Origin of the sequence: Halomonas colorata, assembly GCF_014897985.1 — a bacterium.
GTDB classification, from domain to species: Bacteria; Pseudomonadota; Gammaproteobacteria; order Pseudomonadales; family Halomonadaceae; genus Vreelandella; species Vreelandella colorata.
This window is the reverse complement of sequence record NZ_JABUZA010000005.1, coordinates 57,672-115,342: the sequence shown is the minus strand read 5'-3', so window position 1 is coordinate 115,342 and position 57,671 is coordinate 57,672. Positions and strand designations below refer to the sequence as shown.

Here is a 57,671-nt window from a genome sequence, read left to right as displayed (position 1 = left end):
ATAGCGTTCGGCGGCATGCAGCTCTGAAAGCTTGAAAGCGGCGTGAAGGACCGGCTTGAGCTCACCATGGCGAATCCAATCAATAAGCTGTTCGGCTTCTTCCCGGGTACCGTGAGAAACGCCAAATATCTGGACCTGATAAAGGTAAATACGCGTCCACATGATTTCGCTAAGGTTACCGCCACTCGCGCCTGCAATTGAAAGACGTGGGTAGGTTTGGCGGCTCTGCATATCGACAATCATGGTGTCGATAAACAAATCGGTCATATCACCACCGACTAAATCCATCACCGCGTCAATCGGCTTACCGCTGGTAGTGGCCAGCACCCGATCCACAAACGTAGGCAGGTCGCCGCGGTCAATCACCGCTTCGGCGCCTAGCGCCAGCAGCGCATCGGCTTTATCGGGCTGGCTAACCGCATAGGGAATGGCCCCGACAATACGGCAAAGCTGAATCAATGCGGTGCCCACACCGCCACTTGCACCGCTTACCAGCACGCGCTCGCCCGCTTCGACCTGGGCCGATGTCATCATGTGATAGGCCGTCTGGTAGGAGCACATGCCCATGGACGCAAGCTCGGCGTCATGCAGTTTAGGATTAACGACATGGTGAAACTGGTCTGACGGTACGGCAACATATTCAGCGTAGCCGCCGTCAGCACCATGGCCATAGTAATCCGGGGTCAGGTTGATGTCCCGACGCTCATCGGCATAGATATTGAAATCAAGCAGACCCCGCTGACCGATTCGCCCGGCATCCACGCCTTCGCCCACTGCCACAATCCGCCCCGCCACGTCAGCCCCCTGAATGCGCGGGAAGGTTAACGTGGGTGTACCGCCCATAGCGAAAGAAGTAACGTCGCCCTTCTCCTTGGTGGGATAAAGGCCTTCGCGGGCTTTGCGGTCGGTATTGTTTTTCGCAGTCGCCGTTATCTGAACCAGAACATCACCCGGCCCAGGCTTGGGAGTCTCGACGTCTTCTCGGTAATGCAGCTCTTCAATGCCACCATGCCCAGTCAAGAGCATGGCAGCCATCGTGGTAGGAACAGCAGCAGATTCAGTCATTGGGCAGGCTCCCTAATGCAAAGGAATAAGGTAACTGCTCGACCATAACAAACTCTGGCCGCTGCTTAAAAGCCTACTGAACTAGAACCAGCCTCTTCGCTTGAATAGCCAAATCAGCACCACAGCCATCCCGACCATGGCGCCCCATACAAAGAAGTAGCCGTAGCGATAGCCCAGTTCCGGCATGTACTCAAAGTTCATCCCGTAGATACCGGCAATAAACGTTAAGGGGACAAAAATCGCGGTAATCACCGTTAGAACACGCATGGTGATATTAAGCTGGTGCGATGAAATGGAAATATAGCCGTCGACCAAATCGCCGCAAATGTCGTAATACATCTGAGTCAGCGTATAAAGCCGTTCAAAACGTTCGGCCACATCGTTAATGGCATGCAGCGTTTCGCTTTCTTCGCGGGGAAGATGCTGATAGTCGTAGGCCGTTAACTCTTGGGTAATCCCTTTATGATAGTTAAACACGCGGCGCATTTTGACCAATCGAGAACGATAAGTAGTAATCTTACGCATTAATACGTCGTTACCGTTTGCGAGCAGCTCATCCTCTAAATCGCTCAGTTCCGACTCAAACTCAAGCAGACTATCGATATAGTAGCCGGCTGAGGTATACATGATTTTTAACGCTACCTGCTCAGGCGACTTGGCTAAGAGTGCCTTACCATGCTCTTTTAACAATCGCTCAACGCTCATGGCAAGGCCTGAATGTAGCGTGACTAAAAAGCGCTCGCCGATAAAAAAGCACACCTGCTGAGGGACAAAATTAAGCTGGGCATCAAATGAAGAGATACCCCGGTAGACAATCAGCGTGTGATTATCGAATTCTTCGATTTTAGGCGGCAGGCGCTCTTTATGAGCATCCTGTATCGCCAGTGGGTGACACTCAAATTTTTCCAGCAGGCGCTCGACCGTCTCTTCGTCTTCGCCCTGCATATCTATCCAAATGTGGCTATCGGGTATTGTTTGCCACGTCGCAAAGAGCTGCTCGTCGCCTTCGTAAGTGGTGCCATCGGGTGTTGTCACAATGCTGCGAATCATACTCTTCCTTGAATTCTTTAAAATAATACGCAGCTTACGCGATGCGTACCTTTGATATGCGTACCTTTGATATGCGTACCTTTGATATGCGTACCTTTGATATACGTAGCTATGATATGCATACCTGAGCTTTACCCGCGCGTTTTGCTTCATACATCGCAACATCGGCACGTTTAAGGAGTTCTTGCGCCGTTTCATCTGCGCCCGGCGTATAAACCGCAACGCCAATGCTAGTACTTACGGTTAACACGGCCTTACCAATGAGCAGCGGCTGTTCAATAGTATGAATGAGCTTTTGCGCTATAGGTTTGATCGCATCCAGCGCAACGCCCTCAAGCAGCAGAACAAACTCATCCCCGGCCCAACGTACAACAAAGTCGGTTTCCCGGGCAGAGGCCGTTAATCGCTTGGCTATTTCGCGTAGCAGCTCATCGCCAACCGCGTGGCCATAATTATCATTAACCTGCTTAAAACTATCCAGATCCATAAACAGTACGGCTAACGGCTTTTGTGAGCGTCGCACACGAGCCATAGCGTCAGGCAAGCGTTCGTCCAGCGCCCGGCGATTGGCCAACTTGGTTAGTACATCTTCGCGCGCCTGCTGGTCACGCAAGCGTTCAAGCTGCTGGCGTTCGCTGATATCGTGGATAAACAGACTACGCCACTGCCTACTGTGAAAAGAGAGCGATTTAAAGCGAATCTCAACCGGTAAGCGACTGCCATCTGATCGGTGTGCTAAATGAGTCACCGGTCCTTTTTCAGCCTCACAGGGTAAGCCATCAGGCAGTATAAGCTGGCTAATCGGCTTGCCCAATGCCTGCTCGCGCGACCAACCAAACATGGTGGTGGCAGCTAAATTCCAGTCCAATACGCAGTCGTTTGCATCAACGCTCACATAGGCGTCGTAAGCGGTTTCAATGACCAATTTAAGCTCATGTGTACGCTGTTCGATTTGCTGTTCAAGACTATGATGAAGTTTAATCAGGGCTTCCTGAGAGGCCTCTTTTTGTTTCTTCTCACGATTGAGTCGCTCACGCAGCTGGATTTCCTCAGTCACGATATCGGCAAGATCCTGCAACGTGGAAAAATCGCTTTTACTGAGTTTTCGTGGTTTGGTATCTATCGTACAGAGAGTGCCTAGCACCAGTCCCTTGGTGGTTTTTAGCGGTATTCCTGCGTAGAAACGTACCCCATTAGGCTTAGCCACCAGTGGGTTCTGCGCAAATCGGCTATCAAGACAGGCATCCTCAACGACCAAAGGGGCAGATTCGGCAACTGGGTAGGCGCAAAAAGCGATATCACGTGGCGTCTCAAGCACATCCAGACCAACACGTGATTTAAACCACTGGCGTTTGGCATCAATCAGGGTAATCGTGACACCAGGCACATTAAGCAGCCTCGCGGCAAGCCGGGTAATACGGTCAAACACTGGCTCGCTGGGCGTATCGAGCAGTTTAAGCTCGTAAAGCGCCTCTAGGCGTGCTTTCTCATCTGACGGTATAGGATAACTCATTTAATACTTCACCCAGGTCGGTAGGTGTTTTGTCCATCATAGCGTGAAATAATTTTCACTGCCCAACCGCCTTATTGCTCGTCACATACGCGAGCACCACGCTTACCGTAGTGGAAGCTAACAACGCTCCTAAAAACGGGCCGAGCGTGGGAACGCTATTGGGGAAGCTTGCAGCCATTATACCGGCACTTAGGCTTTCTTGACCTATCCATCCCGGCAAGATAGCGCCCATTAGTCCAGCCAAACCGCCACCAATAGCCGCAAGCGGCGTCATGCGTTGCCATAAACCGAGTAGAACAGGCACGACAATGGCGGCGCACAGTAAATCGGCAATTAAAAAAAGGCGTAGGATCGACAACCCCTGAAGCGCGACAATCACCACCGGCACCATAAGTAAGACGGTCATCCAACGCGTGAGAGTGATGGAAACACCAGGCTTTTCGCTGCGCGACACAATCAGCGAGGCAATACCACTTTGCAGCGTATCCACACTCGATGCCACCAGCGTGACCGCCAGCACCAGGGCTACCATGGCTACCCAAGAGGGCACGTTATTCAATAGCGCAAAAAAAGGCATCGGGGGCTCACCAAGCGCTATTCCACTCATGGCCGCCACCATGCCCAAACCGCCAATCACCATTACGATGATCACCGTGGCAATTCCGCCCATCCAGGCGCCCCGCCCCAGGCTTTGATTATCACGCGCAGCCCATACTCGCTGCCAATAGCCCTGGTGAAACAGGTTGGCCGCAGTGACCGCAATCACCAGCGTTAACGACACACTAAGTGCACTGGATGTGGGAATGGAGGGCAGCACCGCACCACTGGGCATTGCGGGCAGGTGCCACAGGGTGACGCTTGAAACGATCATCAACAGGGCAACCAGTAGCCACGCCTGCCAGCGGTCGGTCGCAAGGCTTGCGCGCAGCCCGCCGCTTACCGTGTAAAGTAGTGTAGCGAGGGTAACGCCAATGATCACCCAGTTCGGCGGCACGTCAGATAGCAGTGACGTAATCGCCCCAATGGCGGTTAATTCAGCGGCCAAAAAACACGCCATGTATACCACCGAAACCAGCGTTACCCAGTGGCGAACGCCCCGGCCATAGCAAGCGTCGGCAAACTCCGCGATGCTGCGTCCCTCGGGCAAAGCGCGGCGAATAGCCGGCCCATAGAGGCCAAGGACGATAAACGGAAGCGAAGAGCCAAGAGCGTAACCTGCCAGTGCCAACGGGCCGGCAAAGGCGCCAATTTCTGGCGGCGCAAATAATATCCATGCCCCCATCCCAGAGGCAACAAAAGAGAGCCCTAGCGTAGTGCTGGTTTGTGAGTTTCGCGCGGTGACATAGTCATCTAGTGAGCCTTTTCGCCCACGGGCTTTAAAGCCTAAAAATGCAAAGCAGCAGAGCGCCGCGCCTAGCATGGCTGACGTTAGGTATGGCATGTCGCACTTCCTCCGCCGGTTCTAACCGGATCAGGTTCCAGGGTCTGCAACAGCATTCTCAGCCACACAATGTGGCTCCCCTGGCGACAGTGAATTGAGAGCGTATCCTGATTGAAATTCAACGAACCGTCAAAACTGAGTGACAATGTTCCCCACTCGCGCCTGCGGCTATGTATGCTATGCGCTAAATAGCTAGAATGAAAAGGGCTTACTTCTCCTATTCATTCGCTACAACGTTGCTTAAACTAATAAAAATTTGGAGTATTACCTGCATAGCGGCGTTGCCGCATAAAACTGGCTTACTGCCGTTCGCGCCATAACAACCATCAATGCCAAAAGCGCCGTGTGAATATACCTATGGCGCGCGCATAGGAAATTGCCATGTCGTATACCGAAGCCAAAGAGCATACCCAAGGTCGGCTCCATACTCTATTTGCTGATCCTTATCGTGCATTTGAAAACAACACCGATGAGCGCCAGCTTCACGTTCGTGTAATGCTTTATATGCTGTTGGCGCGACCGATGGCACGCGGTGACATGACGCTTCGCGTCATTCATGGCTGGGAAAACGGTGGTTTTGAACCAGACGACCTACAGCATGCCGACTACGCTTTGCATGATCTGGCTGATTTTAAGCGGGTTGTAAAATACTTTGAGAAGGCCGCGCAACAAAATGTCCCTCTCCCGTCAGAAAACCCGACCGTTCTAGCAGACCCTCTCGCCCATGCTATCGCCGACGCCAAAGCTGAAGGGCAAATGCTTGCCGATGATATACGCACAATGCCAGCAAGCTGGCCCGCCTTTGAAGGCGGGCTCGCCCTTTATACGCTGTTTAAAATGTATCACCGCTTGGTATATGGGGAAGACGATGTCTACCGCTGCTCACAGTGCAAAACTCCGCACGGCCCCCGTGAAATCCATGAGTTTCATCTGGAAGAGGGTGAGTTTGCACTGTTGGTGCCGCTTAGCGGGCAGGTAAAAGCGTCGCCCTCGCTACTGGTTCTGCATGAGAGCCAGCTTAACCCCATTGAAAAGCTGCTTGAGGAAAGCTTCAACCTGCTGCAGGACTTTTAAGACACTCTATACCAGCACGGGCTCCTAAAAAGGAGCCCGTGATATCTAGTTAAACGCTGTCAGGCTTGGCTAAGCGTCAGCGCAATCATAAGCCCAAGCACAATGGCTTCTGACTTGATGAAACATAGCTTCTAGCTTAATGAGATAGTGCTATTGATGCCGCTGGAAACATTTTCAGGCTCAAACCAGCGCGCGGTTACTGTTTTGGTTTGTGTCCAAAACGCAATAGCCTGCTTACCGTTAGGCCCTAGATCGCCCAGTTTTGAGGCCCTTGAGCCGGTAAAGCTAAAATAAGCAACCGGCACCGGAATCGGCACGTTAATTCCCACCTGCCCCACATCAATATCCGTTTCAAAACGCCGCGCCACCCAGCCGGAGTTAGTGAAGATAGAAGTGCCGTTGCCGTTAGGGTTGGCATTGATAAACGCAATCGCCTCATCAAGCGTTTCCACATTGACTACGCAAAGTACGGGGCCAAAAATCTCTTCACGGTAAATGGTCATCTCCGCCGTCACGTCGGTAAAGAGCGTCGGTCCGACAAAGTTGCCCTTTGGGTAGCCCTCTACTTGGCAGTTGCGCCCATCAACCAGCAAATTGGCGCCTTCCTTTTCGCCCGCCTCAATTAAACGCAGCACACGATCCCTAGCAGCGGTTGATACGAGTGGCCCTAAATCGGCATCCTGCTGAGTGCCTGGGCCGACTTTCATCTGGCGCGCGGCTTCCACGATATCGTCAATCCACTGGCGCGCCTCACCGACCAGCACTAAGACGGAATTGGCCATACAGCGCTGTCCGGCGGCGCCAAACGCCGACCCCAGCAGGTTATTAATCGCCTGGCTGCGATTCGCATCAGGCATCACTACACAGTGATTTTTCGCGCCCATCATGGCTTGCATGCGCTTGCCTGCATCGCCCGCCCGCTTGTAAAGCAGCGACCCCACATGGGTTGAACCAATAAATGAAAGGGCTTTGATCGTTGGGTGATCAGCGATCTGATTGGCAACCTCGGGACCGCCATGCACGACGTTTAACACGCCCGGCGGCACCCCCGCTTCATGGGCCAACTCCACCAGACGCATGGTAGAGCTGGGATCCTGCTCGGAGGGTTTCAAGACAAACGTATTGCCCGTGGCAATGGCCAGCGGAAACATGAAGCAAGGCAGCATAATGGGGAAATTAAACGCGGTAATACCCGCACCGACACCTAGCGGCTGGTGAAGCGTATAGACATCTACTTCACTAGCGGCGTTTGCAGCCACTTCGCCTAGCTGAAGCGAGGTAATCGAGCAGGCATGCTCAACCACTTCTAACCCGCGCCCCACTTCGCCTTTAGCATCCGGTAGCGTCTTGCCATGCTCTTCGGTGATTAAAGCGGCCAGCTCATCGGTATTATCCCGAATCAACGCCTGTAGGGTCAGCATGATACGCATACGTTTGCCAAGCGGGACGTTGCGCCACTCTTTAAAGGCCTCCTGCGCACTGGCAATCGCGCGCTCTACCTCTTCTGCGGTACAAAAAGGTACCCGGGCCACCACTTCCTGAGTCGCTGGATTAACCACATCACGCCATTCCTGACTCTGTGACGGGACGGCCTGACCATCAATGATCATGGAAATTTCGCGAACGGCCATTGCGTTGCTCCTGTCTTATGATTGTTCGTTGTGGAGACAGTCATTATCACTGCCTTTGCGGTGTGAACAGGGTATAGCAGCAAGTTGACGTAAACGTCAATTAGCTATTAATGCAATTGCTGATTGGCAATGACACAGCACAAAAAGAAATCGTGAGCGTGCGCTTAACCGCTTGACCTGCCTTGCCAATAAAGGATGATAAAGCGTACGACGATGGAGATGGCGCTTTGCCTTATCAGAAACAAGCCTTCACTGCGGTGATTACCCACAAGCTGAGCCATGCCGGCCTGTGCATTCTGACCCTGCTGCTCTGGTGCGCCACTCCATCTTCTCCGGCCGCTATTGCTACCGGCGTCAACAGCTCATCCACGCATGCCGATCAGCGCGAAGCGCTGCTGCCGCTGGCCACACAGAGCCATTCATTACGAATTCGCGGCAGCAAGCCCCTGACCGCCGACACCAATGACGCGGAGACGGGCGATGCGGCCTTGCCTGCTTATGCAGCCCAGGTTGTCTTCGCCCGCTCAGGCAGTTGCACTCTGTCGCGTTCAATTACGCCACGGGCAGATAGCCTATCCATATGCCTTCCACCTAGCCGCGCGCCTCCGGCTGCCTAACCGATTAGGGTACTCTCAGAATTTCATTACTGCATGGCACCACGGTTTAACGCGGCGCCCATTTATATCGTTTGCTAGGAAGCGCGTATGTTTCAGGTGGATCAACTTATTTTAATGGCAGCGATCCTGCTGCTGATCGGCATAATCTCAAGCAAACTTTCGGCCCGCTTGGGTATGCCGGTGCTGGTTCTGTTCCTGGGAACCGGCATGCTGGCTGGGGAAGCGGGTATTGGCGGGATCAGCTTTGATAATCCTATTTTGGCACATGCCCTGGGTACCTTGGCGCTGGCCATGATTCTATTCGACGGCGGTCTACAAACGCCGATGGCTTCAATTCGCATGGTTTGGAAACCCGCATCCTTACTGGCAACGGTTGGGGTTCTCATTACATCAATGATTACAGGTGCAGCAGCGGCCTATATTCTTAATCTGCCGCTGCTCGATGGGTTATTGTTGGGCGCCATCGTAGGGTCGACCGATGCGGCGGCCGTTTTTTCGCTGCTACGTAATGCCGATATCCATATCAACAAACGGCTTAAGTCGACGCTTGAGATCGAAAGCGCCTCGAACGACCCTATGGCGATTTTCTTGACCATTGGACTGCTTGAAGTTCTGGTTAACGATATGCCGCTTGGCGTGGGCTTATTGAAGCTATTCGTGATGCAGATCGGGGTTGGCGGCGTCGTAGGTTTATTAGTGGGCTGGGCATCGGTTCAAATAATCAATCGCATCCAACTGGTAACCTCAGGGCTTTATCCCGTGCTGGTGGCAGCCTGTGGCCTATTTGCCTTTGGTGTCGCAGCTAATCTTGGGGGAAGCGGCTTTCTGGCGATCTTTGTGGCGGGGGTGATGATCGGTAACCGTCGCATCGCTTTTCAGCGCAGTACCTTCTTGTTTCATGATGGCTTGGCGTGGATGAGCCAGATCGTCATGTTCGTTGTGCTGGGCCTGCTTATCAATCCCATGTCACTGCTGGACGTATGGCTTGAAGGCCTGATGATCGCGGCCATTTTAATACTGGTGGCCCGTCCGCTTGCCGTGACGCCTATTCTTAAAATGTTCGGCTTTACCAACCGTGAAACCGGGTTGGTTGCCTGGGTAGGCCTACGTGGCTCAGTGCCCATTATTCTGGCTATATTTCCGCTGATCTTTGGCCTGGAAGGCGCGGAGCTTATCTTCAACGTGGTTTTCTTCGTGGTGTTAATCTCCGCGACCCTTCAAGGCACAACCCTTCCCTATGTGGCGCGTAAATTAGGCCTTACCGTCGCACCGCCCATTGTGCCTGCCGCAAGCCTTGAAATTACGGCACTGGAAGATGTTGACGCCGATATTGTGGAGTACCGCTTAGGCGATACCGCAAGGGCCGTCAATCGACGGTTATCGCAAATTGCGCTACCGGATGGCACGGTGGTGGCGATGATTACGCGCGGCAAGGATGTCATCCCACCGCGTGGCTCAACGCTACTTCAGGCAGGCGACCACCTGTTTGTCGTTTTACGTCCTGATATTAGGCCTTTTGTTAACTACGTGTTTGCCGAGGGCGCAAGTATTACCAGCGGCGAATTTCCTGATCAAACCTTACGCCTTAAGGGAAGCACCAGTGTCGGCGAAGTACTTCACTCGTATGGCCTTACGTTAGATGATGATATGACATGCACACTGGATAAGCTGTTGCATGAACGCCTGCCCGATAGCCCAAGCGAAGGCGATGAACTAGTACTAGGCGATGTGACGTTATCCGTACTGGGGGTACTCGAAGGGCGTATTACCACCATAGGCGTAACGAATATTCAACCAGCGCTTGTACCGACAAACATGCCAGGCTAACCGCTATGCGTAATAGCCACCTGCTCGGTGCAGGTGGCTATTGGCTTGAATAGAAACGCATCGCAAGAATTGTTTAAGCCGCTTCGTAAGCCGCTTTAAGCCGGTAGAACTCATCGACGATTGCCGCCATTTCGCTGGCGTCGTAATGACACAGGCCACTAACCACCAACTTCTTGGAGCCAACCCCTACCGCATCTCCCGCCGACTCAATGGAAAATTCAAGCAGCGCATCCGCCCGCTTACCCTGCACATCCAGCGAGGAGCGCGTTAACGCAAGATTGGGGTTAAACCCATCCAAACGCTCCAGCGAGAATCCCATGCTATCGTAAATAACCAGCGGGCGTTTGGGGTTAAACATGACCCCGTGCTGCTCCATTAACGGCTTTAAATAGTGCGGAAAGTTTTTTCCCGAAAAAGCCACATAGCAGCGCGCAAATGCTTCAATAGCGGTTTCATCCAAGGTTGTTTCACCACTGCGAACCACCTGCAGATAGCATTTGCCACTCTCGTCAGATACGTGTAGCTCACCGTTATCTGCTTCACTAAACAGCAGCGGCGTATCAGCACTCACCATATTGGTGAAGCGAAATTCCATTTGCCGCGACAACCCAAATTTGACGAGTATCAGTGCGAATAGCAAGTCACCAGGCACGCAGAAACGACGCGCATCCGGATTATGAATGGGGTTGTAATCGCCAGCCACGCCTTTAGCGAAACGGCTGGCCTGCTCAGCAGAGATCACGATGTACTCTCCGCGTTGCGCGTAAAAATCCTTGAACATGGCGTTTGCTGCCTGCCTAGCGTTGAAATCGAAAACCCATAACTGCCCAACGTCGCGCATAATGCCATAAAACACGCGCTAACAGGAGTCATCGGCCAGGAAGCGAGTATGCCAAACACGAATATTGCCAAAAAACGCTTACCACGCTTTGCATTAGCAACGCTAATTGGCGCCTTATTTATCGTCGCCATTTGGCTGATAGGCAGCTATTGGCTGCTTAATAGCCAGTGGCTACCCAACAAAATCTCCCAGTTCGAAGGCGTTGAGATTCGTTGGAGTCAAGGTGCCAGCCGCCACCCTGGGCGCTGGGAGGTAGAAAACCTGTACCTTTCACGTGAAGATGACGCGTTACCGATTAGCATTGAGGCCGAACGCGCCACGCTTACGCTGTCTTTATTATCGCTACTGCGCGGTGAACTACATATTCAGGCAATGGACGCAGAAGGCATTCGCCGCTTAACCATAGGCGATATTGCCCTTGAAGCTCAAGGCACATTGCGTGTATCGAACACAACGCTTAGCCGTGAGCGCCTGGCCGTCCCCGAAGCAACCCTTGCCATCACTGAAGGCCGCTTGGTACGGCTTAGCGACCAAATGACGCTGGTTAATGCGATTAACCTTGAGGCAACGGCATCGCTTGATGAGGTCACACCGACCGACCCGGCCACGGGCGAGCTTAACCCTGAGCTACTAGCCGCCCTTTCGGCAACGCTTGAGCTACGTGCCCAAGCAGATGCCTGGGACGTGTTCATGCCCTACCTGGATGCCCTTCCCTGGCTGTTTCTAAATGGCCGGGGCGAATTGACCGGCCATATTGCGCTAGCGTCAGGTACGCTTGAAGAAGGCAGCCAGCTGACCCTTGAAGCGCCTGAGTTACGCTTAACGCTAGACGAGCGCAAGCTTATTGAGCCAACGGCCCCGACCACCTGGGTGATCGCGGACGCCCCACCGCCCCGGCATTCCGCGACAGGCCAGGGAAACGTTCAACTTAGCGTGAGCGATAATCAGCTTCACTTTGCAACCCAGCTACAAGGCGTCACTCTGGCAGATACTCAAGCCTACGCCACTGATACCGCACTACGCCTGACCAGCAAGATCGCCAATCAGCGACTCGATCACTTAAGCTCGCCCACGGACGCCGAACTCACCCTGAAAGGCACCATCACGCGACTGGATATGCTGGACCGCTACCTGGCCGATACATTACAGGGCCAGGGGATTCGCTTATCAGGCAATGGCCGTCTAGAAGCCGATGTTAGTGTGCGTGATACCCAGCTCTATAATGCTCGCCTGTTTATTGACGCCGAAATGCTGGCGGCTGAAGCGTTGGATTTCAAGGCGCAAGGTAGCGGTACTCTTAATGCTGAGCTAACGGATGCCGCGAGCGTTGACGCCACGCTTCAATTTACCCAGGCAATGCTTAACCACCATGAGCGAACGCTACTTAACGACGCTACGATCGACCTGACCGCTCAAAGCCCCATCGACACGGCGCTAGCCCATGAACAGGCGACGGCCACTCTGACCTGGCAAGATGCGCGCATGCCCAGCATCAATGTACTGCAACCCTATTTGGCTAGCTACCTGCCGGATCCCGCACCGTTTCAGCTAATCAGCGGTCAAGCGCAAAGCAGTGGAGCGCTTGCCCTTACCGCTGATCAGCTGAGTGGAGAGCTTTTTTTATCGGGTAACGCACTTACCACCCGCTGGCAGCGTGATGAGCAGCGCACAACATTAACCAGCGACATGCAGCTTTCACTTTCACTTAAGCAGGCAATGACCGACGGCACGTCAATTGATATAAGCGACAGCCGTTTACGCTGGCAGGTCGCCGATGATACCCAGCCCAATGAACGCTTGGAAAGTATTCTGGTGCTGCGCGATGGTCGCTTTCAGCGGCGTGACGATACGCCCAGCGGGCAGTTTCAGCTGGAAGGCAGCGTGCAGCGCCTAGGCTTTTTAAACACCTTTTTGCCCGATGCCCATGGCGTATCGATTTCAGGCAACGGCCAGCTATTTGCCCAAGGGTCGTTTCGGGATAATCGTCTGCTGGCACCCACCCGGCTACGTATAAACGCCAATCAACTCGAAGTCGCGTTTTTGGATTACCTGGCGACGGGGCGTGGCGAGCTAACCGCACAAGTCGATAGCGCTGAACAGGCCCGGCTTTCCCTGGGAATTCCGCGTTTTTCGCTGCAGCGAAAAGATGATGACAGCCCCCACGTCGAGGGACGTCATTTCGCTTTAACCACCCAGACTAATCAGCTCAGCGAGGTGCTAATCTCACCGGAAGCAGAGCACTTCGTCACCCGGATTGCCCTACCGATTACCGACGTACCGGACTTTACCCGTTATAACCGCTACCTGCCCGAAAGCGCGGGAATTACGCTATTAGGTGGGCAGGCAAGCCTTACCAGCGAGTGGTTGCTAGATGGTTTAACCGCCCAAGGAGAGCTATCGCTGCGCGCGTTTGTCGCCGATATGGCGCTGCTTGATCAGCGCCTGCGAGGGGATTTGCATCTTTCCCTGACCCTTACGCAGGGTGATCTGGAAACACACCGCTTTACCGCCGACAACTCCTTTCTTCGCCTGGAAAATATTATCCGCCCAGGCGACAACGTCTCGGCGGATGCCGGCTGGTGGGTACAGATTTCCATGAATGAGGCCCAGCTAGACTGGGCAGACCCTGTGCGTTTAGTGAGCCAAGTAAGTCTTGAAATGCGCGATACGGGGCTACTTGCCAGGCTTTTTCTGGAACGGGCGCGTGAAAAGGAGTGGCTAGGCCGGCTACTCAGCGTACGCAATATCAGCGGCTCTGCCGAGCTTGCGATTAACGGTGATCGCGCAAGCCTCAACAACCTTACTCTTACCGGCGGCGCGTTACGACTGCTGGCGGATATCACTATGGCTGAGCGCAGTGCGAATGGCGCGCTCTATGCTCGGCTCGGCGCGCTGGGCGTCGCGGTGGAGCTGGTTGATAACCAGCCTGATTTACATATTTTACAGCCGCGCCGCTGGTTTGAACGCTGGCAGCAAGCCCAGTCACCTATCTCAGCCACCCCCACTCAATGACCCATATAACCGTTATATAATTAGCGTTTTGTTTTACGCTCACGACGTATCATTCTCACCCGCTCTTTGGCTTTAGCTGGCGTCGAGAGCGGCACTGCCGATTGGGCCTCTTTGGGAGGTACCGTCACCCAGGCAAAGACCGGTAACGCCAGCTGCCAGTGAATCGCTGCCAACCGAAGACCCAGCGTAATTCCTAGCGCCATAGTAATACTTACGCTTAGCGGCGCATTTAGGGCTTGCAGGGTGGCATAGGCAATCCCGCCGGCCATAGCGGCAGTGGCATATATCTCTTCACGCAACACCATGGGTACGCGCTGGGCCAGCATGTCGCGAATCATGCCACCCGCCACACCTGTCATCATGCCCATCAAAACCGCCACCACGCCTGAGGTCCCAAGCAACAGCGCTTTATGCGTGCCGATGACCGTAAACAGGGCAAGGCCAAACGCATCGGCAATTGGCAGAAACCCCCGCGACAGACGATGAATATAATGAAAGCCGACCAGCGACACACTAACGGTTGCCAGAATGACCCATAAGTAAGTAGCGTCAGCGACCCAAAAGACGGGGCGTACCCCCAGCACTAAATCACGCAACGTACCGCCGCCAATGCCGGTGACGGCGGCAAGCACCAGCATGCCAAACGGGTCCATTTTGGACCGACACGCCAGAATCACGCCCGACAGCGCAAAGACAATCACCCCTGCCATATCTAGCCAGTACACCACACCTGTCACGCGATTCCCCTTTGTGCGCTATGGTTCTTAAAATCAGGTTCTTAAAATCAGGTTCTTAAAATCGAGTTCTTATAGCTAGGTTCTTAAAAGCAAGCTCATAAAGCAGGCAGAATAGCACTAAAGCGGTTTGCGTTTATCGCTTACTTAGATGCGAATTAAGCAGACTTAACGCAGTAGCTTAAGGTAGGCTGATGATAACTTTAAAAGGAGGCACTATGGATTGGAATCCTGCCTATACGTGGTTAGTGCTGGCGCTACTTCTCAGCTTGGGGGAGTTAACATCAGGCGCCATGGTACTGCTGGCGCTTGGCATCGCCGCCGCCTTGACTGCGGCCGTTACTGCGTTGGGATTATCGCTACCCTGGCAGCTTTTAAGCATGGGTATCTTTACCGGTGTTCTGGTGCCAATAGGTATTAGGGTGATCCGCCCACGTTTTTCCCCTCGCGGCGTTGCCTACGGCACCACCGGCACGGGGGTAGAAAAGGGCAATTACTACCATACGTTGCGCCGCGATTATGACGATGCAACCGGTATCAAAATTAACGGTGACTTTTACCGCTTGCGCGTCACCGATACGGGCACAACAGACCTGCCACCCGACACCTCCGTTATTTTTCAACGCTTTGAAGGTACCACAGCACTGGTTGCTCTCCCTTCGTCAGTACCCAATCCTTTGCAAGACGACACCACACTTCGTAAGGAACCTTGATAATGGATCTACCTATTAGCCCCGGTTTGTTAATAAGCCTGATTATTGTCGTTATCGGCATCGTGATCATTTCCAAAGGGCTGGTCATTGTTCGCCAATCTGAGGTCATGGTGGTTGAGCGCCTCGGCTCGTTTAATCGCGTACTCGAAAGCGGTATCAATATCATCGTGCCCTTTATCGAGCAACCCCGCGCCATCACTATGTTGCGCTATCGCAAAATGGGCGAAGAGTACCAGGCCATTACCACTGATGAGATTCGCATTGACCGCCGCGAGACGGTAATGGACTTCCCCGGCCAGCCGGTTGTCACTACCGACAATGTGACCGTACGTATCAATGGCGCGCTCTACTATCAGATCATCGATCCTAAGCGCGCTGTTTACGAAGTCGTCAATATGAGTCAGGCCGTCGAGGTTCTGGCCAAAACCACGCTGCGCTCGGTGGTTGGCAAAATGGAGCTGGATAAGCTGTTTGAGTCGCGCGCGGAAGTGAACAATGAAATTCAGGCCGCGATGGAAGAGCCTGCTTCTAAATGGGGCGTCAAGATATCTCGTGTAGAGGTACAGGATATCGCCATGCCCGAAGAGGTGGAAACGGCCATGCGCCTGCAAATGGCCGCCGAACGTAAACGCCGCGCGACGGTGACCGAGGCTGAGGGTGAAAAATCCGCGGCCATTGCCATGGCGCAGGGCCAGCGTGAATCGTCCATTCTTAACGCCCAGGGTGATAAGGAGTCGGCTATTCTGCGTGCTCAGGGCGAGCAGGAATCCATCAAGCTGGTACTTAACGCAATTGGTGACAGTGAAGAGAACAAGCGGACGGTCGTGGGCTATTTGCTGGGCCAGAGCTATATCAAAGGCCTGCCCAATATGGCAAAAGATGGCGAGCGGGTATTTGTACCTTATGAGTCCTCTGCACTGCTGGGTTCAATGGGTATGTTCCGCGAGCTGGCTGGCTCACCTGAAGATGCCGTGGGGGAACATCTTAAACATCGTGCAGGTAATGCCAGCGCATCCAACAGCTTTCGCAGTGGCGTGGTAGGCGGAGCCACCAATAGCTAAATAAAAAATCACTAATACAAAAATCGCTAATGCAAAATCATGCAACGCTAATTTAAACTAAATCAAACCGCGCCGGGTAATGATAAGCCCGGCTTTTTTTTGTAGTCAACGTGACATATAACTGCTTTACTTTACCCAATAAGAAAATATTGATACATACCTATCTAAACAGCCCGCAGGGAAACAAACTTCTTTTGCCGCGTGTAGGCGAAGTTTATCAGCTGGTTTTTAATCCGTCAGGGATCTCTTACCCTTGCTAAGCCAAGCATCATTAGCCGCTTTTATTCAGCGGATCATGGCTGGCCTGCCGGGTTTTAGCATCGTTACGAATTATCCAGTGATGATGCGTTTAACAGCCGCATAACAGCGACCAGGAACAGAACTTTGTTGTTGCGTGGGTATGGCATCTATAAAGCTATCCTGTGGGGCATTACACTTTGTATTGGAGTGCTGCTTTCGTGTGCCTTAAAGGCCGACACAGCGCCCCAACCTCTACATAGCTGGGAATATCATTGGGGCGACCTCCCTCTTGATACGCAAGGCACTCTTCAGCAAAACAATACAACGCCCGTCTGGCACGCCATTAGCTTTCCTGCCAACCCACCGGAACGAAATGGCCAGCAGCAAGTATGGTTTCGCGGTGTGTTACCGGAAGGTAACTGGAGTGATCCGGTACTTTATATCACCAGTATCGATCTGATTGGCCAGGTCTATCTGGATGATACGCTGATATATCAGTACGGCGAATTCGATGAACAGGGCCGTTGAGATTTTGCAGGCTGGCCCTGGCACATGGTCGACCTGCCTGAGGGATTTTCCGGCAAATCGCTTAATATACGAGTGTTCTCCTATTATACCAATATCGGCCTGTGGGGCGAAGTAAAGGTAATGGAGCGCCTTGATGTATTGAAAAGCATCATCCAAATGTCCGTTCAAGACCTTGCTGTTAGCGCTCTAGTGTTCGTTTTAGCATTTATAGCCAGCATATTCGCTCTAATGGGCCCCGAACGGCGCGGTTTTGCAGCTATCGCTCTGTTTTCCTACGCCTCAGGGCTGATGCTGATGGCTGAGGCGCCGGCTCGCCAGCTAATCATTGACAACGCCCTGGCGTGGGATACGTTACGTGCAGGCAGTTATTATACGTTACCGGTTGCCCTGGGGTTGCTGCTAAGCCACTGGTTTAACGGCACCACTAAACGCTGGCTGACACGGCTCTGGACGCTGCATTTAGCTTATCTCGCTATTTCAATCGGCTTGGTTCAGACAGGGGTGATCAGCCTGTCTCTCACGTTCCCTGCATTTGATGCGCTGCTAGTCGTCACACTGCCTGCCATGCTAATGCTTGCCCTGTTTCGGTTTCGCGAATTAAGTATCGAGCAACGCTTATTGGCGCTTAGCTTCACCTTTTTCATACCGCTGTTATTGGCTGATATGCTGGTAGCCCACGGCTTCGTTGCCTGGCGCCCTATCTCATTAAGTTACGGTACGTTGATTTTTTCGCTGGCTAACGCCGCCATCTTTCTGTGGCACTATCGTCATACACAGCAGCAAATGTCGCTTACTAACGAAACCCTTGAACATCAGGTGGCATCGCGAACAAAGGAGCTGGATCGCCTCGTTCAGGAATTAGAAAATCTGTCTTTTAAAGACTCCCTCACCAATCTATACAATCGACGTCATTTCGATACGGTGTTCGCACATGAGTGCCGACGCGCGCAGCAAAATACCAGCCAACTAACTCTATTGATGCTGGATATCGACCACTTCAAGCAGATCAACGATCACTTTGGTCATGATGCCGGTGATAGCGTGCTGGTGGCAATTGGTGCACTGCTGAGGCAACACTTTCGCGGTCTCGATATCGTTTGCCGATTTGGCGGTGAAGAATTTATTGCTCTGCTGCCAAGTACCTCAGTTAACGCTGCCGAAGCGTGCGCTAACGCGCTCTTGGAACAGGTATCCCAACTTTCTCTAACGCACCAGGGTACGTTATTAAGAAACGTGACGTTTTCCTGTGGAGTGGCAACCTATCCAGACCATACTCAGGATCCATTTAGGCTACTTAAACTGGCTGATGAGGCGCTATATCAGGCTAAAAACGGCGGCCGCAATCGCTGCATCGTGTGGGTCGAAGCGTCTCAACCACAGGAGTTTATGCTGGGCAGCCATAGCCCAGCAGGGGCTATCACCAGGCTATCGCCTAAGATGCATGAAACATCAGAACGTAAGCTATAAACACCGCCTACCCATACTTAACTCAACCGGCTGCCGCTACTGGTTTTTTCTTTGCCAAGACGGGTCAGCCCACGCGGCGCCGCAATGCGAAAGAAGCGCTCGATCACGTCGATATTAGTCGCCGGTGTCATTAACGAAACGCCAATGAACACGGGCAAGTTGATCATTAGCCCCCAGAAACCAGCATGCACACCCAACGGATGCGACCATAACGTGGTAAACGCCACGGTTACCAGAAAGCCTGACACAATGCCTGCCATAACGCCTAGGCGTGACGCGCGAGGCCAGAAGAACATGCCGATAAAGGCAGGCAGCACTTGCGATGCAAACCCCAATCCCACTAGTAAAATCATCACCAAACTACCCGGCTCGGCAATCGCCAAAGGCGCAATCACCAGCGCCATAATGGGCACGATCATGAGTCTGGCAAGCCTACCGGTTGTGGCGTCCGAAAGCTTTAACAGCGGCTGAATGACATCCTTGCTCAATGAAAGCGATACCGAATGTATGAACGGCTCGCTGGACGACATAGAAGCCGCCAAAGTGCCCGCCCCCAGCAATCCCACCAGTACCACCGGTAGATGCTGCATGGCATATTCAAGGGCTACGGTATCGGCTCGAACCAACTCGGGTAGCGAGAAAATACCGATAAAGCCCACCACCACCATAGGCAAGATCACCACGTAATACGTCGGCAGCCAAGTAGCGCTTCGCCGGATAGTACGCGCTGAAGATGCACTCATCCATTGAGTCCATACCGGGGGCATAAAGGAAAACATCGAGACAATAATCGAGGTCGTCCAAAAGCTGTAGGTCATGTCTTCACGGGCGCCTGGCAGCGTTAAAAACTCAGGATGCTCGGCTTGGATGCGCTCAAATACCCCCGCAAAACTTAGCCCGCCCGTCGCGCTATATACTGCCCACATGCCCACCGCCCAAGCGACAATCAGCATCAGCACGCCCTGGAACGCATTAGTACGCCCAATGGCTCGCTGCCCGCTGGCGTATAAATAGACGGCAATACTGGTCAATACCAGCACAACACCCAACCAGATCGGTATCAGCCCCCCGCTCATCACAAACAGGATGTAAGCCGAACCAATGGTTTGCAGTACCGCGTAGGCAACCGAGCCCACCGCCATGACCAGTGCCGCAAGCGCACCCAGCGCAGGGCTCTGATAGCGATCAGCAATAGCGCTTGCCTGGGTCACGTGGCCAAACTCGGCGCCAAACTGCCATACCTTCGGGCCAAAGTACCAGGCGATAAGTGCCAGATAGGCCAGGTAAGTGGCCACATAAAAGACCGCCACGCCTTTAGAATACGCCCAGCCCGGTGCACCCATAAAGGTGTAAGCGCTCACGCTACCCGCAGCAATCAGCAGATAGAGCATGACAGGGCCCATGCTGCGTCCGGCAACGCCCCACTCCTCCAGACTGTCCATATTGGCGCCTTTAATGCGGGCGCGTAAGCCAATCATCATGACGATGGCAACGTAAGCTAGCGTAATAAAAAGCGGCCAAACGCTATTCATGGTTGTCCCCCTCGACAATACGATTGCCTACTAACATAACCGCCACGCAGGCAAAAATAACCAGATAGCTCCAGACCACCATCAGGGGTAGGCCTAACACCAGGATTGACCGATTGACCCAGCCAATCACCGGCCAAGTGCCCATTACGATCAGTGCTACAAACGCGATGAATAAGCCCCAGCCCGCACGCGTGGTGGGCAATACCAATAAACGTCGCATAGTGGTTTCCTATTATTTAGCGAGCGGCAGATAGTCAGTATTGATAGCGTTACGCACATCCGTTAATTATCTGCCGTCTACATCTCAAACTGGCGTGACATCAACGTCACAGCTTCTCCCCGGTACTCAAGGCACTCGACCGGCTGCCAGCCCAGTCGCTGGTATAGCGCCTGCTGGTCCGGCGTGTAGAGGTAAAACCTGCGAATGTCATTTGCCTGTGCCTCGACTTCCACACGCTTTATCAGTGCGGAAGCAATCCCGCGCCCGCGTGACCCAGGCAGTACGAACACCGAAGCAAGCCAGGGAGTTAACTCAGAGCGAATGCTCATATCATCGGCAACCAGGCTGGCGGTACCTACCGGCATATCGCCTTGCATAGCAACAAAAATAGACGGCACGCCTACGGCACCGCACTCGGAAATGGTTTCTTCAATGGCGTCCTGAAGTGTCTTCTCTGGATTCAGGTGTCCCCAGGCCGTAAACATCCATTGCGTAACATCAAGGACATGCGGACTATCAGCGTTCAGGCGCTCAATGGTGATCGCATCGTGCATACGGTTTCCAGAATATTTAGCAAAAGCAGACATGGTAATGACATATATCGTCAATCACTAGAGAGGTGAACGTGCTCTTAACGCGACGTCAAACGCTTTTCCCGCCAGACTGCTCATTTAACGCCGCTTCAAGCAACTCATTAATAAGCGTCCCTCCCCAAGTATCGCCATGTACCAGCTCACTGAGTGGCAATCGCGAGCGCCAACCCTTGGTTTCAAGCTCAGGCTGATCCAGAAACTCGTTGACATAGCCAAGGCAAAGATACGCCACGGGATAAACATGCTCGGGCAGGTTGAGAGCTGCGCTCAACTGAGTTTGGTCAAGAACACTTACCCAACCTACCCCAACGCCTTCTGCCCGCGCCGCCAGCCACAGGTTCTGCACCGCCAGGCAAGTGCTGAACAGATCGGTCTCCATGATGCTGTCGCGCCCCAACACGTGAGGGCCACCACGGCTGCGATCGCAGGTAATACAGAGATTGAGCGGACTTTCCAGAATGCCCTGAAGCTTGAGGCCTTTATAAAGATTCTTGCGCTCACCGGTAAAGCGTTCGACAGCTTTTTCATTGGCCTGCTCAAATAGTGCCAAAATCGATGTCCTGACCTCACGACTTTCAATGACAATGAAATCCCATGGCTGCATGAATCCAACCGAAGGTGCGTGGTGCGCGGCCTGCAGTAGACGCGCCAGCACGTCAGCTGGAATCGGGTCGGGAAGAAACTGTGAGCGCACGTCACGACGCTCATAAATGGCGCGATAAAGCCCGTGGCGTTCACTCTCTGTAAAGGAGTCATCTGAGGCGGTCACGGGGGTCAACTCCAGTTGCGTTGTGGTTTAAGCGTGAGGGGCGGGTTTGACCATATCAATATGCGGTATGCCGTCTTCATCGTAGGGCTCACTCATGCGCTCGAACCCAAACGACTCGTAGAAAGCGTTCAAATAGACTTGTGCGCCAATCTTGATACCCAGGTCCGGATAGGTTTGCTCGGTAAAACGAATCGCCTCCGCCATCAGCTCGCGGCCATATTGACAGCCCCGGAAAGCGTTAAGGGTCATCACCCGGCCAATGGAAGGCTCGGCGAATTTATCCCCCGGCCCCACCACACGGATATACGCCGCCAGCTCCCCTTCAACCGTAGCGGTAAGATGCCAGGCTAGAGGATCCAATTCGTCTACTTCCTGGTAGGCACACTGTTGCTCTACCACAAACACCATTACACGCGCTTTGACGATCTCGTAAAACGCGCGGGTGCTCAGCTCATCAAAACGCGCCCAGTGAAAACATAGCGGCATACCGGCCTTCTCTCTTGAACAGGATGTCGTTTATTAAAAGCCGATTATACAGACAAGTAAGTGACGGGCTATCACAGCGAGGCAGATGAGCATCCCTTTCCGCAGCTACCTCCGGCAGTACTGGTCACGGCATTAGTAAATACTAATTCGATATTGAAAACGATTATCATTTAAATTAGCATTACATTTTGCGTTTAGCCGTCAACGTATTCGCTTTGCTTGCTTCAGCCAATATCCACGCTTTAGGGAGTTACCCTCAATGCCTCGCACTTTGTCGGCGCCATATGCGCTTTCTTCGCTTTCCCTTGCTGTTGCCCTGGCCCTTTCAAACCCGCTTTTCGCCCAGGAACACACTAGTGACGAAAAGGCATTCGACACGCTCTATGTGACCGCTGAAGCCATTGCAAGCCAGGCATTGGGAGCATCGACGATTACCGCCGACGATATCGAGCAACGCCCACCCGCCAACGACCTTTCCGAATTGATAAGAACCATGCCAGGGGTAAACCTAACCGGCAATACCGCCTCAGGCCAGTACGGCAACAACCGTCAAATCGATTTGCGCGGCATGGGGCCTGAAAACACTCTGGTACTGATCGACGGCAGGCCGGTCGGCTCGCGTAACTCAGTGCGCATGGGCCGCAGCGGTGAACGCAACACCCGTGGCGACACCAACTGGGTGCCCGCCGAGGCCGTCGAGCGCATCGAAGTGCTGCGCGGGCCAGCCGCTGCCCGCTATGGCTCTGGCGCCTCTGGCGGTGTTGTTAATATTATTACCAAGCAGCCCTCTGATACGTTCAGCGGTTCTGTAAATCTGTATGGGCGCCTACCGGAAGATAGTGCCGAAGGCGACACGCAGCGTGCGGGATTCGTTCTCACCGGGCCGCTGCTGGAGAACCTCTCGTTTCGACTTTATGGCAACGTCGCACGCACCGATGCCGACTCGCTGGATGTTAACGCTGACTTCGCCTCAACTCCGGATGCCACACCGCCAGCCGGACGCGAAGGCGTTCGAAATCGCGATATCAACGGCCTGCTACGCTGGGATGTGAACGACGCTAATGTGATCGAGCTTGAGGCTGGCACTAGCCGCCAGGGTAATATTTACGCAGGAGACCGCGCCGTTCGAGTCGATGGCACCGACCTGCTCACCGAGCTTGCCAATGGCGGCGCGGAAACCAACCGGATGTATCGCAATACCGTCTCACTCACCCACCGAGGTAACTGGGGCGAGAATACATCGCGCTTAACGCTCGGCTTTGAAGGCACCAATAATGCACGTTTGGACGAAGGCCTGGCCGGGGGCCCGGAAGGGAGTATCAGTAACGATCAGGATTGGTCGACCTCCAGGCTGCGCAATTACCGGCTCGATGGCGAGGTGAATCTTCCAACCCAGTTAGCCGGCAATGAACACGTCTGGACCGTGGGTTTCGAACATCAAGATAGTCGCCTTGAGGACGCGTACGCTGTTCAAGGCGCCGTCAACTGGGGCGATTCGGTGCCAGGAATCGACTCAAGCAATCAGGATGGCAAAGCAGACGCACAGACAACCGCCGTCTTTGTAGAAGACAATATCTACCTGGGCGAGCGCTGGATCGTAACGCCCGGTGTACGTCTGGATCACCATAGCCAGTTCGGCAATCACGTGAGCCCCAGCCTGAATACTCAGTTTCACGCCACGGATACCGTCACTTTGAAAGGCGGTATTGCGCGAGCCTTTAAAGCGCCCAATCTTTATCAGGCCAACGATAACTATCTCTATTATACCCGTGGTTATGGCTGCCCCTTTGGCTACACGGGCAACAGCGGCGGCGGGTGTTACGTTCAGGGCAACAGCGACCTTGACCCGGAAATCAGCTTGAACAAGGAGATCGGCATTGAGTGGGCCGATAACGGCTACCACACGTCACTGACCTACTTCCATAACGATTACGACAATCGTATTCAGGCAGGCCTGGATGAAGTGGGCCGAACGGTGTCCGACAATGGCGGTGTTTTCCAGTGGCAGAACGCTTCCAAGGCGGTGGTAAGCGGCCTGGAAGGCAACCTGCGGATCCCCTTGATAGGCGACAATGGCAACACGCTCAGTTGGAACAACAACTTTACCTATATGGTAGAGAATAAAAACAAGCAAACCGGCCAGCCGCTTTCCATTGTTCCCGAGTACACGCTCAATACCTCGTTTGACTGGTGGGCAACCGCCGACCTTTCCGTGCTTTTCAAGGGCACCTGGTATGGCAAACAGACGCCTCCGACGCGCAGCATCAGCGGGGCTCCGCAATCAGGTGAAGAGCTTAGCGTAAGGGGCCCCTACAGCGTTTGGGGGTTGAGCGCCCAATACTATCTGACCAATGACCTACGCCTGGGCGCAGGGGTTGAGAATCTATTCAACGAGCGCCTCTATCGTGAAAACACGGGCCTTGGCTCTGGTGCTGCCACCTATAACGAGCCGGGACGAGCCTACTTCATGTCGCTGAATATGGACTTCTAAACGGGCTGCGTATGCTGTTAACCCCTTACAAAACCTATCGCTTGCCGCACCTGTTAGGGGCGGCTCTTACCCTGGCGCTTACCTGTTTTGGGAGTACCGCTGCAGTGGCACAGCAACGTGAGCCTACCATGTCGCTAGCGCATACCGTGCTGGATGAATCGCTTGATGATTATCGTTTTGAGCGCTTTAGCGTTGCAAGCGCAGATGATGAACGCCACTGGCGCGTGACGCTCGCCATCCCGACGGGGGCTGCCCCCGAGGCCGGTTTTCCGGCGTTCTGGATGCTGGATGGCAACGCTGCCCTGATGGAGTTCGATACGGACCTGCTCAAAGAGCTTGCCTTGCAAACGACCCCGCCTGTCTTAGTATTTTTAGGCTACGCCAATGACCTGCGCATCGATCCGGCGCGCATGCGGGATTACACCTTTAGCGCTTTACCTGATGATAACGCCGAGACACCACCAGAGCGCCGAGGCGGCGGTGCGAATGCCTTTTTAGAGACGATTGAGCGCCAGATACGCCCGGAAATCGCCACGCGTGTCAAAACGGATACAACGCAGCAAACGCTGTGGGGCCATTCACTGGGTGGGCTTTTTGCACTGCATACACTGTATACCCGTACCGGCGCCTTCAGTACTTATGCCGCGGGCAGCCCTTCGCTCTGGTGGGCCGATGGCGCCCTGTTGGGCGAACCCGAGCGCCGGTTTACTGCTAACAACTCCGGTCGTCCAGCGCGTGTTCTGTTAAGCATGGGCGGCGGCGAACGCGCACGCGATACCCGCCACCGCGATATGAGTAACCCACGGGTGCAGGCACATCTGCGGCGCGTCGCGAGTGTTCCCACCGACTCAACCGAAAAGCTTGCCGAACGGCTTCAACAGGTTCACGGCATACAGGCCAGCTACCGCGAATTTCCAGAGTTAAGCCATGGCCTGACGTTTCGTGCATCGCTGATGGATGCACTTCATCAAGGGGTAGGCATACCGGATCACAGCAACACTCGCGGCACCATCCGATGACGATACGTCACCCTTTTTCACCCACGTTTAAAGGAGCAAACGCTATGCAACGCCTTTCCAATGGTTATCGCCTCAAGCCTTTAGCGGCCGTTATCATCGCTTTATGTACCCTGCCTTCAGTGGCATCGGCTCAAGTCTTTGACCAGCCTGACACCGATTTTAAGGGCAGCGTTTACGCCACAACGCCACTTATTCTTCCCGGCAGCGATGTTGAGTTTGTGGGTCGTGATTTCACCCCCGGCCAGACCGTGGAGCTTTCACGTGGCAATACGCCACTTAACGATACTGCTTACACCGCCGATGACGATGGCAGCTTCACCGCGACCATTACCCTGCCCGAAGACGCCGCTCCCGGCCGTCACCCGTTGGTGTTGATCGCCGAAAATCCCTATGCTGCCAGCATTGTCGATCTCAAAATCTCGCCGCCCATTGCGTTAAACGGCGATGACGCCTTTGATGTGATTGATACCGCCCTGCCTGCCGGTCTCTATCAAAGTGCCTATAGCGCTAAAAACAGTGCGCTGTTCGTCACCCGCGCAGTAGGACGCCCGCCGGTCACTCAGTCAGAACTACTTAAAGTCGATCCTGATACCCTTGAAGTAATTACTCGAGTGACGCCACACCAGGTGCCCGATTACGATGATGAACGCGTCTTTGCAGCGTATGGCGTGGGGGTGGATGATGCCAACGGCAACGTCTGGGTGACCAATACCCGCGAAAATACCGTTGCGGTCTATCGTCAGGACGACTTATCCCTGGTTAAACAGTTCGACGCCGGAACAGTGCCCCACTCTCGCGATGTAATTATCGATAGCCAGCGCGGCAAGGCGTATGTCTCGGCGACCGGTGAAAACTATCTATCGGTGTTCGACGCATCAACCCTTGAACCTCTCGGGCAGATCGAGATTTCATCGTCCGTACGCGGTGAGCAATTCACACCCATGAGCCTGGCGCTGGATGAAGCCTCTGGTCGTTTGTTTACCGTGAGCATCAGCACTCCCGAGGCGGTAGTCATCGATACCCAAAACGATAGTGTTGAAAAGGTGATTACGCTGACCAACGCCAACCGCGCCTCCGGCGTTGCTTTTGATGCGCAAAGTGAACAGTTGCTGGTGGCCTCGCAAGGCTCTGACAATCTGCTTTACGTGGATATCGCATCTGGCGATATCGTCCACGACGTACCGGTCGGCGCTGGCCCGCTCAATGTGGCGTTTGAAGCCGATAGTGGCTTGGCGTATGTGAGCAACCGCGCCTCCGGTACGCTCGCCATCCTCAACCGCGAGGGTGAACTTGTCGCCAATATCGACGGCGGCACTTACCCCAATCACGTTCACGCCGATGGCCAAGGCCACATATTCGCGGTCAATAAGGCCCGCGGCGAAAATGACTCTCGGGGCGACCACGTGCGGCGCATTCAAGCGATCAATGAGTAAACGATCGGAAAGTCTTTAACCAACGTCACCGGCCTGAGCCGGTGGCGTTATTCTAGTAGCTGCTCAGCGTCTCACTGCGTCTCAACGCTATGTAAAAACTGCTTAAGCAACGCATCAAGTTGCGTCCGCTGTTCATCGCTTAGGCCACTGACCAGCTCTGCCTGTGTCGCCACATGAGCAGCAACGACTTCGTCAATTAACGCAAATCCTTTACCCGATAGCGAAATCAGAAAGCCTCGCCCGTCGGCAGGGTTTTTGACACGCTCAATCAATTCTGCTTTTTCCAACTGCTGAAGCCGATGCGTCATGGTGCCGGATGTCACCATGGTGGAGGCCATTAAATCGCTGGGTGAAAGCGCATAAGGCGGGCCTTCGCGGCGCAGCGTGGCCAGTACATCAAAGCTTGAGTCGTTAAGGCCATACGCCGCCCAGGTCTGCTCCATGCGACGCATCAGGCTCTGGTGCAGCCGCTTAATCCGGCCCAGCGTGCCCATAGGGGCGACATCCAGGTCGGGGCGCTCTTTTTGCCACTGGGCGAGTATTTTATCGACGTGATCCATGGCGCTTATGCTTGCCGACTTTTAGCTTGACGTCAAGGTAAAAAGCCATATACCTTGATATCAAGGTATTTTAAAAATCGTCTTTAAGAGCAACTAAAAGAGCCACGCTATGCATTCATCCAAGACAAGAACAGGGGCACTTCCCAAACATACGCGGCTTGCCGCATTTATCTATCTTGTCACCGGTGGTGCGCTGCTTGGTCTCTCAACCAATCTGGCTAAACTGGCCGGTGAAGCGCAGCTGTCGCCACTCGCCTTCCTGTTTTGGTCGATTGCCGGCGCGGCTTTAATTCTGCTGGTGGTGGCAGCGCTACGCAGCAATTTGCCGCCTGTCACTGGCCGCACGCTTGAGTACTACCTTGTTTCGGCCTTTGTGGGTGTGGCGGGTTCTAACCTGATTTTCTTCTCGGCTATTCCGCATATCGGTGCAGGTTTTGTCGCCCTTGTGATTACATTGCCGCCGCTGCTTACCTACGTTGGCGCGCTGATATTAAAGCTGGAGCGTTTTCAGATGATGCGTGCAGTGGGTGTTATGTCCGCACTCGCGGGTGCCATCACCTTGGCGGCTCACAAGCTTTCCGCGCCTGATGCCGACTATGTGTGGATTTTGCTGGCGTTGGCGGGTCCGGTACTGTTGGCCATCGGCAATCTTTACCGCACACTGCGCTGGCCAGCGGGTGTGTCAGGCGAGGCGCTGGCGCCCGGTATGCTAGTCGCCGCGGCCACCCTGCTGTTCAGCGTCAGCCTGCTGCCGGGCTTTTCGCTTGAGGTTCCAACCGAGCAACGTCTTCCACTTCTGTTGATCGCCATTCAATCAGTGGTGTTTGCAGGCCAGTTTTTACTACTTTTTCTACTTCAAAAAACCGGTGGGCCAGTGCTGCTGAGCCTGCTGGGTTCCGTCGGGGCGGTGGTCGGCGTACCGGTTGCGATATGGCTACAAGGCGAAGCGGCGCCGGAGGGTTTGCTCCCCGGCGCGCTGCTGATAGGTGCGGGCATCGCCCTGCTTAATATAGGCAAAGCCAGAAAGCTTTCTTAGATAAACCAGGAAACAGTATTTTACAGCCGGGCATCGATAGAGGGGGACAGCATTCAGAAGATACGCCGCTGCATGTAATGAGTATTATCTTCCGTTTTACGAATATGAAAGCCCATGCGTTCGTAGAGCGCGACGGCAGGGTTGATGCAAAACACGCGAAGGCGCAGCGTGTCGATACCCAACTGTCGCGCCCTGTCTACCGTATAATGGATAGCTGCCGTACCAAGGCCTTGGCGCCGCCACTGCGGCGCAATTTGCAGCTCGCGAATATAGCAAGCCTCGGTATCCTGGTTGATACACAGCAAGCCCACCGGGTGCGCATTGATGACCAGCTGATAGCTTTCCAATGTGCGCCATTCGCTATCGAACAGGGCACTGTCCCAGTGCATATCCAACTGATCATAGTAGTCCGACATGTTCTGGCGGATCAGTTGCTCTGCGAAATCCTTATCGCTGGTTGGTAGAATGAGCGGCGTCATATTTACTCCCGGCGCTCCCTTCGGCACCTATTACGAAAGCACTTATTGGCTTTGGCTATTATTTCATACGGGCTGCACACGTAAATCCCAGACTCAAACAGCGCTTCGCGCTGCATCGCTAGCTGAAGCTGCTCCCACAGTAGGCAAACGCACCGGGATTGTGGGAGCTGAGTTCACTCGGCGATGGCGGTGCTAACCGCCCTTGAGTATTTGCTGCCACTAAATCCGGCAGCGCTTCGCGCTGCATCGCTAGCTGAAGCTGCTCCCACGATAAGCAAACGCATTGAAGTTGTGGGAGCTGCGTTCACTCGGCGATGGCGGTGCTAACCGCCCTTGAGTATTTGCTGCCACTAAATCCGGCAGCGCTTCGCGCTGCATCGCTAGCTGAAGCTGCTCCCACAGTAGCCAAACGCACCGGGGTTGTGGGAGCTGAGTTCACTCGGCGATGGCGGCGCTAGCCGCCCTTGGGCATGTGCCGCCACTAAATCCGGCAGCGCTTCGCTAGCTGACGCTGCTCCTACGATATTCCTAACCCAACTGAAACGGATAAACCGAGCCGACTTGCAGCAATTTTGTTAGCTCGTCCAACGCGGTGAGGGATTCTTCTGCAAGCTTCGGGTCGGCGAGGTCTTGTGTGGCGAGACGGTCGCGGTAGTGGCGGTTGACCCAGGCAGTGAGATCTTCATAAAGATCGTTGGTGAGCAGCACACGACCGGTGAGGGCTGCGCGCTCGGCTTCTGATAGAACGACCCGCAGGCGCAGGCAGGCGGGGCCGCCGCCGTTGCGCATGCTTTGCTTGACGTCTTTCACCACTACGTCACTGATCGGGTTATTGCCTGCCAGCAGGTAGTCTTGAACGGTGCGCCAGACCGCCTCACGCTCCTGGCATTCGCTGGGTACGACCAGTGTCATGGTGCCATCCGGGTTGGAAAGCAGCTGCGAGTTAAACAGGTACGACGCCACCGCGTCTTCCAGGCTTACCGCTTCAATCGGTACGCGAACGGGAATCAAGGGCGTCGTCATCTTGCGGCGCAGCTCGTCGAGCGTGCCCTCTTCGTCCAGGAAAGCCATTTCGTGATACAGCAGCACGGGGCCATTGCCCACGGCGATGACATCGTTATGGAACACGCCCGCATCAATAGCATCTGGATGCTGCTGGGCAAACACCGTTTGCGCTTCACTTAAACCATGCTGGCGGGCAATGGCTTGGCTAGCTTCTAACGTTTGGCGGGCGGGATAGCGCTTGGGTTCGCGCTCACCGCTACGCACGTCACCAAATGCCTGACGGCCATACACAAACAGATGCACGCCCGGCTCACCATACTCTCCACACAGGCGAGTATGATTGGCTGCCCCCTCATCGGAAAATGCAGGCGTGGCAGGCAGCACAGGATGATGGGCGAAGTGCTGCTCACTGTGAAAAATGGCTTGCAGCACGCGCCCCGTGGTTTGCGGCTCGAGAAAGCGGTGAAAGCTTGACTGCAGGTTGGCCGGGGTAAAGTGCACCCGGCGATCCGGCGCATCGATGCTGGGAGTAACGGTGCCCGCATTGGCCGTCCACATGCTGGAAGCCGAACACACGGCACGCAGCAGCTGCGGGGCATCGGCGGCGGCACGAGTAAGCACGGCATGATTGCTGCCGCTAAAACCCAAGTCGCGCAGCGCGCCGATATCCGGGCGCTGCTGGGGCGGCAAAACACCCTGGGCGTAGCCCGCCTCCATCAGCGACTTCATTTTTAAAAGCCCCTGCAGCGCGCCCTCTTTGGGATTGGAGACCAGGCCACCATGGCTCATGGAAGCCACATTCCCCACAGCCAGCCCCGAGTAGTTATGTGTCGGGCCTACCAAACCGTCGAAATTGACCTCGCGCACGCCATACGCGCTTCTGTTCGCCGCCCCGCTCATAGGCTGACTCCCGGCGGTAAGGTTTCGGGAATTTCCAGGCTATCGGCTTCCATGGAAGCCACCGGGTAGGCGCAGTAGTCCGCTGCATAGTAAGCGCTGGGACGATGGTTGCCACTGTCGCCGACACCGCCGAAAGGCGCATCCCCGGAGGCACCGGTGGTTTGGCGGTTCCAGTTCACGATCCCCGCGCGAATGCGCAGCAGGAAATCAGCCCAATCATCTTGATCACCGCCAATTAGCCCGGCCGAAAGCCCGTAGCGCGTATCGTTGGCAAGCTTGAGCGCTTCATCCCAATCGCTATAGCGATGAATTTTAAGCAGCGGGCCGAAGTACTCTTCATCAGGCACATCCAGACCGGTCATATCAATTAACGCCGGGCTGAGCAGGCTGGTGTCCTTTTTGAGGCGCTGCATGCGGTTGATCACCGTGCCGCCTAAAGCTTCCAACGATTCCTGAGCGTCCAACAAGCCATCCGCAGCGGCAACGCTGACCAAGCCGCCATAAAACGGCTCGGGATTATTTTCAAACGGTCCGGCCACATGCAGTTTGGCAATCGCTTCAGAGAGCGCTTCAATAAGCCGGTCGCCCTGCTCGCCTTGCGGGACAATAAGCCGACGCGCGCAGGTGCAGCGCTGGCCGCCGGAAAGATAAGCCGACTGCAAAATGGTGAGCACGGCCGCGCGTTCGTCGTCGATGTCCTTGACCACCAGTGGGTTATTACCGCCCAGCTCTAACGCCAGAATTTTATCCAGCTGGCCTGCAAACTGTTGCTGTAACATGCCGCCAACCTTGGCGCTGCCGGTAAACAGCAAGCCATCAATACCGGGATGCGCGGAAAGCGCCTGCCCCACCGGCACACCGCCCTGTACCAGGTTGATAATGCCCTCGGGCAGCCCGGCCTCAAGCCAGCACTGCAGGGTTAAATCGGCGGTCAGCGGTGTTTGATCACTGGGTTTGAAGACCACGGTATTGCCCGCCAGCAGAGCGGGCACCATATGACCATTGGGCAAGTGACCTGGGAAATTATACGGGCCAAATACGGCCATGACGCCATGAGGTCGATGACGCAGGACCGCTTTGGCGCTGCCTACCGATTTTTCACGCTCGCCGGTGCGTTCGGTGTAGGCTTTAATCGAAAGCGCTATCTTGCCAACCATTGCGCCTACTTCGGTGCGTGCTTCCCAAAGCGGTTTGCCGGTTTCACTGGCAATTGCTGTCGCTAACACTTCAGAGCGGCTTTTGACGACGTCGGCAAAGCGTTCAGCGAGGGCTTGGCGTTCGCTAAAGGGTAATTTTGCCCAGTCAGGAAAAGCGTTGCGTGCGGCTTTCACCGCACTCTCGACCTGAGTACGGCTGGCCGCCCCCCCTTGCCAGAGTAGCTCGCCTGACACAGGATCGTACTTATTTAGCGATTCTGCAGCGCCGTCCATCCAGACGCCGTTGATAAGCTGCTGCTGTTGGGCCTGCATCGTATTCTCCTCGTCTGTTAGGTTTCCAGAAGCCGAACGGTATCGCCTGAGGTAACCCCAAGACGCTGCGCTTCTGTGCTGCTTAAAACAATCGTGTCACGCGTGGGCGCACGGCCTATCCATGCGGCAGTAAAGGACTGCATGCTTGTGGTCGCGGCCAGCCAGCGGCTAACGCTCTCCTCAGAGGCATCAGCGGCTATTTCAACTTGATAAAGCTGTGAATTGCGCACAGCCCGCACGTCATCGATATAGGCTTCAACCGTCGGGCCGCCATCGAAAATATCGATGTAGCCTTCCCAGCGCAGCCCCTCTTTTTTGAGCATTTCAAGTGCGGGCCTTGTATGACGATGCACTTGGCCAATACACGCGCGCGCCTCCTCGGCCATAAAGGTGGTGTAAATGGGAAAGCGCGGCATCAATTCGCCGATAAAGCTTTTCTGCCCCAGCCCCGTGAGCCGGTCGGCTTCATTAAAGTCCATGGGGAAGAAATGCTTGCCCAGGCTTTCCCAGAAGGGACTACGGTTCTGCTCATCGAACACGCCACGCATTTCCGCGAGCACTTTTTCGGGGAAGCGGTCACGAAACTGAGCAATAAACAGCCAGCGGGCTTTGGAGAGCAGCGCACCGTTGCGCAGATGCTTGTTTGCCTCACCGCGGTATTCCGGGCGCAAAAACAGCGAGCAGACTTCGGCATCCCCGGTATGGTCAGAACTTAGAAACAGCGTATCGATGGTGCGGTGCAAATCCAGCTGTACCGATGAATGAGCCAGGGTGCCCAGCCGATAGTTATAGAAAGGCACTTCACGGCCTACCTGACCTTCAATCGCACAGCAGCCGGCCAGCTCGCCATTGTCTTCATCTTCCAATACGAAGAAGTAAAGCCGGTCGTTAACGGGCGTGCGCTCTTCGAATGCGCGAACGGAGGACTCAATTTTGCCGGCGAGAAACTCGCGATTGCTAGGCAACGAGGTAAACCCCACCCCCGCCTGCTGCGCAAGCGCCAGCAGCCCATCGGCGTCAGCCCGGGCAATCGGTCGAATGCGCATCATAGTTCTCCTTCATCAAAGGCATCCACCGCCGCGGGAAGCGTGAGCGGCGCGGCAAATACAGCCCGGCCTTCTTCCACGCCGAGACGTTTGGCATCCGCTTCTGAAAGCATCAGCTGGCCAGTGGGCGAAAGCGCGTAGCGCGTCACAATACAGCGGAAGTTATCCAGCGCCTGATTGGCAATCAAGGCAGGCTCTGCATCGGGCAAGGCGCTTTCCGGGCGAATTCGCACCGGATGCCAGGCGGCCCGGTAAAAGGTGGCGAGACGCTCACGCTCGGCTTTGACAATCGGGCCTGCATCGAAAATATCCACATGGCGCGAGCGCACAAACCCTTCCGCCAGCATTTCTTGCAAGGCGTCCTCGTGGGCGGGATGCTCCCGGCCAATCGCGGCCCGGGCTGGTGGAGTAAGCAGTGGCAGATACAGCGGAAACTGCGGCATTACCTCGGCAATAAAGCTTTTGGAGCGCACTCCCGCAATATGATTGATATCGTGAAAACTGCGGGCAAAAAAGTGATGGCCCACGCTTTCCCAAAAAGGTGATTCGTTCTGGGCATCCAGGTACCCGGGAAACGCCACGGCCAATATGCGCGAAAAACGCTCGGGGTACTGGGCAATAAACATCAGCCGGGCACGGCGAAGCAGGCTTTCCGCGCTGGTACCTTTATAGCGCGGATTTAACGAGTAGGCGCAAAGCAGCGTGGCGTCAGACACTTCATGGGAAAGCGCCAGGGTTTGTACTTCGCGGCGTACGTTTAGCTGCTGCGAGGCGTGGATCAGCGTTTCCTGACGATAGGTATAATAGGCTTCACTGGCGCCCGCCTGGGCACGAATGGTAGCGGTTCCGAGCACTTCCCCATTACCCGCTTTATCCACCTGCGCGCTGTTTTCCAGAACGAAGGTGTAGTGCTCGTTACCCGGAAATTCGATCTCGTCGTTAAACGACTCCAGGGAGCGCGTAATGCGCTCCTCCAGACGTTCACGATTAGCAGGTAAGTTGGTGAGCTTGGGAGTCGCGTGCTCTGCCAACATGACCAGCGCTTCTAAATCCGCCATTTTTACCGGACGAATGACCAGCATCTTTGACGCTCCCTCTCTCGATGTCGCCGTGGGCGAATTCATGCGTTGGCAACAAGACGCTCAATCGCACGCTCCAGGCGGGCCATGCCTTCAGCGATGTCTGCTTCTGGCACTACCAGTGAGGGCGCCAAGCGAAGCACGTTAGGGCCTGCGATCAGCGCCATTACGCCTTCTTCGATTGCCAGCGGCAGAATGTCCTTGGCACGGCCCTCATAGGCATCCGACATCTGGGCGCCCATCAGCAGCCCCATACCGCGAATCTCTTTAAATACGCCGTGCTTGCGATTAATGGTTTCCAGATGCTCACGGAAAAGATCATGGCGCTTTTGCACGCCTTCCAGCACGTCAGGCGTATCAATAAACTCCAGAGCAGCCAGCGCAATCGCTGAACCCAGGGCGTTACCGCCATAGGTAGAACCATGGGTTCCAAAGGCGAGGGATTTGGCGACGTTATCGGTTGCCAGCATTGCGCCGACGGGGAAGCCGCCACCCAGCGATTTGGCGCTGGTAAGAATATCCGGCGTCACGCCATAACGCTCGTAGGCATAAAGCGTACCGCAGCGGCCAACGCCGGTTTGAACCTCATCAAACACCAGCAGAGCATTGTGCTGATCGCACAGCTCGCGCAGGCCTTTCAAAAATTCTGGAGTGGCGGGCAAAATGCCGCCCTCGCCCTGCATGGGTTCGACCATCACCGCGCAGGTGTCATCGCCCATTAACGCACGCACACTTTCCAGATCATTAAACTCAGCGTGCAAAATGCCGCCAGGCACCGGGCCAAAACCCTGGGAATACTTGGGCTGGCCACCCACGCTCACGGTAAACAGCGTGCGGCCATGGAAAGACTGGTTGAATGAAATGATCTTGTCTTTCTGTTCACCATAATTATCTACAGCGTAACGGCGTGCCAGCTTAAGCGCCGCTTCGTTGGCTTCGCCGCCAGAAGAGCACAGGTACACCTTGTCGGCAAAAGTGCATTCGGCCAGCTTTTTGGCCAGCTTAAGCGCAGGCTCATTGGTATAGATATTGGAAAGGTGCCAGAGCTTTTCGCCCTGTTCTTTCAGCGCGTTAACCAATACAGGGTGGCAATGACCCAGCGAGTTCACCGCAATACCGCCCGCAAAGTCGATATATTCACGCCCCTGCTGATCCCATAATCGGCTACCTTCTCCGCGCACCGGGATAATCTGCTGCGGTGCATAGTTGGGGGTCATGTAGTGATCAAAATCCTGCCGAGTCGGGATCGTGCTCATGGGGCAAACTCTCCAATAGAAATAATCAGTCGAATCAGTATACGGGGCTAACGAGGTCGCCCGCTTTCAGTAATGGGACGGTAAATTATGAAAACCTGCACATACTTCAGGTTGTTTGTGATTAGGATGTCTGGCGTTATTTCAGTGCTGCAGATTGTGCGCTGTGAGCAAGCATTAGCCCAAACGCTCTTCCCGCGGGGTTAACCCAAAATGATTACGGTAAGCCGTTGAAAAATGTGCAGCCGAGGAAAACCCTGTCGCAAAGGCGATATCGCCTGCAGGGCGATCACTCTCGCGCAGCTGCTTACGCGCTTCCTGCAAGCGCAAGTTAAGGTAATAACGGCTGGGCACTGCCTGAAGGTGCTTTTTGAATAGCCGCTCAAGCTGGCGGCGAGAAATCCCTAAATGTTCCGAAAGCTCCAGAGTGGAAAGCGGCTCTTCAATATTGGCTTCCATCAGGGTAACCGCATCGACCAGGCTTTGTGGAGCATGGCCCAGGCGATGACGCAGCGGCACATGCTGGCGCTCATCGGCCATGCGAATACGCTCGCACATAAAGTGCTCAGATACCTGTTCAACCAAGTGGTCACTTTGCTGCTGGCGTACAACGGTCAACATCATATCCAGCGCGGCCGTGCCACTGGCACAGGTAAGCCGGTTGCGGTCGATTTCAAACAGCTGCTGTGAGAGCGTTACTTGAGGATAGGCTTGGGAAAATGCCGCAAAACGCTGCCAGGGCAAGGTCGCTCGGTAGCCTTCTAGCAACCCCGCACGCGCCAGTACCTCCGCCCCACCGGCCAAGCCTCCCAATAGTGTGCGCCCATGCTGCTGACGCAGCCATTCCACTAGGTTCGCCGGGAGTGCATAAGGTAGCGGAGAGGGAGCACAGATTAGAATCATATCCAAATTAGGCGGCGACTGCTTGAGAGTGTAGTCAGCATTGCAGGTGAGTTGGGCGCTGCTTCGTACAGGCTGCTCATCATTACTTAGCGTAAATACCTGATAAAGCACCTGCCCGCTCAATTGATTGGCCATAAGTAGTGGCTCAACGGCGCTGGCGTGCGAAAGCATTGAAAACCCAGGCAGCAGCAATACCCCTATGCGCTGGCGCGCAAATGTTAATGAGGAAGTTATGGGGTTGGGCTGCATGCCAAATCGCCGTCAGAAAATGAAGCACCATCTTACCCAATTGCACAGTTTTGGGCAGTGCCTATAGACCCTATATAGAAAAAGACGTCGCGATGCCGATGGTATAGTCACCCAGCAAGAATGAATATAAAAAAGGGCAAGGCGTAAACGCCTTGCCCTCCCAGCAGCATTCAGAAATGCTCGGCTGTTTTCAATCCTATTACTGCTGCTGTTGCGCTTCCGATAGAGTCATCTCGCTATCGACCTGCGTATAGCTGTCCTCATTGTAATCTTCAGAGGATTCTTCGATCTGATCGCTGCCATAATCGGTATTCATCACCAGTTGATCGTTCTCGAACTGCATTTCGTCAACAGGCAGAGCAATGTCTGTTGCACCAAAGCCCCAGATACCACCTACCGAGATAATGGCGTACAGGTCGCCTGAATCATTATGCTGAGCGATATGCTGAATATCACCAATCTCTTCGCCTTCCTGGTTAACGACGGCCATGCCCTCTAAGTCACTAACCTGTAAATTCATTAACGAATCGTTCTGGCCCTGGTTATCCTGATCGGCGCGCTGGCGTTCCTGCTCGTCGTCGTTATTAACGTCGACCTGAGCATCGTCAGCTTGCTCGACATTAACGTCAGGCTCGCCGCCTTGCTCAACGGTAACATTGGGCTCAGCCTCTTCAACCGTTACGTTCGGCTCGGGCTGTTCAATAGTCACTTCAGGTTCGGGCTGCTCAATCGTCACTTCGGGCTGAGACTGCTCTACTTTAATGTCAGGGGACTCTTGCTGCACCTTCACTTCTGCGGGTTCCTGGTCGACCTGAACATCCATGGTTTCATCGCTAGATTGGGCGTCAGCGTTTCGCTCACTTGCCGAACCTTGCTGTTGAGTTTGCGCCGTAGCATCTTGCTGTTGGGTCATGCGCTCAGAAGCATCCGTGTCATTCTGGTTATTATCCTGCGCGAGAACGCCACCTGATAGTCCTGTACAAATGGCGCCAATTACAATTGCTAGTGTTGTCCGTTTCATAATGTCTCTCCTTGGGTTGGCTTACACTTAAAAAGGCTAGTAGAGATAAGCGTTTTAGATCAAAGCTGAAGTGAAATTATGACAAAAGTTAATAATTATTAATTAACCATCTCTATATTTAAACGCATCCCTTAAAGAGTAAACGCTCTACCCCGCCTACTTAGGCGAAGTAGAGCGTTAAAATTACACTTTATATTATTGCGAGGCACTGTTGCCTGAACCGGTACCACCGCCTGTACCACCGGTACTACCTGTGCCTGATCCGCCTGTGTTACCGCCACCGGTACCACCCGTGCCTGTGCCGCCAGTGTCACCACCACCGGTACTCCCAGTACCTGTGCCACCGGTATCACCACTGCCCGGACTGCCTGCGTCTGCACCGCCAGCGCTATCTCCTCCAGTGCTGTCTCCTCCAGTGCTATCTGCACCCAGCTGATCTTGGGAACTTCTGGGCTCGCCTTGCTCTTCCTGACTATCAGGATTTTCTCTATCCTGCATATCCAGATCACCGTCGCCTAAATCGCGTTGTGGCCCCTGAGTACCGGTACGAGGCTCTGGATTACTTTGCCCTTGGCTATTGAGCGTATCAGTACTCTGTTGCTGACCTGCATCCTGGTTCTGGGTCATTTGACCACCGCTACTGGAACCAGACGTATCATTATTGGCTAAAACGCCTGCTGAGACGCCTGTACAGATCGCACCAATGGCAATGGCTAGAATTGTCCGCTTCATGTGATATCCTCCTTGGATTGCCTTACTCTTTAGAAGTTAGTTAATGAATGAGAGATAACACAGTCTGAAAACGGTCATTCTTAAAACTTGAATGAAAGTTAACAGCTAACTAGTTGATAGTTAAATCAGCTCATAAAAAACGCCTTATTTCATTCTATAAAGAATAAAATAAGGCGCCTTTATTAACCTGGGTTATTTATAAGCGACTAGCGTGGTTTTTTTTGCTAGCCACATCATTTAGCCCGCCTTAATTAGGATGCTTTTGGGCTTGGTCTAGCGTCATATTGTTGTCTATTTGACTATAGTTTTCTTTATCATATTTTTCTGCTGACGCTTTTATCTCATCGCTACCGTAAGTGGTATTGGTAACCAATTGGTCATCTTGCATCTCAATATTTTCTAGCGGCATGGCAACTTCATCGTCACCGATACCCCACACTCCACCAATAGAGATAACGGCATATAAATCGCCAGACGCCTTATGCTCAACGATACGCAGAATTCCGCCGATCTCTTCATCTTGCTGATTAACGACTGACTTGCCTTCAAGATCACGAATCTGATGTGACATTAAATCGTTGGGATCATTCTCTTCGTCGTCCGTGTCCGCAGAAGACCTGGGGTAACCACTACCCTGCATCGCTGCGGGCTGCTCGTCATCAGCATTTGTCTGTTCATCTACAGCTTCTTCCTGCTGCTCAATGGCGCTTTGCTCATCATCTGGTTCTGCTTGGGCATCCTGAGCATGAAGACTGCCTGACATTCCTGTAAAAAGTGCAGCAATGGCGATAGCTAGCGTAGTCCGTTTCATAGTGTTTCTCCTTGATTAAACGTACTCTTACAAGTTAGACGACTGGGCTGCAAATAACCAATATTAGGAAAAGCCTACATCCTCACTTAACCTGATAGCCTTAACTTGAGTGACGGTGTTCAAGCGGATGCAGGGAAGGTCCTTCTATCACCTCGCCCTGGATATCAAAGCGACTGCCATGACAGGGACAGTCCCAAGTTCTTTCAGCATCGTTCCAATGCACCACGCACTTCAAATGCGGACAAATGGCCGAAAGAACCGATAAATTACCGGCCTCATTGCGATAGACAGCCAATTTTTCACCATGCAAGGTAACGACCTTTGCCTGGCCAGGCGCCACCTCGTCAAGCTCCTTGAGCTTTTTTGTGCCGAAATGATCTTTAATAAAGTGCTTCACCACGGAAATGTTTTCTTTGAGCCAGTGCTCGGCGGAGTTAACCGGCGTAAAGCGCTGCGAGTCAAAGCAGCGGTACCAGGCGTTATCCCGCCCTTGGATGATATCGGCGATTATCTTTCCACTGACCGTGCCCCAAGTCAGGCCGTCGGCGGCAAAGCCGGTGGCTACATACACATGGTCACTGGCCAAGGTTCGTCCGATATACGGCAAGCCATCACCAGAGCTGTACTGCTGAGCAGACCATTCGTATTCGATCTCGCCCACATCAAAATGTGCGTTTAAGTAGCTATGCAGCGCCTCAAAGTGTTTGCGCTCCGACTGTTCCTCTCCTGTTTGATGCTTTTCCCCAATCGCCATAACGTAGTGTTTCCCGTTCAAGTGATAGCTGCGTATGGAATGGAAGGGGTCGAGCATAAAGAAAATGCCATCAGGAAAAGATCCGGCGTTCAGCTTGGCACTAACGCCATACTCACGGGAGGCAATCATTCCGGTTTGCAACATGTTCACTCCTTTCGGGGTGTGCGTTGCTAAAACGATATCGGTGGCTTGAATCTCAGCGTTATCGGTTTTAACGATGCAATGCTGGTAATCTATATCGCGTACAGGGCTTTGCTCATAAATACTCACGCCACGCTGGCTAAGCGCTTTGGCAAGCCCTTGAGCGTAGTGAAAAGCGTTAAACTGCGCCTGGTGGCCAACGCTAATACCCTGAGTGGCTGGAAATGGCGCCGGCATATCCAGACAAAATCTAGCCTTCAGGCCAGCCTGCACCATAGTTTCGCACTCGGCTTCCAATGCATCGTTGCTTGCCTGGTCATTTTCTGTGAGCAGCCGATAAAGCGGAACCCGCTTGAACTGGCAGTCGATATTAAAGCGCTGAGTCGTCTCCTCAATTAAATCAATGGCGCTTGCGCGCGCTTCAACGATGGTCTGGATGGTATCGTCATCCCACTTGACCCCGCGTTGCGCCAACCCCGCTGATACTGAGCTATATAAATTACCGGTCGCTCCTCCTGTGCAGCCGCTGCCTACGCGGTGAGCCTCTAAAATCACTACGCGTTTCCCACTTTCCATTAACTGCTGTGCCGTCGTTAGGCCTGTGATCCCTGCGCCTACGATGACTACGTCCGTTTCAATACTGTCAGTTAACGCGGGGAAATGGCAGGGATCATCCACACCTGCTTGCCAAATCGATTTCATGACGCCTCCTGACCAGAAATTGAAATGATCTTGTTATGAGAAGTGCTTACCGGCATTTGGGTCAGTCGCATCATAATCCTGGGTATCGTCAGGCGCTGAACCAGGTTCATATGAGGTTTCGGCTTCAAAGCGGCGTGCCGCTTCGATCGCTTGCGGCTCGGTTGCGTGCTGGGATATTTCTTGGGGGGCATCGGGTTCGGTAACATCAACAACGCGCCATCCAGAGACGATGATCGCGTCTTCCTGTTCTCTACTAATCGGCTCGACTCGTGCTGTACGGGTCATATTTCCTCCTTGGCAAAAGCGTGTAACACTCTGCTCTTAACCATGGCAGAACCTTTAATAACTTGCCTACCCAGCACTAAAAGTTTAACAGCGGTTGATTTTGTACCTGCCGCTAACGGCCTTGACGGCGCCTAACGCAAATTGCCGGGCGCAAAGGCCCGGCAATTGAGAATACCAACAGTACAAATGTTTTAAAGCTTCTTACTTACAAGCTGACCACGTCGAACTCAACGTTGGGATTCACGTCAGCTTCGTAATCAACGTCGTCACGTTCAAAGCCAAACAGCTTCAAGAACTCGTGCTTGTAACCTGCGTAGTCGGTGATATCGAACAGATTTTCGGTAGTCACTTCCGGCCAGAGGTCTTGGCAGGCCTGCTGAATATCCTCGCGCAGTTCCCAGTCGTCCAGGCGCAGCCGACCCTTCTCGTCGGTGCTCATGTCTGAACCGTAAAGGCGCTCGCCGAAGAGGCGATTCAACTGATCGATAGTGCCTTCATGCACGCCCTGCTCTTTCATGATGCGATACACCATGGCGATATACAGCGGCATCACCGGAATAGCCGCACTGGCCTGGGTAACGACAGATTTGAGAACCGCGACGTTAGCACCACCGCCACTGATTTTAAGCTTGTCATCGATAGCCGTGGCCGCACGGTCCAGGTCTTCCTTGGCTTTACCCAGTGCGCCGTGCCAGTAAATCGGCCAGGTAATTTCTGTGCCGATATAGCTAAACGCCACGCTGCGTGCACCTTTGGCCAGCACGCCTGCCTGGTCCAGCGCATCCATCCACAGTTCCCAATCTTCGCCGCCCATCACGGTGATGGTATCGTCGATTTCCTGCTGGGTTGCAGGCTCGACTTCCGCTTCGATGATCCGGTCTTTATTGGTATCTATGGCCGTAGCGCGGTAGGTCTCACCGATCGGCTTCAGGCTTGAGCGCTTGAGTTCACCGCTATCCGGCAGTTTGCGCACGGGCGATGCCAGTGAGTAGACCACCAGGTCGATTTCGCCCATATCCTGCTTGATCAGCTCAATGGCTTTTTCACGCGCCTCAGAAGAGAACGCATCGCCGTTGATTGATTTGCTGTAAAGACCTTCCTGCTTGGCAAACTTGTCGAACGCCGCGCTGTTGTACCAACCAGCGGTGCCGGTTTTGGTTTCACTGCTGGGCTTTTCAAAAAACACGCCCAGCGTATCGGCACCGTAACCAAAGGCTGCGGTAATCCGAGCGGCTAAGCCGTAACCACTGGAAGCCCCGATCACCAGAACTTTCTTCGGGCCGGCGCTTTTATCCAAACCACGGGCTCTTGTCGCTTCAATCTGCTCAAGAACGTTTTGCTCGCAGCCTTTAGGATGAGTCGTCGTGCAGATAAAGCCGCGCACCTTGGGTTTAATAATCACATCGAACCTCGTTATCAGCTTGATTTCATTATCGGCATTGCTATGCCTTACGCTATGAGCGCTATTCTAGCGGGCTAAGAGGGCGCTGTCCGCTCTTGAGCTTGCCTGGCTTTCACGGCAGGATAGTGTCCCTCTCTTTTTCAATGCCCACGAGGCCCCCATGAACGCACAGCAGCTTGTCGATGAGCGCGGCGACCTTTGGCTTGCTCTAGCCCCTTTATGGTTAGACCGCGAACCGCGCGAACGCGACTACGCCCACATGGTGGAGGTCATTCAAGAGCATAATATGACGCTTTCAGAGCTTGAGTGGATGTTCCGCCTAGAGCTTGCCCCGGTGATGTCGCGCCATCAGCTGTCGATTGCCAGCGAGTGGCGTCAATTCGATGACCGTAAACTGATGCAGCAGCTGGTCAGCCATAACCTGCGCTTAAAAGGCTGGCGGCGCAAAAGCTGGGCGCTATTCTCGGGCCTGACCACCATGATGGTACGCCACCGTTGGGTTGAGCTTATGAACCGGGTCCAGGTTGCCAAAGGCCAAGAGCTTTGAACGCCGCCAACCACGTCTTATTCGCGATCAAGCGCGGCTTCCAGCGCTAGGCGCAACGGGGGGCCGTGGTCTCGCGGGCCAAAACGCGCAATTACCTGGCCGTCACGCCCTACCAAAAACTTGGTGAAGTTCCATTTGATAGCCTTGGTGCCCAATACGCCAGGGGCCTGTTTTTTCAGCAACACAAACAGCGGGTGGGCGTTGCCCCCATTGACGTTGACCTTCTCCATCAACGGGAAGCTTACTCCAAAGGTTTGCTCGCCAAACGTGCAAAACGCTTCGGCGCTTTCCGGCGACTGTCGGCCGAACTGGTTGCAGGGAAACCCCAGCACGGTGAATCCACGGTCGCGGTAGCGCTGGTACAGCGCTTCAAGCTCTTTTAACTGTGGCGTAAAACCACACTGACTGGCCACATTGACCACCAGCAACACCTGGCCACGCAGCGCGCGCAGATTAAACGGCTGACCTTGATGGTTATAACAATCTTGATCGTAAATCGTCATTATGGAGCCTTAAACCTTCGAGGCAATATAAACGCTACTTTGCCATGACCATCATGCTGACACCAGCGCCCCGCAACAGTGCTGATGAGCCTGCTTAACACCGTTCGGTTAACCAAAGGTGATTGGCCCGGCAACGACTCGTAGCGCCAGGGCTATCAGCAAGACACCGGTCAATCGATTGACCCAGTGCGCATGGCGCTGCAACCACGGCAGGACCCGCGAATGCGACAAACCGACCGCCACCAGCACGTACCAACCACCATCAATAAGCATAGCGGTTAAGACGACGATCATCTTTGCCATAATACTCATACCTGGGGTAACAAACTGGCTCAGCAGCGCCACAAAAAAGATAATCAGCTTAGGATTACCCAGCGCTACCAGCACGCCCTCCCTGGCCGCCTGTCGGCTAGTGGTTGCCACACCCTGCTGATTCATTACCCCGGCCTTGCCGGCCCGCAATGCCTTGATACCCAGCCAGGCCAAATAGGCCGCCCCCGCCCAGGTAATCAGTTGAAAAACATCCGGTGAACGAGTAATTAACGCGCCTAGCCCCCAAACGGTCAAAAGCGCATAAAACCCGACCCCAGCTGCATGAAATACAGCCGCGGTAATGCCTGGCAGCCGACCACCGCCCAGGGTATGTTTTAGCACCAGGGCAAGGCTAGGCCCGGGCGACATTGCCCCCATGGCGCAGATAGCGGCTAATGACAACCAGAGTGAAAACGGCATTTTTTTCCTTTCCTTTAATTGTTAATTGCTCATTGTCTCAATACAGCAATGCCGTTACCGGCCGGGTCGCCTATTGTATAACGTCACCTCTCTTAAATAACGCTGTTAGCATGGTACGCTGTTGGGTAAAATTTGCCCCTTTTTCGATGAAAATGACGCCTGCTGTCAAGACAGGCGTGGCACGGCTAATAAAGGACTCCAATATGGGTAGGGCGTTTCAAAACCGTAAAGAATCGATGGCCAAGACGGCCGACGCAAAAACTAAGGTTTACAGCAAATACGGGCGTGAAATTTACGTCGTTGCAAAAGCCGGCGGATCAGACCCGAACGGCAACCTTGCGCTGCGCGGCTTAATGGAGCGGGCTAAAAAAGATCAGGTTCCCTCGCACGTTATTGATAAAGCGCTAGACAAGGCCAGCGGCGCAGGTGGAGAAGACTTTGCGACGGCTCGCTACGAAGGCTTTGGCCCCGGCAACGCCATGGTGATCGTCGACTGCTTAACCGATAACCCTAACCGCACCTTCGGTGATGTACGCGGCTGCTTTACCAAAACGAAAAGCAAGATTGGCACGCCCGGTAGCGTTAGCCACATGTTCGATCACTGTGCGATTTTTGCCTTTGTCGGCCAGGAAGAAGACACTGTGCTTGAAGCGCTAATGGAAGCCGATGTCGATGTGGCTGACATTGAGCAGGAAGAAGAACGTATAACGGTTTATGCGCCTCACACCGAATATGCCAAAGCCAAACAAGCACTACTGAATGCGTTCGGCGAGCTCGATTTTGAAATTGATGAGATTCAGTTTCTGCCGCAAAACACCACGCCTCTCGAAGGCGATGACGTGGCACAGTTCGAAAAATTCTTAGGCATGCTCACCGATCTGGACGACGTCCAAAACGTCTTCCATAGTGCCGAGCTGCCTGAAGCGAGCGAATAAGTAGCGCAAGCAATCTTCTATCTCAGCGCTAGCCTTCACCCCCCAACACCATCTAGCTGCAAACCACGCTTGCAGCTAGATCGTTATTGGGTCCGCTGCTGGCGCCGATGCACATCAGGCACGCCTTTAGGCGTATCCAGAGCAGCATCGGGCGGCAACAGTGCAGGTTTGATGCCCGCCCGGCTAAGCACCTGCTTACCCCGCACGGTCAAATCAGTAATAAACAGAAACTGCTGACGCGGATCCACGGGATAAGCGCGGATACGGTAATGCGTCCCCCAGGGTTTCTCTTCAGCCACTATGATAATCGGCTGATCAAACTTAAGGTAAGCGCTGGTCAGAGCCACATCCCGCAACGCTTTACGTACCCCATCGGCTTCATGCTCTGGGTGAAGATAAAAATTTGCTACGCACTGTAAGCTAGTCCCCCCGTTATTGGCATTGTAAACGGCGGAGTCCCATAGCTTTAAATGCGGCATCGCGACTAAATCATCGTCTGGGGTTTGGATTTCGACGGTGCGCATTCCCACATGTTTTACTTCCCCGTATGTCCCCTCAATATCCACCCAGTCACCTGGCCGATAGGGTAATTCTATGGCTGACACCACCCCGGCAATCAGACTGCTCACGTAATCTTTCAAGGCAAAGCCGATCGCCAGACCGATAGCGCCTAGAAGCGTCACCATATTGCGCAGCGAAGGCTCGATCACGATAGGTACTGCAATAGCCAGCGCGGTCAGCAGGATCAGTAAGCGCGTTAGCGGCACCAGCGCGAATATCCGAAAGCGAACCTGCCCATGCAGTCGATTGGCCAGCCAGCTCAAGCCCCGCTGGCTGGCAATGGTCAGCAGAATAACGCTTGCCAGAATGATGCCCAGGGTAATAACCGTTTGGCTGTCCATATCGTTAAACAGCTTAGCGTACTGCTTTTGATCGTCCATCAAGGCTCCTATAACGGGTCGACAAGATAATTGCGAGAAGCCAATAGCTGCCGGACACTGGCATAGCTTAACGGTGCTACCTGCCAGCGCCCGTCCTCACGCGAAAGTATTCCCTGGCGAGTCAACGCTAAACGAGCGTTCAATGCTTCATGGTGAGAAAACGGAAGTACATCGCCAAGCGCCTGGTCCTCCAGACCGCCATGCAGCAGTAAAGCGTGCAATACCAGCAGTGCCACATCACCGGTGTCTGCGGGCAGCTCGGCATCTGCAAGCGCATCAAGCAGCCATAGCTCTGATGCATCAGGGGCATCTTCTTGAGCAGGTTCGCGCAAGCGTTTACGCCAATAGTGCCATGCCACGCCCAAATGGCCCCGACAATGCGCCGCTAAACGCTGTAGTTCCTTATGGGTAGAGGCTTTACGTTCAGCCTCTTGCGCTTTTTTTTGATCAGCGGGCTGATTGGTTAACACCTGCCTTCCCGTGCGCGTACTATATACCGTCAGGCGGTTCTGGCCGTTATCGGCAATGCTTACAAAGTAATCGGCTAGTTGCTTACCCTCCATGCCCTGAAGGGTAAAAGCTGGCGCTCCTTCAATGCCTACCGCTTGCTGTAAATAGGCGTAAGTCCAACTATCGCAGCCAATCACTCCGCGCCCCAAACGGCCACTTAGGGCGCGTTCTAAAAACGCGCGCACGCCTTGAAGACCTTGGGTATGACGCAGCATATGCCGCTCAAGCGCTGGCAGCGCCCAGCAATTTAGATGGCCGCAGCGCTCCACCCATTCAAGGCTGCCTTCGGTAAGCTCTTGATGGCTGGGCGGCATTATACTGCGAATACCCTGCTGTTCCGCCCAATGGCTAACCACCGCGGCATGACCGCCGTAAGGAGGTGTGATAAAAAACACTATCGGTTCGAGGGAGGTTTCGGGCTCACTCAGGGTCTGGGTCAGACTATCAGCGACCGGCGACCAATCAATACTGGGCACCAAATGCGCTAGCTTAACTTCCGGCAACAGGCGCAGCTCATTCTCGTCTTTCGCCTGCTGCTCGGCGGCGCGTTTACCGGTTAGCCAAGTTAACATCGCCCGTCGACTGCGCCGCCACTGGCTTTTTTGGGTATGCTCGGGCGTACAAAACTTATCAAGCTCGACTACCGCCCAGGGCGATGAAGCGGTTTCTGCTAAGCGCTGCGCCATAGTCCGTCCTAAAGGCTAACGTAAATGAAATAAACAAGATTAAGGTTAGCATGCGGGCGATAGTCGCTGGGGGCTATTCGAACTTATCGTCTAAAATGAAATCTTTATAGGGATATCCATTACCCGCAAATATCGAGTGTCGGAGGAGGCGATCATGAGCATCGTTCATGTTAGCGAGCAGGAGCTATACGCCAAGCTTGAGAAATGTATGGCGGGAGAGCGCGTACTCATTGATCAGGAAGGCAACCGGTTCAGTGCGCGCGTTCAACAGGCTCGAGGGATGGATGCAACTGTCATCCCCGAAGCCCAGCTTCGCAAAAGCCATGATGATTCGGACGAGGTAGATAGCATCACCGTACCTTATGATCATATTTGGGAGCTTGAAATCAAAGGCGTTGTATATAGCCGTTTGGCTGAATAAACATCAGTTTATCAACGTGTCGGTGACTACCAGCATTGCCCTTCTGGGCCGTGCTGGTATGCCATTGCCCGAGCCAATCAGAACGTTAAACAAATTTTACCCAGATGCTTGCCTGCCTCTTGATAGCGGAATGCCTCCGCGATATCGGCTAACACAAACTCACGATCAATGATCGGGCGCATGCTGGTCGCCTCAATGGCTTTAATCATTTCAAGCTGGTGGCGGCGGCTGCCTACAATCAACCCCTGCAAGCGCGCCTGTTTAGCCATTAACTTAGCGGTAGGAATATCGCCCTGGCGCCCAGTCAATACGCCAATCAGCGAAATATGCCCACCAATCTTGATCGCTTCAATGGATTGCGGCAGAGTACCGGGGCCACCGACTTCCACAATATGGTCGACACCCTGGCCGTTGGTCAGCGCGTTAACTTTTTTGCCCCACTCCGGCTCTTCTTTATAATTAATGGTGTGTGCTGCGCCCAGCTGCCTAAGCTGCTTCAACTTCTCATTGGAAGAAGACGTGGCAATGACACGTGCCCCCATCATGCGGGCAAACTGCAGTGCAAATATAGATACCCCGCCGGAACCCAACACCAACACCGTATCGCCCGCTTTTAAACCGCCATCCACTACCAGAGCGCGCCAGGCAGTGAGCCCTGCGGTGGTTAACGTTGCGGCTTCAGCGTGGCTATAGCCCTTCGGCTGACGGGTAAACCACTGCGCCGGACGAACGACCTGCTCGCAAGCATAGCCATCCACGCCGTCGCCTGGGGTCGTCGTAAAATCGGCAATTCGGGCAGGGCCCTCAAGCCAGTCGGGGAAAAACGTCGAGACGACGCGGTCACCTACCGCAAACTCGCTAACGCCATCACCTACCTCCTCAACCACGCCTGCGCCGTCAGACATAGGAATACGCCCATCGGCTGTCGGCATCTTGCCTGCCACCACGCCATAGTCGTGGAAATTGAGCGAGCTTGCGTGCACACGAACACGAATCTCGCCCGGGCCAGGGGCGCCAGGGGGCGATACGTCTTGTACCTTGAGCTTATCTAACCCACCGGGGGCCGTGAGCGTTACGACTTGCATAGCGCGATCTCCTTTATTCAATCATTCCTTGGAAAATACGTTAGCAGAGGCAAATACGTTAGCAGAGGATAGAGCTTCTCACACATCTACCCCAAGAAAGCCGCCCGACTGACGCTTCCACAAGCCGGCATAAATGCCGTTTTGCGCGAGCAGCTCAGTATGAGTACCGCTTTCGACTATGCGCCCCTGCTCCACTACGATCAATCGGTCGAGCATGGCAATGGTCGAGAGCCGATGCGCGATCGCGATCACGGTCTTGCCCTCCATCAGCGTATCCAACTGCTCTTGAATAGCGGCTTCCACTTCAGAATCCAGTGCTGACGTAGCTTCATCCAATACAAGGATAGGTGCATTTTTCAAAAGCACGCGGGCAATGGCGATCCGCTGACGCTGCCCCCCAGATAACTTGACGCCCCGCTCACCTACATGGGCATCCAACCCGCGGCGGCCGTGCGGGTCTACCAGGTCGTGGATAAACGCATCGGCATGGGCACGGCATACGGCGGTCCACACAGCCTCATCGCTTGCCTGAGGCGTGCCGTAGCGAATGTTATCGCGCAGCGAGCGGTGAAGCAGCGAGGTATCCTGGGTCACCATACCAATTTGGTGACGCAGAGAGGTTTGCGTTACCTGCGCGATATCTTGTCCGTCGATCAGAATGCGTCCGCCCTGTACATCGTAAAAACGCAACAACAGGTTAGCGAGGGTCGATTTACCCGCCCCAGAGCGGCCAATCAAGCCAATTTTTTCACCCGGCGCGATAGTCAAATTCAAGCCGTCAAACACCGTGCGGTTTTCGCCCTTAGCCTGCTCGTAGCTAAAGCGCAGGTCGTCAAACCGGATTTCGCCAGCAGGTACATTAAGCTCAGGCGCATTAGGTACATCGCGGATGGTAGGTTCGCGGGCGATGGTATTCATGCCATCCTGCACGGTGCCGATATTTTCAAACAGCCCCGCCACTTCCCATAGGATCCAGTCGGACATAAATCGAATCCTCATTACCAGCGCAATCGCGACGGTCAATACGCCAAGCGATATGGCGTCAAAGTACCAGGTGCTAATCGCCATTCCCGCCGTGCCCACCAATAACGCGGTATTCAGCAGGGTCAAGCAGACGCTCATGATGGTGACCAGGCGCATCTGACGGTGCACCGTGTCCATGAAACCTTCCATGGCATCACGGGCATAGCGCTGCTCGCGCTCGGTATCGGCAAATAGCTTGATGGTTTGAATATTACTGTAGCTGTCGACCACGCGGCCGGTCATCTGGGCGCGCGCGTCTGCCTGCGCCATGGATACATCACGCAGCCGGGGCACGAAAAAGCGCATGATGGCCAAGTAGCCAATCAGCCAAAGCCCCAAGGGCAGCAATAGCCATAAATCGGCTCGACCCAAGAGAATCGCCGCCCCGGTAAAGTACACAATGGCGTAGACCAACAGGCCCATTACCTTGGTGACCGTTTCGCGGATGGCCAGCGCGGTCTGCATGACTTTCTGGGACACGCGTCCGGCAAACTCATCCTGGTAAAAGGCCAGACTCTGATTGAGCATGTGGCGATGCGATAGCCAGCGGCCAATCATGGGATAATTGCCAAATATGCTTTGATGCGTAATCAACGACTGGGCCAACACCAAAAGCGGTAGTCCGATAAGGATCGCCAGCCCTGCCCCAGCAAGCCAAAGACCATTCGCGGCCCAAAAGCCTTCGCGCTCGACATTGCCAAGCCAATCAACCAGCTGCCCCATGTAGCTAAAGAAAAACACCTCAGCCGATGACACCAGTGCGGTGCATAGCGTCATGACAATCAGCAGCGGCAATACCGGGCGTGAGAAGTGCTTGATAAAAGGTATTAACCCCTGTGGAGGCGTTTGCACGTCTCCCATGGGATAAGGATCTACACGGGTTTCAAAGTAACGAAACAGCGGCTGCAGCACACGAGAAAACATGGAGATTCCTTACGTTACTCATCGATCATTAAGAGGGTTAAGCCTGGCGGCGTAAAAGCCAGCGTGCCCAAAACGGTGCAAAGGCCATCAGCAGCACCATGCGCAGTAGATGGTGAAAAGCGACAAATACAGGATCGATATTAAGCGCCACCGCTAAAATGGCTATTTCGCCTATTCCACCTGGCGCCAGCGCCAGCAGTGCCACATCACGCCCCACGCCCACGAACTGATGAATCAGCTCGGCAAATAAGGCCAATACAGCTAAGGCAAGCAGCGTAGCAACGCCCGACTGCCATAAATAGCGGCCCCATAACCGCCGCGTCATGCCTTTAAAGCGCGAGCCAATGGCACTGCCCAGCACCCAAAGCATGAGGTTCATGCCCCACGGGGGAAGCGCCAGACTTGCGATATCAAGTCCTGAAAGCAGGGCAGCCGCCAGTAAGGGGACCAGCAAGGCAGGGGTAGGAAAACGCAGCCAACGGCCGAGCGGCAACAACATAGGAATCAGTAATAGCATCCAGGCGTGTTCAAATCCGCTCGTCTGAGGCGCTGTGCCCGCGCCACCGCCTTCATAAGCCCAAAAGAGCGGTGGTAAAAACAGGATGACTAAAATAACGCGTAGCGACTGGGCAATTGCGATACGTTGAGGGTCGCCACCACATTTGTCGCCCAGAATAATCATCGCGGTCATGGCACCGGGGGCCGCTGCAAACCATGCGCTTACCGAATCAAATCCGCAGCGCCGATACCAGGCCGAGGCCACAGCGGTTGAAGCGCCAATGCCAAGTATTAGCAACACCGCCGATACCGGCCAGTCAATCACGCGCTGAGCAAGTTCCGGCGTCACCTGACTGCCCAGCACCAGCCCCATCACGGCCAAAAAAATATTGCGCAGCCGCTCTGGCACCACCACGTTAATGCCTTGAGAGGAAACCAATAAGTTGGCAATCAGAGGGCCAAGCATCCAGGCAAGCGGTAAGCCGGTGAGTTGAAAAAACGTGCCACCAATAGCGCCAATGGTTAACGACGTTAACAACCCTTTTGCGGTCCCCGAGCTTACCTTAATACCTTTCACAGCCACTCCTTGTTACTGAGCCCCATCTCAATCGGTTAAATAATTAACCTGCTAATCGTACGGTCAGTTTATCACTAATCGTTGTCGATCGTGGGCTCAGTACGGCTGTGGGATCTCGTCATCATCCCCGTCATCACGCATGCGCGCCTGACGTTCGGCCTCTTCTTCCTTGGCGTCGTCGATCACTTCCATCAGTTCATTCACATCGGCAATGTGGGTCGCGAACGTAAAGTGGCCCGTCAGTTTGCTATCCGGATGCAGCTCGCCCGATTCATATAGCGCCCACATCTCCTTACCGTAATGAGTGGTTAAGAGCTCAGGCGCAAAGCGGCCAAAATAGGCACGCATATTATCCACATCACGCTCAAGCATGGCGGCGGCGCTATTGTTACCGGCGGCATCAACGGCCTGAGGCAAATCAATAATGACCGGGCCTTCGGCATCCACCAGCACGTTGAATTCCGACAAGTCGCCGTGGATCAGGCCAGCGCACAGCATACGCACTACATCAGTGATGACTTTATCGTGGTAGCGCAGCGCCTGTTCATGGGTCAGCGTGACATCGTCCAGGCGCGGTGCCACATCGCCTTCAGCGTCTGTGATCATTTCCATCAGCAGCACGCCATCGACAAAGCCGTAGGGCTTGGGCACCCGCACGTCGGCTGCCGCCAACCGGTAAAGCGCATCCACCTCGGCGGTCAACCACGCCTGCTCTTGCTCTTTTTGACCGTAGCGGGTTTTCTTCGACATGGCGCGCGCACGGCGACTATTGCGCTCTTTACGGCCCTCCTGATATTGCACGGCCTGTTTGAAGCTACGTTGTTTGGCCTCTTTGAATACCTTGGCACAGCGCACGTCGTTACCGCAGCGTACAACGTAAACCTGCGCTTCCTTGCCACTCATCAACTGCATCAGCACCTCATCGATCAGGCCGTCATCGACCAGGGGCTGTAATCGTTTGGGTGTCTTCATGGTTAGCGGTAATGGCTCCTTTAATGAATGGACATGGCCAACGATATCGAATACTAGCGTTTTTAATACACATGTTTTAAATACTAACGCTTTTCAATACCAGCGTTCTTAATACCAATTATTTTTAACGCTGTCTCTTTACCAGCAGTATCTAATACCGAATTCGACGAACGCGAAAAGCCCGACCTTTCAGCTTATCTCGCTCAAGCTTGGCGAGCGCTTTGTGGGCCACAGAGTGCTCTACGGCCACATAGGCACTGCGGGCCAGCACTTTGATTTTACCCACCTGATCACCGCGCAACCCGCCTTCGCTGGTAAGCGCGCCCAGAATGTCGCCTGGGCGTAGCTTATCCTTTTTACCGCCTGCCAGTTGCAGGGTAGCCATGGGCGGCTCAAACGGTGTGGTTTGCTTAGCTTTGGGCAGCGGCTCAGTGGTTAACTGCTCGCTTAAAAGCTCGGCCAGCCGCCCAAGGCGGTAAGTTTCCTGGGGGGTTACCAACGTGCAGGCAATACCGCTAGCCCCTGCCCGCCCGGTGCGGCCGACGCGGTGCACATGAACGTCCAGCTCACGAGCAATCTGGTAGTTGAAGACCGCGTCCAGCTGTGCGATATCCAACCCACGGGCGGCGACATCGGTCGCCACCAGAATTGAGGCACTTTGGTTAGCAAAGAGTATCAGGATACGATCGCGGTCTTTTTGTTCCAAGTCACCGTGCAACGCTACGGCGCTGAAACCAGCATCCACCAGGCTATCGGCGACGGCCTGGGTTTCACGCTTGGTATTACAAAACACCACGCTGGTGGTCGGACGATTGACCAATAAAAGCTGTTTAAGCGCAGCAAAGCGGGCGTCTTCACTGGGTACTTCGTAGAAGTGCTGGTCAATGGTGGTGGCGTCATGCAACTCGGCCACTTTGACGGTGACAGGGTCAACCATTACGCCGCGCGTCATGGTTGCCAAACCGCCTGCTTCGCGCTCATCAGGAAACGTTGCGCTAAACAGCAGCGTCTGGCGATCAGCCGGCGTCTCGGCGATGATGGCATCAATGGTGGCCTGAAAGCCCATATCCAGCATGCGATCCGCTTCATCCAGCACCAGGGTACTTAGCGAGCCCAGGGTCAGCGACCCCTTGCGCAAGTGCTCATCGATACGCCCAGGCGTACCCACCACAATATGCGCGCCGTGTTCTAAAGAGCCTAACTGAGGGCCGAACGGAGCACCGCCGCAAAGCGTCAATACTTTCACGTTGGCCATGGCCCGCGCCAAGCGACGCAGTTCTTCGGCCACCTGATCAGCAAGCTCCCGAGTCGGGCAAAGCACCAAACCCTGCACGGCAAACGCATCAACGCGCAGCTCTGCCAATAACGCCAAGCCAAACGCGGCCGTCTTACCCGACCCCGTTTTAGCTTGAGCAAGCACATCACGCCCGGCCAACATAGGCGGCAGGCTTTGTGCCTGTACCGGCGTCATGTGGTGGTAACCCAGTGATTCAAGGTTAGTAAGCAGCGCTGCCGGCAAGGCAAGCGACGAGAAGGAGGCGTCTGACACAATAAAACCTGCAGGGCCATTTAACGGCCAGTAAAAAGGTAATTACTATAAGGTAAAGCACCATACCAGAAAGTGCCGCGCCCTGCGTGTCTGTCATACCGCAAGGGGCGCAAAACCGGCCTGGCATAGGGTGGCCAAGTCGTCAGGTGCCAACTCAATTTCAAGTCCTCGCCGTCCGGCACTAACGTACACCTTAGAAAACTCCTGTGCAGAGGCATCAATATAGGTGGCCAAGCTTTTTTTCTGGCCTAAGGGACTTACTCCGCCCAATACGTAACCGGTGGTACGCTCTACCTCAGCCGGTACGGCCATGACGGCTTTTTTAGCGCCCGCCGCCTTGGCAATCTGCTTTAAGCCCAGCTGCCCGGTCACTGGCACAATGCCCACCGCAAGCGCCTTGCCATCAAGCTTCACCACCAGGGTTTTAAATACCTGCTCGGCAGCAACTCCTAGCTTTTCAGCGGCTTCCAGGCCATAAGACTCCGCCGCCACGTCGTGATGGTATTCATGAAGTTCAAACGGGATGCCCGCTTTTTTTGCCGTATTAATGGCCGGTGTCATGAGGTTCTCTTAATGATTAGTAAACATGGATAGCGAGGCTGTTGGGCTCTGGAAAGCTTATACCTGCCTGCTAGGCTAAATAGCGTAAGCCTTGAAGGGAAGTCAACTAACAGGAGTTTATTATGCCAGCCACATCAAAAGCCCAGCAAAAAGCCGCAGGCGCCGCCCTTTCCGCCAAGCGTGGGGAAACCAAGCCAAGCGAGCTTTACGATGCTTCCAAGGAAATGTACGACTCAATGAGCGAAGAGGAGCTTGAGGAGATGGCAAGCACCGAACGCAAAGGCAAGCCTGACAAAAAAGGCGATTGAACGTTGATAGGTGCAAGCGTTTAGCTATAGGCGCTGTGGATATTCGCTTTTATAGCATAACGCCAGCTTATCGGGCTGGCGTTATGCAGATTACAGGATTGCTTTTACTGACAGATTCTTACTGACAGATTCTTACTGACAGGCTCTTACTGACAGGGCACGACACGACGTAGCGTGTCTTTGGCCCATAGAGTTTGTCCATCGGGCGTGCGGCCATGTTCATTCCAACGCTCGGTAGTTTCCATACAAAAAGAACCGGCATCTTCAGTGCGTGGGTCAGCATTAGCAGGGCGCTCCCCGCCAATACGCATTACGTCCGGGTTGTCGGTAGTGTAACGCGGAGCAACGGTGGAGCTTGCGCAGCCAGCAATCAGAGCAGTTGCTAGCAGCACGGGCAAACAGCGGCGCAGTGGCATGTTTAGTAAACCCTCAAAAGTACGATATTAGGCCGACACCGTTTGTCGGTAGCGCTAGATATCATCCCACTCGTACAGCGTCAATCTTTTTACTTAAAGGCTTACGTAGTGTCTTAAGTGGTGGCTTAAGTAGTCACCAGGGTGATACTGGTAATCGGACGTAAATTACGCTGTAAGCAATGCTGTTCAACGCTATCGACAATCTCTTCAGCATCATCGATTTGCTGTTTGTCGAGCTGGATATCCACCATCAGAAAACTGCCCACTTGGGCCATACGTACATCATCACTGGCGATATCAAAATCCGCGACTTCCTCCACCATATCCTGACGTATGCTGCCCATGGGCTCGCCAAACATCAGCTCGCGCAGCGCTCCGCGTATCATACGAACCGGCATGGGCAGAAAGTAGCCAGCGATGATCAGCACCATCACCGGGTCGGCAAACCGCGCATAGCTGGCCCAGGGGGTCAGGGTTAACAGCCAGGTAAGGGCAAAACCGAACATGACGGCCGCACTCAGCCCAGTGTCCATCTGCCACTGGCGCAGCTCGGCGGCCAACAGCGATGAGCGGGCGATCTGCGCGTAACGCTTCAGCCACCACCAGGTCAGCAAACAGCCACCTACGTTGGCTAGGCTGAACAGAATGGCTAGATCAAGTGTTACCAGGCGACCACCCTGCAACAGGCTCCACACCGCTGAGACCATCGAAAACAGGCACACCAGCGCAATCATTACGCCTTTGAGCAGTACGGCAAGGGGTTCTACCGTCAGCCGCCCAAAGGGGTAGTGATCATCCGCCGGTTTACGCGCCTGCTGCAGAGCAAGCAGGGAGAGTGACGCCAAGGCAAGACTCAAAAGCGAATAGCCGCTATCGAATAAAATCGTAATGGAACCGCTGGCCAATCCCAGCACAAGCCCGGTTAACGCAAAAAGGCTTGCCGAAATGGCGGAAAATCGTAGCGCTCGGCGCTCGGCAACAAAGGGGGTCACGCTAAAAACTCCATATCAAGGTGGAATAAGCAAATAGGAAATCGTGGCGCATAGTAGCGCTTGTGCTAACGTTAAACGAATCACTCAGCGCTAAAAAAATTAGCGCTTATATCTAAGGCTCTAATATGCGTGCTGAACAAGTTCAAGCGTTTGTTGAGGTCACCGAGCACGGCTCGTTTGCCGCCACTGCCCGTCAATCAGGCATAAAGCGAAGCACGCTAAGTGCCGCTGTCCATGCCTTGGAAGATAGCCTGGGCGTGGCGCTGTTTGAGCGCTCGGGCAATAGCCTGACGCTCACGGCGGTAGG

The 57,671-nt window shown here is 54.1% G+C and carries 55 protein-coding genes and 1 riboswitch (2 of these 56 cut by a window edge); of the genes, 17 read left to right on the top strand and 38 right to left on the bottom strand.

From position 1 onward, the window contains the following. From INT33_RS04425 to INT33_RS04410, 4 genes are all read right to left on the bottom strand, one after another. On the bottom strand, positions 1-1,065 hold the 5' portion of the coding sequence (locus tag INT33_RS04425; protein ID WP_193091228.1) for an alcohol dehydrogenase catalytic domain-containing protein. Its footprint begins 114 nt before the window's first position; only the first 1,065 of its 1,179 coding nucleotides appear in the window; the start codon lies at positions 1,063-1,065; the stop codon falls past the left edge of the window. Positions 1,066-1,146: 81 nt separating this feature from the next. Next, the gene (gene corA, locus INT33_RS04420; protein ID WP_192536890.1) at positions 1,147-2,115 is read right to left on the bottom strand and encodes a magnesium/cobalt transporter CorA; all 969 of its coding nucleotides are present in this window, start codon (positions 2,113-2,115) and stop codon (positions 1,147-1,149) included. A gap of 109 nt (positions 2,116-2,224) precedes the next feature. Beyond that, positions 2,225-3,628: a sensor domain-containing diguanylate cyclase gene (locus INT33_RS04415; RefSeq protein ID WP_193091227.1), complete on the bottom strand. Its 1,404-nt coding sequence runs from the start codon at positions 3,626-3,628 to the stop codon at positions 2,225-2,227. A gap of 55 nt (positions 3,629-3,683) precedes the next feature. Further along, positions 3,684-5,069 carry an SLC5/6 family protein gene (locus tag INT33_RS04410; protein ID WP_193091226.1) on the bottom strand — a complete coding sequence of 462 codons (1,386 nt, stop codon included), beginning with the start codon at positions 5,067-5,069 and terminating at the stop codon, positions 3,684-3,686. Beyond that, positions 5,059-5,161, bottom strand: a riboswitch (TPP riboswitch). Its footprint overlaps the gene before it by 11 nt. A 289-nt stretch (positions 5,162-5,450) precedes the next feature. On the opposite strand from INT33_RS04410, the gene INT33_RS04405 reads away from it, so the two are divergent. Next, positions 5,451-6,143, top strand: a complete 693-nt coding sequence (locus INT33_RS04405) for a hypothetical protein (RefSeq protein ID WP_192536887.1) — start codon at positions 5,451-5,453, stop codon at positions 6,141-6,143. 131 nt (positions 6,144-6,274) lie between these two features. On the opposite strand, the gene INT33_RS04400 is transcribed toward INT33_RS04405, so the two are convergent. Further along, on the bottom strand, positions 6,275-7,774 hold the full coding sequence (locus INT33_RS04400) for a CoA-acylating methylmalonate-semialdehyde dehydrogenase (protein WP_192536886.1): 1,500 nt from the start codon (positions 7,772-7,774) through the stop codon (positions 6,275-6,277). Between the two features lie 227 nt (positions 7,775-8,001). Here INT33_RS04400 and INT33_RS04395 point away from each other — a divergent pair, with 227 nt between their 5' ends. Both INT33_RS04395 and INT33_RS04390 read left to right on the top strand, forming a co-directional pair. Continuing rightward, positions 8,002-8,391, top strand: a complete 390-nt coding sequence (locus INT33_RS04395; protein WP_192536885.1) for a hypothetical protein — start codon at positions 8,002-8,004, stop codon at positions 8,389-8,391. Positions 8,392-8,478: 87 nt separating this feature from the next. Beyond that, the gene (locus INT33_RS04390) at positions 8,479-10,218 is read left to right on the top strand and encodes a potassium/proton antiporter (protein ID WP_193091225.1); all 1,740 of its coding nucleotides are present in this window, start codon (positions 8,479-8,481) and stop codon (positions 10,216-10,218) included. 73 nt (positions 10,219-10,291) lie between these two features. Here INT33_RS04390 and INT33_RS04385 read toward each other — a convergent pair whose 3' ends face one another. Next, a complete protein-coding gene (locus INT33_RS04385) occupies positions 10,292-10,999 on the bottom strand; it encodes a DUF3581 family protein (RefSeq protein ID WP_192536883.1) in 708 nt (235 codons plus the stop codon). Positions 11,000-11,107: 108 nt separating this feature from the next. Between INT33_RS04385 and INT33_RS04380 the strand changes: the two genes are divergently transcribed. Next, entirely contained in the window at positions 11,108-14,071 is a 2,964-nt protein-coding gene (locus tag INT33_RS04380; protein ID WP_193091224.1) for a translocation/assembly module TamB domain-containing protein, read from the top strand. 20 nt (positions 14,072-14,091) lie between these two features. On the opposite strand, the gene INT33_RS04375 is transcribed toward INT33_RS04380, so the two are convergent. Then, complete coding sequence (locus INT33_RS04375) at positions 14,092-14,808, bottom strand: trimeric intracellular cation channel family protein (protein ID WP_192536881.1); 717 nt, start codon at positions 14,806-14,808, stop codon at positions 14,092-14,094. 215 nt (positions 14,809-15,023) lie between these two features. Here INT33_RS04375 and INT33_RS04370 point away from each other — a divergent pair, with 215 nt between their 5' ends. The 4 genes from INT33_RS04370 (at position 15,024) to INT33_RS04360 (ending at position 18,814) form a co-directional block, all read left to right on the top strand. After that, a complete protein-coding gene (locus tag INT33_RS04370) occupies positions 15,024-15,518 on the top strand; it encodes a nodulation efficiency, NfeD-like protein (protein WP_192536880.1) in 495 nt (164 codons plus the stop codon). A 2-nt stretch (positions 15,519-15,520) separates the two neighbouring features. Next, entirely contained in the window at positions 15,521-16,579 is a 1,059-nt protein-coding gene (locus INT33_RS04365; protein ID WP_192536879.1) for an SPFH domain-containing protein, read from the top strand. A gap of 384 nt (positions 16,580-16,963) precedes the next feature. Then, positions 16,964-17,347 carry a hypothetical protein gene (locus tag INT33_RS21120; RefSeq protein WP_226940070.1) on the top strand — a complete coding sequence of 128 codons (384 nt, stop codon included), beginning with the start codon at positions 16,964-16,966 and terminating at the stop codon, positions 17,345-17,347. 24 nt (positions 17,348-17,371) lie between these two features. After that, positions 17,372-18,814, top strand: a complete 1,443-nt coding sequence (locus tag INT33_RS04360; RefSeq protein WP_226940069.1) for a GGDEF domain-containing protein — start codon at positions 17,372-17,374, stop codon at positions 18,812-18,814. Positions 18,815-18,831: 17 nt separating this feature from the next. On the opposite strand, the gene INT33_RS04355 is transcribed toward INT33_RS04360, so the two are convergent. The 5 genes from INT33_RS04355 to INT33_RS04335 all read right to left on the bottom strand — a co-directional run bounded on the left by INT33_RS04355 (position 18,832) and on the right by INT33_RS04335 (position 22,414). Then, positions 18,832-20,346, bottom strand: a complete 1,515-nt coding sequence (locus tag INT33_RS04355; protein WP_193091223.1) for a sodium:solute symporter family protein — start codon at positions 20,344-20,346, stop codon at positions 18,832-18,834. Continuing rightward, positions 20,339-20,566 (bottom strand): hypothetical protein, encoded by a 228-nt coding sequence (locus INT33_RS04350; RefSeq protein WP_193091222.1) that lies wholly within the window; start codon positions 20,564-20,566, stop codon positions 20,339-20,341. The genes INT33_RS04355 and INT33_RS04350 overlap by 8 nt, the downstream gene beginning before the upstream one ends. Before the next feature lie 77 nt (positions 20,567-20,643). Continuing rightward, positions 20,644-21,120 carry a GNAT family N-acetyltransferase gene (locus INT33_RS04345; RefSeq protein WP_193091221.1) on the bottom strand — a complete coding sequence of 159 codons (477 nt, stop codon included), beginning with the start codon at positions 21,118-21,120 and terminating at the stop codon, positions 20,644-20,646. An 88-nt stretch (positions 21,121-21,208) separates the two neighbouring features. Continuing rightward, positions 21,209-21,928, bottom strand: a complete 720-nt coding sequence (bluB, locus tag INT33_RS04340; protein WP_193091220.1) for a 5,6-dimethylbenzimidazole synthase — start codon at positions 21,926-21,928, stop codon at positions 21,209-21,211. Positions 21,929-21,955: 27 nt separating this feature from the next. Continuing rightward, positions 21,956-22,414 (bottom strand): GNAT family N-acetyltransferase, encoded by a 459-nt coding sequence (locus INT33_RS04335; RefSeq protein WP_193091219.1) that lies wholly within the window; start codon positions 22,412-22,414, stop codon positions 21,956-21,958. A gap of 259 nt (positions 22,415-22,673) precedes the next feature. Here INT33_RS04335 and INT33_RS04330 point away from each other — a divergent pair, with 259 nt between their 5' ends. Genes INT33_RS04330 through INT33_RS04320 form a run of 3 tightly spaced genes read left to right on the top strand, consistent with a single transcriptional unit; the run spans position 22,674 to position 27,357 of the window. Next, positions 22,674-24,905 carry a TonB-dependent siderophore receptor gene (locus INT33_RS04330; protein WP_193091218.1) on the top strand — a complete coding sequence of 744 codons (2,232 nt, stop codon included), beginning with the start codon at positions 22,674-22,676 and terminating at the stop codon, positions 24,903-24,905. Positions 24,906-24,916: 11 nt separating this feature from the next. Then, complete coding sequence (locus INT33_RS04325) at positions 24,917-25,924, top strand: alpha/beta hydrolase (RefSeq protein WP_193091217.1); 1,008 nt, start codon at positions 24,917-24,919, stop codon at positions 25,922-25,924. Positions 25,925-25,968: 44 nt separating this feature from the next. Further along, positions 25,969-27,357: an NHL repeat-containing protein gene (locus INT33_RS04320; RefSeq protein ID WP_193091216.1), complete on the top strand. Its 1,389-nt coding sequence runs from the start codon at positions 25,969-25,971 to the stop codon at positions 27,355-27,357. Between the two features lie 71 nt (positions 27,358-27,428). Here the strand turns inward: INT33_RS04320 and INT33_RS04315 are convergent, their stop codons facing one another. Then, positions 27,429-27,917 carry a MarR family winged helix-turn-helix transcriptional regulator gene (locus INT33_RS04315; protein ID WP_193091215.1) on the bottom strand — a complete coding sequence of 163 codons (489 nt, stop codon included), beginning with the start codon at positions 27,915-27,917 and terminating at the stop codon, positions 27,429-27,431. Positions 27,918-28,026: 109 nt separating this feature from the next. Between INT33_RS04315 and INT33_RS04310 the strand changes: the two genes are divergently transcribed. Next, positions 28,027-28,953, top strand: a complete 927-nt coding sequence (locus INT33_RS04310) for a DMT family transporter (RefSeq protein WP_193091214.1) — start codon at positions 28,027-28,029, stop codon at positions 28,951-28,953. A gap of 53 nt (positions 28,954-29,006) precedes the next feature. Here the strand turns inward: INT33_RS04310 and INT33_RS04305 are convergent, their stop codons facing one another. The 13 genes from INT33_RS04305 to fabV form a co-directional block, all read right to left on the bottom strand. Beyond that, positions 29,007-29,432 (bottom strand): GNAT family N-acetyltransferase, encoded by a 426-nt coding sequence (locus tag INT33_RS04305; RefSeq protein ID WP_193091213.1) that lies wholly within the window; start codon positions 29,430-29,432, stop codon positions 29,007-29,009. A 528-nt stretch (positions 29,433-29,960) separates the two neighbouring features. Further along, entirely contained in the window at positions 29,961-31,337 is a 1,377-nt protein-coding gene (gene astB / locus INT33_RS04300) for an N-succinylarginine dihydrolase (protein WP_193091212.1), read from the bottom strand. Continuing rightward, positions 31,334-32,806 (bottom strand): succinylglutamate-semialdehyde dehydrogenase, encoded by a 1,473-nt coding sequence (astD, locus tag INT33_RS04295; protein WP_193091211.1) that lies wholly within the window; start codon positions 32,804-32,806, stop codon positions 31,334-31,336. Before astD ends, astB begins: the two co-directional genes overlap by 4 nt. Positions 32,807-32,823: 17 nt before the next feature. Beyond that, positions 32,824-33,852, bottom strand: coding sequence for an arginine N-succinyltransferase (astA, locus tag INT33_RS04290; RefSeq protein ID WP_193091210.1), 1,029 nt, complete (start codon positions 33,850-33,852; stop codon positions 32,824-32,826). Continuing rightward, positions 33,852-34,934, bottom strand: coding sequence for an arginine N-succinyltransferase (locus INT33_RS04285; protein ID WP_193091209.1), 1,083 nt, complete (start codon positions 34,932-34,934; stop codon positions 33,852-33,854). Before INT33_RS04285 ends, astA begins: the two co-directional genes overlap by 1 nt. 38 nt (positions 34,935-34,972) lie before the next feature. Beyond that, positions 34,973-36,187 (bottom strand): aspartate aminotransferase family protein, encoded by a 1,215-nt coding sequence (locus INT33_RS04280; protein WP_193091208.1) that lies wholly within the window; start codon positions 36,185-36,187, stop codon positions 34,973-34,975. A 174-nt stretch (positions 36,188-36,361) separates the two neighbouring features. Next, positions 36,362-37,336, bottom strand: a complete 975-nt coding sequence (locus INT33_RS04275) for a GlxA family transcriptional regulator (RefSeq protein ID WP_192536862.1) — start codon at positions 37,334-37,336, stop codon at positions 36,362-36,364. Between the two features lie 199 nt (positions 37,337-37,535). Further along, a complete protein-coding gene (locus INT33_RS04270) occupies positions 37,536-38,357 on the bottom strand; it encodes a PRC-barrel domain-containing protein (protein ID WP_193091207.1) in 822 nt (273 codons plus the stop codon). 195 nt (positions 38,358-38,552) lie between these two features. Further along, positions 38,553-39,089: a hypothetical protein gene (locus INT33_RS04265; RefSeq protein ID WP_193091206.1), complete on the bottom strand. Its 537-nt coding sequence runs from the start codon at positions 39,087-39,089 to the stop codon at positions 38,553-38,555. Positions 39,090-39,336: 247 nt separating this feature from the next. Beyond that, complete coding sequence (locus INT33_RS04260; protein ID WP_192536859.1) at positions 39,337-39,900, bottom strand: PRC-barrel domain-containing protein; 564 nt, start codon at positions 39,898-39,900, stop codon at positions 39,337-39,339. Between the two features lie 100 nt (positions 39,901-40,000). Next, positions 40,001-41,497 carry an FAD-dependent oxidoreductase gene (locus INT33_RS04255; protein ID WP_193091205.1) on the bottom strand — a complete coding sequence of 499 codons (1,497 nt, stop codon included), beginning with the start codon at positions 41,495-41,497 and terminating at the stop codon, positions 40,001-40,003. Between the two features lie 33 nt (positions 41,498-41,530). Continuing rightward, complete coding sequence (locus INT33_RS04250) at positions 41,531-41,782, bottom strand: hypothetical protein (RefSeq protein WP_193091204.1); 252 nt, start codon at positions 41,780-41,782, stop codon at positions 41,531-41,533. Between the two features lie 205 nt (positions 41,783-41,987). Beyond that, positions 41,988-43,184, bottom strand: a complete 1,197-nt coding sequence (fabV, locus tag INT33_RS04245; protein WP_193091203.1) for an enoyl-ACP reductase FabV — start codon at positions 43,182-43,184, stop codon at positions 41,988-41,990. 160 nt (positions 43,185-43,344) lie between these two features. On the opposite strand from fabV, the gene INT33_RS04240 reads away from it, so the two are divergent. After that, the gene (locus INT33_RS04240) at positions 43,345-43,731 is read left to right on the top strand and encodes a DUF7079 family protein (RefSeq protein ID WP_193091202.1); all 387 of its coding nucleotides are present in this window, start codon (positions 43,345-43,347) and stop codon (positions 43,729-43,731) included. 17 nt (positions 43,732-43,748) lie between these two features. On the opposite strand, the gene INT33_RS04235 is transcribed toward INT33_RS04240, so the two are convergent. After that, a complete protein-coding gene (locus INT33_RS04235) occupies positions 43,749-44,234 on the bottom strand; it encodes a glutathione peroxidase (protein WP_193091201.1) in 486 nt (161 codons plus the stop codon). A 108-nt stretch (positions 44,235-44,342) separates the two neighbouring features. Next, on the bottom strand, positions 44,343-44,966 hold the full coding sequence (locus tag INT33_RS04230; protein ID WP_192536853.1) for a LysE family translocator: 624 nt from the start codon (positions 44,964-44,966) through the stop codon (positions 44,343-44,345). 203 nt (positions 44,967-45,169) lie between these two features. On the opposite strand from INT33_RS04230, the gene INT33_RS04225 reads away from it, so the two are divergent. Continuing rightward, entirely contained in the window at positions 45,170-45,901 is a 732-nt protein-coding gene (locus INT33_RS04225) for a YebC/PmpR family DNA-binding transcriptional regulator (RefSeq protein ID WP_192536852.1), read from the top strand. A gap of 83 nt (positions 45,902-45,984) precedes the next feature. Here INT33_RS04225 and INT33_RS04220 read toward each other — a convergent pair whose 3' ends face one another. Beyond that, a complete protein-coding gene (locus INT33_RS04220; RefSeq protein WP_192536851.1) occupies positions 45,985-46,842 on the bottom strand; it encodes a mechanosensitive ion channel family protein in 858 nt (285 codons plus the stop codon). Between the two features lie 8 nt (positions 46,843-46,850). After that, complete coding sequence (locus INT33_RS04215; protein ID WP_193091200.1) at positions 46,851-48,038, bottom strand: hypothetical protein; 1,188 nt, start codon at positions 48,036-48,038, stop codon at positions 46,851-46,853. A 154-nt stretch (positions 48,039-48,192) separates the two neighbouring features. On the opposite strand from INT33_RS04215, the gene INT33_RS04210 reads away from it, so the two are divergent. Beyond that, a complete protein-coding gene (locus INT33_RS04210; RefSeq protein ID WP_193091199.1) occupies positions 48,193-48,459 on the top strand; it encodes a hypothetical protein in 267 nt (88 codons plus the stop codon). A 77-nt stretch (positions 48,460-48,536) separates the two neighbouring features. Here INT33_RS04210 and INT33_RS04205 read toward each other — a convergent pair whose 3' ends face one another. The 6 genes from INT33_RS04205 to ybaK all read right to left on the bottom strand — a co-directional run bounded on the left by INT33_RS04205 (position 48,537) and on the right by ybaK (position 55,648). After that, entirely contained in the window at positions 48,537-49,544 is a 1,008-nt protein-coding gene (locus INT33_RS04205; RefSeq protein ID WP_193091198.1) for a zinc-dependent alcohol dehydrogenase family protein, read from the bottom strand. Positions 49,545-49,622: 78 nt separating this feature from the next. Further along, positions 49,623-51,491, bottom strand: a complete 1,869-nt coding sequence (locus INT33_RS04200) for an ABC transporter ATP-binding protein (protein WP_319643913.1) — start codon at positions 51,489-51,491, stop codon at positions 49,623-49,625. 37 nt (positions 51,492-51,528) lie between these two features. Beyond that, positions 51,529-52,566, bottom strand: coding sequence for an AbrB family transcriptional regulator (locus INT33_RS04195; RefSeq protein ID WP_193091197.1), 1,038 nt, complete (start codon positions 52,564-52,566; stop codon positions 51,529-51,531). Between the two features lie 96 nt (positions 52,567-52,662). Beyond that, complete coding sequence (locus INT33_RS04190; protein WP_193091196.1) at positions 52,663-53,538, bottom strand: PA4780 family RIO1-like protein kinase; 876 nt, start codon at positions 53,536-53,538, stop codon at positions 52,663-52,665. Between the two features lie 151 nt (positions 53,539-53,689). After that, positions 53,690-55,087 carry an ATP-dependent RNA helicase DbpA gene (gene dbpA / locus INT33_RS04185; RefSeq protein ID WP_193091195.1) on the bottom strand — a complete coding sequence of 466 codons (1,398 nt, stop codon included), beginning with the start codon at positions 55,085-55,087 and terminating at the stop codon, positions 53,690-53,692. 93 nt (positions 55,088-55,180) lie between these two features. Continuing rightward, a complete protein-coding gene (gene ybaK / locus INT33_RS04180) occupies positions 55,181-55,648 on the bottom strand; it encodes a Cys-tRNA(Pro) deacylase (RefSeq protein ID WP_193091194.1) in 468 nt (155 codons plus the stop codon). 122 nt (positions 55,649-55,770) lie between these two features. Here ybaK and INT33_RS04175 point away from each other — a divergent pair, with 122 nt between their 5' ends. After that, entirely contained in the window at positions 55,771-55,956 is a 186-nt protein-coding gene (locus tag INT33_RS04175) for a DUF3008 family protein (protein ID WP_018916526.1), read from the top strand. 146 nt (positions 55,957-56,102) lie between these two features. Here INT33_RS04175 and INT33_RS04170 read toward each other — a convergent pair whose 3' ends face one another. Continuing rightward, a complete protein-coding gene (locus INT33_RS04170) occupies positions 56,103-56,372 on the bottom strand; it encodes a hypothetical protein (RefSeq protein ID WP_192536844.1) in 270 nt (89 codons plus the stop codon). A 125-nt stretch (positions 56,373-56,497) separates the two neighbouring features. Continuing rightward, a complete protein-coding gene (locus INT33_RS04165; protein ID WP_192536843.1) occupies positions 56,498-57,364 on the bottom strand; it encodes a cation diffusion facilitator family transporter in 867 nt (288 codons plus the stop codon). Positions 57,365-57,489: 125 nt separating this feature from the next. Here INT33_RS04165 and INT33_RS04160 point away from each other — a divergent pair, with 125 nt between their 5' ends. Further along, positions 57,490-57,671, top strand: the 5' end (the start) of a protein-coding gene (locus INT33_RS04160) for a LysR family transcriptional regulator (protein ID WP_193091193.1). The gene runs 688 nt beyond the window's last position; the window shows 182 of its 870 coding nt (coding positions 1-182); it begins with the start codon at positions 57,490-57,492; its stop codon lies off the right edge, out of view.

Excerpts from the sequence above, each read along its gene's own strand:
- corA (WP_192536890.1), bottom strand. The coding sequence starts at position 2,115 with ATGATTCGCAGCATTGTGACAACACCCGATGGCACCACTTACGAAGGC.
- INT33_RS04415 (WP_193091227.1), bottom strand. The coding sequence starts at position 3,628 with ATGAGTTATCCTATACCGTCAGATGAGAAAGCACGCCTAGAGGCGCTT.
- INT33_RS04410 (WP_193091226.1), bottom strand. The coding sequence starts at position 5,069 with ATGCCATACCTAACGTCAGCCATGCTAGGCGCGGCGCTCTGCTGCTTT.
- INT33_RS04405 (WP_192536887.1), top strand. The coding sequence starts at position 5,451 with ATGTCGTATACCGAAGCCAAAGAGCATACCCAAGGTCGGCTCCATACT.
- INT33_RS04400 (WP_192536886.1), bottom strand. The coding sequence starts at position 7,774 with ATGGCCGTTCGCGAAATTTCCATGATCATTGATGGTCAGGCCGTCCCG.
- INT33_RS04390 (WP_193091225.1), top strand. The coding sequence starts at position 8,479 with ATGTTTCAGGTGGATCAACTTATTTTAATGGCAGCGATCCTGCTGCTG.
- INT33_RS04385 (WP_192536883.1), bottom strand. The coding sequence starts at position 10,999 with ATGTTCAAGGATTTTTACGCGCAACGCGGAGAGTACATCGTGATCTCT.
- INT33_RS04380 (WP_193091224.1), top strand. The coding sequence starts at position 11,108 with ATGCCAAACACGAATATTGCCAAAAAACGCTTACCACGCTTTGCATTA.
- INT33_RS04370 (WP_192536880.1), top strand. The coding sequence starts at position 15,024 with ATGGATTGGAATCCTGCCTATACGTGGTTAGTGCTGGCGCTACTTCTC.
- INT33_RS04365 (WP_192536879.1), top strand. The coding sequence starts at position 15,521 with ATGGATCTACCTATTAGCCCCGGTTTGTTAATAAGCCTGATTATTGTC.
- INT33_RS04360 (WP_226940069.1), top strand. The coding sequence starts at position 17,372 with ATGGTCGACCTGCCTGAGGGATTTTCCGGCAAATCGCTTAATATACGA.
- INT33_RS04355 (WP_193091223.1), bottom strand. The coding sequence starts at position 20,346 with ATGAATAGCGTTTGGCCGCTTTTTATTACGCTAGCTTACGTTGCCATC.
- INT33_RS04350 (WP_193091222.1), bottom strand. The coding sequence starts at position 20,566 with ATGCGACGTTTATTGGTATTGCCCACCACGCGTGCGGGCTGGGGCTTA.
- INT33_RS04345 (WP_193091221.1), bottom strand. The coding sequence starts at position 21,120 with ATGCACGATGCGATCACCATTGAGCGCCTGAACGCTGATAGTCCGCAT.
- INT33_RS04335 (WP_193091219.1), bottom strand. The coding sequence starts at position 22,414 with ATGCCGCTATGTTTTCACTGGGCGCGTTTTGATGAGCTGAGCACCCGC.
- INT33_RS04330 (WP_193091218.1), top strand. The coding sequence starts at position 22,674 with ATGCCTCGCACTTTGTCGGCGCCATATGCGCTTTCTTCGCTTTCCCTT.
- INT33_RS04325 (WP_193091217.1), top strand. The coding sequence starts at position 24,917 with ATGCTGTTAACCCCTTACAAAACCTATCGCTTGCCGCACCTGTTAGGG.
- INT33_RS04320 (WP_193091216.1), top strand. The coding sequence starts at position 25,969 with ATGCAACGCCTTTCCAATGGTTATCGCCTCAAGCCTTTAGCGGCCGTT.
- INT33_RS04315 (WP_193091215.1), bottom strand. The coding sequence starts at position 27,917 with ATGGATCACGTCGATAAAATACTCGCCCAGTGGCAAAAAGAGCGCCCC.
- INT33_RS04310 (WP_193091214.1), top strand. The coding sequence starts at position 28,027 with ATGCATTCATCCAAGACAAGAACAGGGGCACTTCCCAAACATACGCGG.
- INT33_RS04305 (WP_193091213.1), bottom strand. The coding sequence starts at position 29,432 with ATGACGCCGCTCATTCTACCAACCAGCGATAAGGATTTCGCAGAGCAA.
- astB (WP_193091212.1), bottom strand. The coding sequence starts at position 31,337 with ATGAGCGGGGCGGCGAACAGAAGCGCGTATGGCGTGCGCGAGGTCAAT.
- astD (WP_193091211.1), bottom strand. The coding sequence starts at position 32,806 with ATGCAGGCCCAACAGCAGCAGCTTATCAACGGCGTCTGGATGGACGGC.
- astA (WP_193091210.1), bottom strand. The coding sequence starts at position 33,852 with ATGCGCATTCGACCGATTGCCCGGGCTGACGCCGATGGGCTGCTGGCG.
- INT33_RS04285 (WP_193091209.1), bottom strand. The coding sequence starts at position 34,934 with ATGCTGGTCATTCGTCCGGTAAAAATGGCGGATTTAGAAGCGCTGGTC.
- INT33_RS04280 (WP_193091208.1), bottom strand. The coding sequence starts at position 36,187 with ATGAGCACGATCCCGACTCGGCAGGATTTTGATCACTACATGACCCCC.
- INT33_RS04275 (WP_192536862.1), bottom strand. The coding sequence starts at position 37,336 with ATGCAGCCCAACCCCATAACTTCCTCATTAACATTTGCGCGCCAGCGC.
- INT33_RS04270 (WP_193091207.1), bottom strand. The coding sequence starts at position 38,357 with ATGAAACGGACAACACTAGCAATTGTAATTGGCGCCATTTGTACAGGA.
- INT33_RS04265 (WP_193091206.1), bottom strand. The coding sequence starts at position 39,089 with ATGAAGCGGACAATTCTAGCCATTGCCATTGGTGCGATCTGTACAGGC.
- INT33_RS04260 (WP_192536859.1), bottom strand. The coding sequence starts at position 39,900 with ATGAAACGGACTACGCTAGCTATCGCCATTGCTGCACTTTTTACAGGA.
- INT33_RS04255 (WP_193091205.1), bottom strand. The coding sequence starts at position 41,497 with ATGAAATCGATTTGGCAAGCAGGTGTGGATGATCCCTGCCATTTCCCC.
- INT33_RS04250 (WP_193091204.1), bottom strand. The coding sequence starts at position 41,782 with ATGACCCGTACAGCACGAGTCGAGCCGATTAGTAGAGAACAGGAAGAC.
- INT33_RS04240 (WP_193091202.1), top strand. The coding sequence starts at position 43,345 with ATGAACGCACAGCAGCTTGTCGATGAGCGCGGCGACCTTTGGCTTGCT.
- INT33_RS04235 (WP_193091201.1), bottom strand. The coding sequence starts at position 44,234 with ATGACGATTTACGATCAAGATTGTTATAACCATCAAGGTCAGCCGTTT.
- INT33_RS04230 (WP_192536853.1), bottom strand. The coding sequence starts at position 44,966 with ATGCCGTTTTCACTCTGGTTGTCATTAGCCGCTATCTGCGCCATGGGG.
- INT33_RS04225 (WP_192536852.1), top strand. The coding sequence starts at position 45,170 with ATGGGTAGGGCGTTTCAAAACCGTAAAGAATCGATGGCCAAGACGGCC.
- INT33_RS04220 (WP_192536851.1), bottom strand. The coding sequence starts at position 46,842 with ATGGACGATCAAAAGCAGTACGCTAAGCTGTTTAACGATATGGACAGC.
- INT33_RS04215 (WP_193091200.1), bottom strand. The coding sequence starts at position 48,038 with ATGGCGCAGCGCTTAGCAGAAACCGCTTCATCGCCCTGGGCGGTAGTC.
- INT33_RS04210 (WP_193091199.1), top strand. The coding sequence starts at position 48,193 with ATGAGCATCGTTCATGTTAGCGAGCAGGAGCTATACGCCAAGCTTGAG.
- INT33_RS04205 (WP_193091198.1), bottom strand. The coding sequence starts at position 49,544 with ATGCAAGTCGTAACGCTCACGGCCCCCGGTGGGTTAGATAAGCTCAAG.
- INT33_RS04200 (WP_319643913.1), bottom strand. The coding sequence starts at position 51,491 with ATGTTTTCTCGTGTGCTGCAGCCGCTGTTTCGTTACTTTGAAACCCGT.
- INT33_RS04190 (WP_193091196.1), bottom strand. The coding sequence starts at position 53,538 with ATGAAGACACCCAAACGATTACAGCCCCTGGTCGATGACGGCCTGATC.
- ybaK (WP_193091194.1), bottom strand. The coding sequence starts at position 55,648 with ATGACACCGGCCATTAATACGGCAAAAAAAGCGGGCATCCCGTTTGAA.
- INT33_RS04175 (WP_018916526.1), top strand. The coding sequence starts at position 55,771 with ATGCCAGCCACATCAAAAGCCCAGCAAAAAGCCGCAGGCGCCGCCCTT.
- INT33_RS04170 (WP_192536844.1), bottom strand. The coding sequence starts at position 56,372 with ATGCCACTGCGCCGCTGTTTGCCCGTGCTGCTAGCAACTGCTCTGATT.